Raw genomic sequence first — 57671 nt, 5'->3', positions numbered from 1 at the left:
GTTGCTCAAGCAGGCGCTCGGTGCGCACCGCCACCACCGCCTGATCGGGGTCACGGTCTTCGACGTCGTGGTAGGCAATGCCCAGCACGTGATTTTTCGGCCAGGGCTTTTCATTGGCCGCCAGCGGTCGCTCGGACGGCGGCACGAAGGCCGGAGCTTGCTGGGCGCAGGCGCTGACCAGCAGCACTCCCAGCAGAAGGATGAAACGCGAAATCAAAGGCATCTTCAAACTCTTCTAGAAGCGGAAAGTGAGGTCGACGAGCAGACGCAGATCGGTTTCCCGGTCACCGTCGTAGGGCCGGTTGATCACGCTGAACAAACCGCCCACCTCGAACACGTCGTTCCAGGCGTAGCGCTGGCCGTAACCGAGCAATGCCATGCCGCCGGTGCCGTGATCACGCTGGCTGTAAGTCCCCGCACCGGCCTGGAACTGCTGGCTCCAGGCGGTTTCGTAGCGGTGGTACAGCACGTGATTGACGTTGAGCAGCGGCATGACACTGAAGTCCGACTTCGGGTTGAAGTACGGCACGTCATCGGACTTGGAGTTGTGGCTGGTGCCCACTTCCAGGCCCGCGTCGACTTGCAGGTTCGGCGCGCTGTAGACGCCCTCTTTTCCGGTCAGCAAGGCTTCGACGCGGTTGTTGCCGTCGCTGAAGTGCGACGGGCTGACCGCCAGCCGCCACTCGCGGCTCTCGTTGGCGCGCCAACGGATGAAACCGCTGCCGCCGTTGGCCTTGATGTCGCTGTTCAATGCCCGCAGCGGGGTTTCGGCCGAGAGGTATTCAAGGCTGCCGCCGTATTGCCAGTGATCGTCGATGTCGCGGGCAATCGCCAGGCGAGCGCCCTGCTTGTCGCCGAAACCATAGGAATGGTTCGACACCTCGGCTTCAAGGGTCATGTCGCGGGTGCGACGTTCCAGGCCGACACGCTGGAAGCGGTGGTGGCCGGTGCCTTCGGCAAAATCGCCGGTGGCGTATCCGGCCCCGGCGAACACTCGCCAGTCCTCATCGATCGGCGGGCTGTAAAGGGTGGTCTGGATGCCGAAATCCCGGCTACCGGAGACCGCGCCGGCATCGCCACCGCTGCCTCCGTTAGCCTTGCCGCCATAGGCTTCGACACGCAGCTCGGACATGTCGTGCACTTCACGCTCGCGGGCCAGACGCTGGACCTGACGGTTGTCGGGGAAGCGCGCCACCACGTCATCGGTCAGCGCATCCATTTGCCGCCATTCCTGCAAGTCCATCGCGGTGCGAGCCTGCGCGACTTCCAAACCCGTGTCGCGCGGCGCGATGCTCTCGGTTTCCTTGAGCTGGTTTTCAGCGCGGCGCGGCCAGTTTCGGGCCAGGTACAGATCGGCCTGGGCCAGGCGCAGGCCGATGTTGCCCGGCGCCTGATCCACCAAGGTCTGCAAGCGCTCCTCGCCGTGAGGCAGGTCGGAGCCATAGGTGCCGGCCTGTGCCGCCAGTTGCTGGGCGTCCATCCATTCGTCGTTGGGGTTGCCGATCGGCAGGCCCTTGAGTTCGACGCGCGGCTTCTGCGCACTGGCCTGATCTTCAGCGACTTTGCGCGCCTCTTCAGCGCGGTCGCTTTCCAGCAGCGAGTAATACAGCGCCGTGGTGTCTTCGAGTCGGTCACCGACATCGGCATCTGGCGCTGCCAGCACCTGACGGTAGAGATCGGTGGCGATTTCCGGCTGGCGCTGATCCAGATAGGACGCCGCCACCCAGCGCAGGGCGTAGGTCGGGATCTTCACGCCTTCGGCTTGCAGCTTCTGATATTCGCTGATGACTTCGGCGGTGCGCGCCCGTGCCTTGAGTGCGCCCAAGCGGTCGATGCGCCAGCGGGTCACGTCGTCGTGGGCGGTGGCGTCCGGAGTCCAGGTGGCGAGGAGCTGGTCGTAGTCGGCCAGGGCGCGGTCGGCGATCACGTAGCGTTCTTTTTCGCTGCGGGTGGCCAGTTCGGCGAGGCGCACGCGTTCAGCGGCCAGATCGCCTGCCAGACGCCGCAAGGTGACCGGATCGATCAACCCCGGACGCTGTCTGGCAAGACGCAGCGCCGGCTCCGGCAGACGCGCCTTTTGCAGGGCGACCACGTATTCGCGGGCGACCTCGGGTTTGTTGCCGGCGCGGATGAAGGCCTGGTCGTATTCGAACAGCGCGTCGTACGGCTTGCCGGCGCGATTCAGGGCGTAGCCCAGCGCCAGTCGGCGGGAAGGATCATCGGGTTTGGCGGCGACCAGCGAACGGGCGCGGATCACCCCTTCGTCAGGCTTGCCGGAGTCGGCCTGGGTCAGCGCCAGACCGAGTTGCAGGTCAGCGTTGTCCGGCTCCAGCGTCAGGGCCTTGTTGTAGACCTGGATCGCCTGATCCCAGCGTTTCAGGTTGCGGTAAGCCCGGGCGGTGGCGGTCAGCGCCTGAACCGGCAGTGCACGCTCACGGCCCTGAGTCTCGTAGACCTGCACCACTTCGGCGTCGAGCCCGGCCCAACTGGCGATTTGCAGGTGATCGCTGACCTGGCCGGTGCTGGCCTGGGCCGGCGGCACCTGACGCAACACGCTCAGCGCGGGCGTGTAATGCCCGGCCCGGGCGTCAAGCACCATTTGATCGTAGGCCGTGTCGGCGAACGCGAACGCCGGCCAGAGCAACTGGCTGCACAGCGCGACTCGAAACAAAGGGCGTAAACCACGATGTAATACAGGACCATCAATACGCGGCATTCGTCAGCATCCTTACATGGCCAGCCGGGTAGCAACGCCCCCCTTGCCCAATTCGTAACGGAGGCCAGGTCGATTTGCCTGGCCAAGCTTATCCAAGCAGTCTTGCACGCAAGCGTAGGTCAATATTCAGAACACAATAATTGTTCAGATTCGTGACGATGGCTGGCCCCGGCTAACCGTTAACCCGGATGCCAGAAAGCAAAACGCCCGGCGTCTGCGGGTGCAGAGGCCGGGCGTTTCGGTGACGCGTGGGGCGTTTACTGAGGCTGTTCGATACTGCCGAACTTGCTCATCAGGAAGCCCACGAACTGCTCGACGGTCATCTTCTGGCCGTTGAATTCAACCTGATTGGCGGCGTAATGCAGCTTGGTGACAACGTTGGTGCCATCCAGTGTCGCCAACTGCGAACCAACGGCCATGCCGGCGAACATGTCAGCGCCAGCGCTGGCCTGGTCAACGATGGCCTTGGCATCGGTCTGGCCATCGATTTGCGCCTGCACGCTGAGCAGGTCGACCAGCATCGGCTTGGACACCAACACATTGATGTCCAGCAGCGCGATCAACTGTTTGCCCAGTTGATCCGGTGGCAAGTCCATCGACGCAGGCTTGGTCAGATCAAGCACCAGATTCGCCCGGCTTTCGCCGTTGGCGGTTTTCAGCGACAGGTCTTCCAGCGCCAGTTGCGGCCCGGCCGCCAGCAGTTTCTGCAGGTCGGCCTTGACCTGGGTCGACTCGGCCTCGGTCAGGTTCAGCTCCGGTGCCGGCAGGCCGGCGGCGGTGGCTTCGGCAGCGGCTTTTTCGTAAGGCTGCAGCTTGGTCTGGTAGATCTGCATCAGCGACATCGCCGACGGGATGTCGAGGTTTTTCAGGCTCATGGCCAGGTTGGCCGAACCGATCTTCTTGTCGTTGAGGGTTACTTCAGCGACCTTGTAGTCGGCACGGCCGGAGGCGTTGCTGCCGTTCTCTTCGGTACGGTTCTTCATTTCGAAGTTCTTCACACCCAGCACCGACTGCTTGGCGCCGAAGGTGGTCTTGCTGCTGGTCAGTTCCAGGGTGTTCTCGCCGGTGTAGTAGCCGTAGGTGCTTTTGGCGAGATTGCTGGCCAGGGTCAGGCCATTGAGTTCGATCTGCACCGGCGTCTGGTCTTCGGCGACCGTGCTCAGGTGCAGGCTGTCCATGTAACCGTTGGCTTTGACCTTCTGGGCCTGGGCGCTGGCGGAAATATCCATGTTCAAGCCGGAAAACTTCAGGTTCGACTTATCATCCAGCGCGGTTTCCAGTGGCAGCAGTTCGAGGTTGCCGGTGGTGGACTGGTCGTAGCCGATATTGACCACACCTTTGAGCGGCGCCGCGCCCTTGGTGGCGGCAAACCATTTTTCGGTGATCGGGGTCTTTTCCAGTTCGAAGTGACTGGTGGCCATGACCGGCAGCCATTTCAGCGAAACCAGACGCGAGAACGGCAGCGGGCCGTGTTCGATGTGGTCGACGAACAGCAGCTCGACCGGCGCTTCGCCGAACATTTCACCCTCGCCCTTGAGGCGATAGTGCGCGGTGCTGCTGAAGGTGTTGCGCTCCAGCGACACCAGCTCCAGCGATGCACTGCCGTTGGAGCCGGCCATGGCGGTCTGCAACTCGCTGTTGGCATTGGCGACGGCATTATTCAGCACGCCTTCGATTTTGGTGCCGGTGTACCAGGCCCCGCCTACGCTGATGGCGCCAATGGCCACAACAATTCCGAGAAGCACGCCTGCTGATTTATTCATGAATGACCTGATCGATTTCCGTGGCTGAAAGTGTGGTCGTCTTCCCTGAACCCGTGACCGGGCCGTGGCGCGACTCCGCTGAATTTAGCGGTGGAGATTAGCACCGGGCGCGCCTGGTAGCCCAATGTTTAAAGGTTAAAGAGTGTCGACAAGACATGGACAAACAAAAAGATCGCCGGGTTCGGCGATCTTTTACTGATCAGGAATATTGCACCTCGATTTCATCGAGCTGATGATCGAAGCTTTTCAGCCGCGCGGTCCAGGTGTACACCAGCACTTCGAAATCCCGGTCGATCACCGCTCCGCCCGGCCCGTCGCTGCGCGGGTCGCAAAAATCCAGTTGATAACGCTCGCGGGCCATGGCTGTGGCGACGTCCGACAGTTCGCGGGCGTTGTTGAGCCAGTGCCAGCCGTCGCCGGCAACTTGTCGGTCGAGGGCCAGACATTGTTTTTTCAGGGCTTCGAGGCTTTTTTCCAGCGGCGTGCCAGTGAGCTCGCCCATGACTTCGGCGAAGGTACGCCCCGGCTGCCAGTAGCCGCCCCAGAAATAGCGGTCGAACACGGTTTCGACTTTGCGCAGCGCAACTTTGGTGTCCCAGATCAGCAGCAGTGTCTTGCTTTGCTCGAGCTGGCGTTTCTTGAGTCGTTGGGTCTGCACCAGCGCCGACGCCACGACCACGATCGCCATGACTGCGATCAACGCCACGGTGCTGTCGAGGAAGACCATTGCCTTGTCAATCTGATGAGCCAGCATGATGCCGTAGAAATAGGTGGCCGACAGCAGCACCAGGGCTACCAGGGCGCACCAGAAGCCGAGAGCGTAAGGGTTTTTCATTATTGGTTTCCCCTAGACCTGCGCTAGCGATGTGCACTGAAAAGGCGCCTGGTTCGGGGCGCCCTTTCAATACTTCAAAGCATAGCAACGGCCTCAGGGTTTGCTGGCGCTCGAGGCTTGCGTTCGTCCGCTTTCCCAACCGCCGCCCAGGGCGAGGAACAAATCGATCTGGCTCATGGCAACCTGGGTGTTGGCCGCGGCCAGTTGCGCGGTGACATCGGTGTAGGTGCGGGTGGCCTGCAGGTCGGCGAGGAACGACTCGCGGCCGGCCTGGAAGAAGCGGTGCGTCTGGTCCGCCGCCAGTTTTGCCGACTGTTCGGCATCGGCCAGTGCATCGCGGCGTTGCAGCAGCGCGGAGTACTGGGACAGACCTGTCTGGGTTTCGCGGATGGCGTTGAGCACCACGCCGTCGAAATGCGCCAGCGCGCCCTGGGTCGTGGCTTCGGCTTCACGGATGCGGGCCCGGGCGCCGTTGGTCGGCACGCTCCAGCTCAGCGACGGGCCGAAGCCCCAGCGGTTGGTGGACGGTTTGCCCAGGTTGTCGAGAATGCCGACGGTGCCGATCGTCGCGCCGAAACTGATGTCCGGGTACAGCTCGCCGGTGGCGATGCCGATACCGGCGGTCGCGGCCGCCAGACGCCGCTCGGCCTGGCGGATGTCCGGCCGGCGCTTGAGCAGCGCGGCGCCGTCACCGACTGGCACCAGTTGGGCGATTTTCGGCAGCTCGGCACAGGTCGCGGTGCCGGCCGGCAATTGATCGACAGGCTTGGCCAGCAGCATCGACAGCCGGAACAACCCGGCCTGCCGCGCCGCCTCATAACGCGGCATGTCGGCGCGCAAGGATTTGAATTGGGTCTGCGAACGGGTCACCTGGGTTTCGTCGCCGCGCCCGGCATCGCGCAGACGCTGGATCAGGCTGGTGCTCTGGGATTGCAGGTCGAGGGAATGCTGGGCGATTTCCTGTTCCTCGTTGGCCGCGCAGACCTGGGTGTAGGCCCGCACCACGTCGGCGACCAGAGTGATGCGCGCGGTATCGGCCGCGGCCTGGGTCGCGTCGGCGTTGGCCTTCGCCGCTTCGATCCCGCGTTGCAACGTGCCCCACAGATCGAACTGATAGGACGCACTGATGCCGATATCGCCGATGTTGGCCACCGGCACTTTCTCCGGCAGCAGGAATGCCTCGCCGGATTCCTGCAAGCGTTGCGCGCCCATCTTCACGCCGCCGCTCCAGCCACCGGCCGCTTCGGCTTCATCGACCTGCGCACGGGCCCGCGACAGGTTCGCCGCCGCCACCCGCAGATCGGTGTTGGACGCCATGGCCTGCTGCACCAGTTGATCCAGACGCGGATCCTGATACAGCCGCCACCAGTCCGCCGGCACCGGGGCCGACACCACCGGTTTGCCGGCCACCGCCAGGTCGCCCTGGAAATCCTTGCGCTGGATCGCCGCGTCTTCGGGCACGTGGTAGTCCGGCCCGACCATCGAGCAGGCCGACAGCATCATGCCCAAACCGGCGATCATCAGAGCCCTGCTCATTTGGCGGGCTCCTGCGGTTGATCGTCGATGATCGACACAGTGGCGGTACGCCCGGCGATCATGCGGAAGTCATCCGGCACATCGTCGAAGGCAATGCGCACCGGAATCCGTTGCGCCAGACGTACCCAGCTGAACGCCGGATTGACGTTGGGCAGCAGGTTGCTGCCGCTCGAACGGTCACGGTCTTCGATGCCGGCGACGATGCTTTCGACGTGCCCGCGCAGGCGAGCGCGGTCGCCGATCACGCGGATATCCACCGACTGCCCGACATGGATGCCGTCGAGTTTGGTCTCTTCGAAATAGCCGTCGATGTGGAACGAATTGCTGTCGACCACCGACAACACCGGACGCCCGGCGGTGACGAATTCCTGCGAGCGTGGCGCACGGTCGTTGACGTAGCCGTCCACCGGGCTGCGGATCACCGAGCGATCGAGGTTGAGCTGAGCGCTGTCCACCGCCACCAGCGCTTCGGCCAGGGCCGATTGCGCGCGGGCCACTTTCGACAGGCTTTCTTCCAGCTGTTCGGCCGGCACCAGATTGCCCAGACCACGGTTACGCTTGGCTTCACGCTGCGCCTGAGCCAGGGTTTCTTCGCGATCGGCGACCGCCGCCCTGGCCTGGCGCAGCGCCAGTTTGAAACGGTCCTGGTCGATGCTGAACAGCACCTGGCCGCGCTTCACCAACTGGTTGTCCTTCACTTCGACCTGCTGGATCAGCCCGGACACGTCCGGGGCGATCTGCACGATGTCGGCGCGAATGTGGCCGTCGCGGGTCCAGGGCGCGAACATGTAATACATCACCATGCGCCAGACCACGACGACGGCGAAAGTCACGATCAGCAGCGTCAGGACGACGCGACCGAGGGTCAGAAACGGTTTTTTCATGTCATCAGGTATCGACTGAGTGAATCCACGCCGTACAGCATCACGGCGTAGAGAGCCACGTTGAACAATGCCCGGTGCCAGACCAGACGGTAGAAATGCAGGCGTGTGAGCACGCCGTGTACCAACACAAACAGCACATAAGTGATGCCCATCAACACCAGCAGGGTCGGCAGGAATATGCCGCTGATGTCCAGATCACCGATCATAGGGGCGCTCCTTCGGGCAGCGGTTCTTCGGGCTCTGCGTTGGAAACGAATTCCACGCCGGGCAACAGCGCCAGGCGCAAACCGCTCAAGGCATGCAACAGGTTGAGTCGGGTGTCTTCATCGCCGTGGCCGCTGAGCGCACGGCGGGTGCGATCCATGGTCATCAGCAGGGCGCTCGGCGCCGGCAGGCGTTCCCCGGCCTTGAGACAGGCCCGGAAATACTCGCCAACCTCAGCCACTACTTGCTTGAGCAGCGCGTTCGGCGCGCCCGTCACTCGCGGCGTATAGGCGAGCAGGTCGAGCAGGTTCAGCCCCACGCGCACTTCGCGCATGGCGATGCCGGTGTCCTGCCCGGTCAGCGCCAGACGCGGCAGGTGCTGCATCAGGCGGTCGAGCAATTGCACGCCGAGTTGTCGATGTTCGGCGAGGTTGGCCGGTTCGGTCATGCTGACGATGTCTTTCCAGCTGAAACGGGTCAGGCGTTTGGCCGCCAGTTCGGCGCCGAACGGCCGGGCGATCAGGGTCCAGATAAACGCGAACAACAACCCAATCGGGCCCGCCAGGTTGGAATTGACGAAGGCAAAGAAGTCCGCGTCGTAAGCACCGGAAATACTGATGAACGACGAGGTGTTGACCAGCGTCAGCAGCATGCCGAGGTAGAAACGGGGCTGCACCGTCAGGGTGCCGACACAGATGAACGGCACCGCGAACGCCAGCACCAGCATCGGAAAGTCATGCAGGTTCGGCAACACCAGAAACAGGTACAGGCTGGCGAACAGCACCGACATCCCGGTCCAGAAAAAGAACCGGTAGATCTGCGGCGCCGGGTCGTCCATCGAGGCGAAGAAACTGCACGACACCGCCGCCAGAATCACCGCGCTGCCGCCGTCGGTCCAGCCGAGCAGGATCCACAGTACCGAGGCGACGATGATCGCCAGGATGGTCGAGGCCACCGAATACAGCATCAGCCCACGGTCGATGAATGGCGTCAGGCGACCGAGGCGCCAGTGGCGATAGACCGCGCGCCAGCTGTCCTGGCGCTCGCACAGGATCGCGTCCTGCAGGCTGCGACAGTCCTGCCACAGGTCGATAAATTCACCGAGGCGGTACAGCGCGTTGGAAAACAGCAACTGTTTGCGATCTTCGAGGGCTTCGGCGCTCGGTTGCAGCGCTTCGAGCTGATCCCGCAGGGCTTGCCAGCGGCCGAGATCGGCGTCTTTGTGGTCGAGCCATTCGCGGGTCGCAGTGAGCAGCGGCGCGAACTTTTCCACCAGCTCGGGCGTGCGCCGTTCGAGGGCGTAAAGCGAGTCTTCGAGGGCATCGATCACCGGCAGCAGGTGAATCATCCGCCCGCGCAGTTCCTTGGTGTTGCGCACCGTCTGCGGCCGCGCACCTTCGTGCGGCAACTGGCCGATCATCAATTCCAGGCTGTTGAAACTGCCGACCATGGCCATGCGCAGGGCGGTGACTTCCTCGGGCTGCACGTCGCGGCTGAGGAATTTCAGGCTGTAGGTCGTGGCGTCGGCGAACCATTTGCCCACGGCATCGTTGAACACCGGTGCCAGGCGTCGTGGCCAGAACATCGCACCGACCACCGCCGCCACGGCGATGCCGAGAAAGATCTCTTCAGTCCGCGACTCGGCCACGTCCCACACCGCCAGCGGGTTATCCACCACCGGCAGGGCGATCAGCGGCAAGGTGTAGCCGGCCAGCATCAGCGCGTAGTTGTTGGCGGTGCGCAGGTGCAGGGACAAGAACAGCAAAATCCCCGTCCACAAGGCGATGACCACCACCAGCACATACGGGCTCTGGACGAACATCGGCACGAACAGCACCGCCGCCGCAGCACCGAGAAACGTGCCGATCGCCCGATACAACGCCTTGGAACTGGTCGGCCCGAGGAAAGGGCTGGAAACGATGTACACCGTGGCCATCGCCCAGTACGGGCGCGGCATCTGCATGAGCAAGGCGATGTACAGCGCGGTCATCGAGGCCGCAAACGTGCGGACCCCGTAGAACCAGTCCCGCGCCGGGGGCATGCCGGAAAAGAACCCGTTCACGGATTGATCACCGTTGGCGGAGTGGCCGCCTCGAAAGCTCTCAGTACTCGAAGCGTAGCCTCCAGATCGCGCTGGTCGATGCCTTCGAGCACTTCATGACGCAGACGCACCAGTTGCGCCTCCACCGCTTGCACCAGCTCACGGCCGGTGTCGGTCAGGCTCAGGCATTTGGCGCGACGGTCCTGGGCATCTTCGGTGCGGCAGACAAATCCGGCGTGACACAACTGATCGAGCAGGCGCACCAGCGACGGCGACTCCATCCCTGCTGCCTGCGCCACCTGCACCTGGCGCACCCCCTCGCCCAGCCGCCCGATCATCAACAACGGGACGGCGCAGGCTTCGGAAATTCCATAGTTGACCAGCGTGGTCTGGCAGATCTTCCGCCAATGCCTGGCGGCCACCACCATGGCACTGCTGATGTTCATCTGGAGAGCGTCGAGGTTATTCGGCACGAGGGAATGCACACACTGTTAGTTTGCTAACTATCAATATCGCATTGGTGGGGAAATTCAGTCAAGTTTTGAAACAAATTCATGTCCGAAGGCGAATTCAGAAAAACTATCTCAACCTGACTTTTGCGCTGATTTTTTTACAGCTCACAAATTTTTTTACATTTCGGTCTTTTCGATCATTTTTTTTACATTCCCCGCCCCTTCCTCAACATTACATCCAACTGATCCACCACCTCCGCCCAATCCGCATCATCGAGAATTTCGTCCCGCAGGAAATCCGCCTGGCTCTTGCTCCAGAAAAACGCGTCGCACAGGTGCAGTTCCGGTTTGAGCGGGGAATGGGTGGCGATGAACTGGTCGATGCTGACCGGGTCGTTGTCCAGGCCGAGTTGCTTGAACAAGGATGGGAGGCTGTGCGTCGGGTTTTCCATGTCGGAACTCCTGCGAGATTTATAGGGTGTGAAAGATTTTTCGCGAGCAGGCCCGCTCCCACAGGTTTAGCGCAGAACCTGTGGGAGCGAGCTTGCTCGCGATGGCGTCGGCACAGACGCTAAAACAGCTACTGACTCAACTCCCGCACCTGCGCATGCGGCACCATTTTCAGGAATTCGGGCATGCTCATGTGCAGCAGGTTGTTGTGGTTGCCGGCTTCCAGGTAGATGTCTTTCTGCCGGGTCAGCAGCGGGTCGATGACCATGTCCAGGCCGTATGAATCGCCCAGTGGCGGTACGGCACCGCGTTCGCAGTCGTCGAAAATGTGCGCCAGATTGCTTTCGCGGGTGATTTGCCATTCGCCGCTGCTGCGCACCTTGCTCAAGTCCAGGTGGCGGCTGGCGGGCAGCACCGCCATCAGGTAGTGCCCGTGACGGTCGTCCAGGATCACCGATTTGGCCACCCGCTCTGCGGCAATCCCGGAGACCCGCGCCGTTTCCAGGCTGCTGGACGAGTGCGGGTGGGTGACGATGTCATATTCGCATTGCGCCCGGTTGAGGCTGCTCTGCACTTTCTTGGCCATACGCATGATGCACCTCGGTGCCCGCCGACGCTGCGCGGCGGACGGTAATGAAACGCTGTGGCTGTCCTTCAAAGTCTAGTCCCGTCGGCCGCGCACACCGGGAAATCCGCCCACTGGCGGGGCGGGGAGAATTGATCAAAATTCATCCAGCCACAGCCTCAACTAGACTGTAAGAACAACCCCTGACTCTCGCGGAGGGTCACGTGAACATCCGTTGCTGTGCGTTTGCCCTGGTGCTGCTGAGTGGATCGGTGGTTGCGGCAGATACCCCGTTTACCGCTGTGAACCCGGTCGGTCTGTGGCTGATCACCTTGGGCATCGCGTTTCTGATCGCCGAAGCCGCGCTGCCCAACTACGGGGTGATCGGCCTCGGCGGCATCGTCATGTTCGTGATCGGCGCGCTGATCCTGAGCAACGCCGAACTGCCGGTACCGATGATGATCGGCCTCGGCCTGGTCAGCGCCCTGTTGCTGATCGCACTGTTGATCCGCGCCCTGAAAACCCGACCGCGCCACCCGGTCAGCGGCGATGCCGGCCTGCTCGGCAGTGTCACGGCGGTGACCGTGGTGCAACCGGAAGACAGCCGCAACGGCTGGGTGCAGTTGCAGGGAGAACGCTGGCAGGTGCTGAGCGCCACGCCGCTGCACACCGGGCAACCGGTGCGGGTGGTCGGGCGCAAGGGTCTGTTGCTGCAAGTGGCCGCGACTGACGCGGCACCGCTCGGAGAGTGATCATGGGTCTGCAAATCGGTTTTGTCGCGCTGCTGCTGTTGCTGATCGCCCTGGCCGGCTCGACGTTCCGCATCCTGCGCGAATACGAACGCGGGGTGGTGTTCCAGCTCGGACGCTTCTGGCAGGTCAAGGGGCCAGGGCTGATCCTGCTGATCCCGGTGGTGCAGCAAATGGTCCGGGTCGACCTGCGCACCATCGTCCTCGACGTGCCGCCACAGGACGTGATCACCCGCGACAACGTGTCGGTGAAGGTCAACGCGGTGCTGTACTTCCGCGTGCTCGACCCACAGAAAGCGATCATCCAGGTTGAAGATTTCCTCATGGCCACCAGCCAACTGGCCCAGACCACCCTGCGCGCGGTCCTCGGCAAACATGAGCTGGACGAACTGCTGGCCGAACGCGAACGCCTGAACATCGACATCCAGCAAGTGCTCGACGCCCAGACCGACGCCTGGGGAATCAAGGTCGCCAACGTCGAAATCAAGCACGTCGATCTCAACGAATCGATGGTGCGCGCCATCGCCAAGCAGGCCGAAGCCGAACGGGAGCGGCGAGCCAAAGTGATCCACGCCGAAGGCGAATTGCAGGCCTCGGAAAAACTCATGCAGGCCGCCGAAATGCTCGGTCGCCAGCCCGGCGCCATGCAACTGCGCTACATGCAGACCTTGAGTTCGATCGCCGGCGACAAGAGCTCGACCATCGTCTTTCCGTTGCCGATCGAACTGCTCAAGGGTATGGCGGATCTGTCGGCGAAATCGTGAGCGCACGCAAGCGTTCCAGCGCGACATAGGGCGCACGGGCGCAATCTTCGATCCGTGCCCGCAACAGCGCCGATGCCTCCCGGCGTTTGTGTTCGCCATCGACGACAAAGGGTTGTGACGGCTGCTTCGCGTGCTGCGCCGTCGCTGTCAGCGCCTGTTCACACTGCGTGGCGCTGAGCCCGAAAAACCGCGCCAGCCGCCCGCTCATCGCGTCGGGCAATTCGCTGTAATTGACCGCCAGCCCGGCAGACTCACGACAATGCACCCACCCCGCCTCCAACAGGCGCCCCAGGCGCCGGGCGATGAAGTCCTCACGCCCCTCGAAGGGCAAATCATCGTCCAGCACACAATCGCCGAGCGCACCCGGCACCATGTGCAGGCCGGGGCGGCGCAGGTGCGAGACGGCGATTTCCAGCGGATCGCGATAGACAAACAGCCACGGCGTATCGGCAAAACACTCGCGCAGCAGCGGCCATTCGCCGATGTTCCAGGCGTCGAGCTTGATCACCAGCCGCTGCTCCGTACCGCGCCGCCGCTGACCGTACGCCGAGAGCAATCCGGCGATGGCCGCGCGGCGTTCTTCGTCCGGAAGACCACTGCGTAGCAAGGCATCAAGGGGCGGCGGCTCCGAGACCACGATGTGATCGTCGAGCCGGGCGAGCATCTGGCTGATCAGCGTCGAACCGCAACGCGAGGCGTGCAGGATGAAGGCGCTCGGCGGCAGCCCCGGACTGAGCGCTTGCCAATCCATGAGCGCCGACAAGGGTGTTTGCCGGCGAAACGCCTGATTGAACGGCAGGTGCAACGCGTCTTCGACGGCCTCACGAAAGAACGGCTGATGCAGCGGCGTGTCACCAAACCAGCACCAGTCGACCTGCCATTGCCCGGCGGTTTTCCAGACGCGGATCGGCAACCAGCCGTCGAAATTCACAGGCGCCATTGTTCGTTCCATGACCGGCGACCGTTGCGCATCGCCGCCAGCAGTTCTTCACGGGAAAAGTGCAGACCGCGTTCAGCGGCCAGCGCCAGCGTCTGAGCGGTGAATGCGTCAGGGTCGTGCAGTGCCTGCAACGTTGCGGACAGCAACGGATCCGTGACCAGCAACCGTTGAAAACGCTGCAGCGCCGTCTCCGCGCCATCAGGCAGCGGAGTGCTCGGCAAACCGTCAACAATCATCTGCTCCAGCCAGGGCGCGGGGCGGCAATCGAGCACCAGATGAACCCGTGCCGTGCGGTCGCGATTGTCGACCCGATGCGGCCGGGCAAGATCAAGAAACCAGCATTCCCCGGCCCTCATCGGCATCCGCTGGCCGTCGAGCCAGAAGTCCACGGCAGGCGGACTGAGCAGCGGAATGTGCAGGCGCAAATCGGCGTCCGCGCCCTCAAGGTCGTAGTCGCGATGTTCATGAATCTGTCCGCCCGGTCCCAGTCGCAACAGCCGAGCACTGACGATTTCCAGCGGCAGATCCCGCAGGGCCTGCTGCCAGCGACGGTCATTCAGCCAAGGGGGGCGTTGAACGGGTTCGGCACTGCCGGGGGACAGTTCGGTCAGCGCGTCGGCGGCGGAAATCAGCGCCACACCGCTCCAGTCGCCGGCGAAATAAGCGGTGTTGAAATGACCGCGCCAGGCAGCGTCGTCAATCGCCGCCAGCGCCTGCAACAGCAATGGCAGATCCGCGGTCAGCGGCAACCGTGAGAACGCCGGCCGGCTCATGCCTTGGGCAACACCGCGGATTCGCCGAGCCAGGTCAGCAACCGGTCGAGACAGGATTCGACCGTCAGCGTGCCGGTGTCGAGCACCAGCGAAGCCTGGGCCGGCGCCTCGTAAGGCGCCGACACGCCGGTGAACCCGGCCAGCTCGCCACGCCGGGCCCGGGCGTAATGCCCTTTCGGATCGCGCTGCTCGCACACTGCCAGCGCGGCGCTGCACCAGACCTCGCGATAATCCTCGCCCAAACGGCGGGCAAACACTTCGCGCAGTTCCGCCAACGGCGCGATCATCGCCAGAATCACGATCTGCCCGTTCTCCACCAGCAACGCCGCCAGCTCACTGGCGCGGCGGATGTTTTCCAGGCGGTCGGCATCGGTAAAACCCAGGTCACGGTTGAGCCCGACGCGCAGGCCATCGCCATCGAGCACCACACTTTGCAGACCACGACTGAACAACTCGGCATGCAACGCCTGGGCAAGGGTCGATTTGCCCGCCGCCGGCAAGCCGGTCAGCAGCATTGCCGTGCCGCGATGGCCGTTGCGGGCCTCGCGTTGGGCACGGCTGATGCTGGCGGTCGGCGCCAATACGTCACTGCGCGGCGGCATGGGCCACCGGCAGCGAAATATCCCCCGAGGCCCACGCGGCTTCGCGGTTGGCCAGCGCGGTGGCGATCGACTGGACCTCGGTCGACTGCACCTGATCCGGCAGCGGATCGAGGCCAGCGCTGGCGAAGATCTGGCCATAGGCGTTGCGCAGATCGGCGTAGGACAGATCGCGACGCAGATCGGCCTGCAAGGTGTTGAGTTCGCCCTGAATCAGGTCCAGCTCACCAATGCCGTCGGCCTGACGACGGTTGCGCAACTGACCGACGATTTGCCCGTCGATGTCCGACAGTTGCTGGTTGGTCTTGAACTGGCGCAGCGCCTCCTGATAGTTGGCGTTGGCCACGTAGAGCTGCGCCAGCACTGCAATCGACATCGCCTGACGCCGCGCGGTTGCCACTTCTTCACCGGCCTTCGCCACATCGATGGCCGCCGGGGCAGAGATCACGTTGAACAGGTTCCAGGTGACTTTGACGCCGTAGTCGGCCCAGCCCTGTTCGACCAGGAACGAGTTGCTGTCGTAGTGCCCGCCGGCGGAGAACTCCAGACCCGGCAGCAGACGCAGCATGGCCTTGCGGGTTTCGGCGGCGCTGATCCGGGTCTGGTAATCCTGCTCGCGCAGTTCCGGACGGCTGGTCAGGGCTTCCTGTTCGAGTTTGCTCAGATCGACCTTGAGTTCCGGGATCCGGTAACCGTCATCGGTGGCCAGGGTCAGGTTGGTGCCCAGCGGCAGGTTGATCAGGGTCGCCAGTTCGGTTTTCGCCAGCGACAGCGCGCGGCGTTGTTCTTCCAGTTGCCGGGTCGCTTCGATCAGCGAACGCTGATAACCGAGCGACTGCACCGGATCACCGATGCGCTGTTCGCTCATGCTTTCGCTGTTACGGCGGGCGGTGTCGACTCGCGCCATCAGGCTGTCGATCTGCTTGAGCAGACGTTCGGCAGCCATCGCCCGCCAATAGGCCGAGCGCACGTCCTGAACGATGGTGTTGATCACCTTGCGTCGGCGCTCCTGAACGATCAGGCGCTGGTCGCCCTGCTGCTTGGCGCTGATGTAGCTGACACCGAAATCGAGGACGTTCCAGACCATGGTCAGGTCGGCGACGTCACGGTCGCGGTCCTGTGAGGTCGACGGTTCCAGAGACTGAGTGCCGGTACGCACACTCTGGCTGCTGGAGGCGCTGACGTTGTTACGCCCGACGTAACCGGCGTCCAGCGCCATGCGCGGCAGCATGTCGAAACTGGCGAGGTCGAGCTGCCGCTTGGCCAGCGCTTCCTCCATGATTTTCAGGCGGCCTTCGAGGTTGTATTTCACCGCGCGGGCCATCGCCTGGTGCAGGGTCAGCGGCCCGCTCAGCGGTTCCTGGCCCTTGTACATGCTTTGCAGGTCGGCCCGGGCCCTTTGTTCGCTGACACTGCGCTCGATCGGTTCACTGGTCACTGCACATCCGCTGATCGCCAGCGCCAGCAGGCTGGCGCCGAACAACTTCTGACTTTTCTTCATCCCTGGATCGCCCCTAGGTCCCGCACATATGTGAGTTGTTGTGTGTTGTCAGGCCGGCATTTCGCTGATGCCGACCTGTTGCAGCGCCGCCGCCAGGTTGTCGACCCGGTGCTGCTCGCTGTCCTTGATCTGTTGCAGTTGCTGGCCCAGGGTCGGCGCGCCGAACACACCGCGCAGGCCCTGGGAAATATCGCCGCCCTTGATCGACTGGCTGCCGAAGGCATTCAGCGAATCACGCTCGGCGCTGCTGTCCTGATTGAACAGACTCGACAGCGTGCTGCTGCCAAACACCCCGCCATCGCCACCGCCAAACCCGAGGAAGCCATGACCGGAGCCGTCACCGCCGTTGTCACTGCTGGTGAACACCTGGGCAATGAAGCTCGGGCTCAGCGCACCGCGATTGATGAAAATATCCCCCAGTGGACGGATGCCGTTGCCGATCACCCGTTGCTCGAACAACGGCGCGAAAGTCAGCGGTGAACCGAGGTCGCCAGTGGGCGCGGTGAAGACGATCGGCTGCAGCGGAACGTTCGGCGGTGGCGGCGGCGCGACCGGATCGCTGCTGCGGAACTCCGGATCCGGTGTCACCACGATCAACGGAGTAGTCGGTGTCACAGGAGGCACAGGCACCGTGTTGATCACGTAATTGCCGGAACTGCTGACGCTGCTGCCGCTGTTGCCCGACAGGTCGCTGACCCCGGCCGTGTTGATGCTGATCGCATTGCTGGCGCTGTTGACGTTGGCGTTCGGCGTCAGGGTCGCGGTCCAGGTCTTGCCACCGTCGCTGCTGCTCAGGTTGGACAGAGTGCCGTTGGCCACGCTGAGGTCCGACAGGTCGAAACCGCTGACCGCTTCGTTGAAGGTGATGGTCACCTGCGAAGTCTGACCGACGCCCAGGTTCGGATTGGCGATCACCACCGTGGCGGTCGGCCGTTCGCTGTCGAGGGCGTAGTTGTTCGACACCGCCACCGTGCTGCCGGCGTTGCCCGCAAGGTCGGTGACGTTGCTGGTGTCCAGCGCGATGAAGTTGCTCGGGTCGGTGACATTCGCGGTCGGCGTGAAAGTCGCGGTCCAGGTCTTGCCGCCGTCACTGCTGGTCAGGTTGCTGAGGTCACCGTTGGTCACGCTAAGGTCGGACAGGTCGAAATTGCTCACCGCCTCGCTGAAGGTGAAGGTCACCGTGGTGCTCTGACCGATGCCCAGATTCGGATTGGCGACCACGATGTTCACCGTCGGCCGGGTCGCGTCGAGAATGTAGTTGTTGGAGATGGCGATGCTCGCCCCGAGGTTGCCGGCCAGGTCCTGGACGCCGCCAGTGTCGATCAGGATCAGGTTGGTCGGATCGTTGACGTTGGCTGTCGGCGTGAAGGTTGCGGTCCAGGTCACGCCGCCGTCGCTGCTGGTCAGGTTTGACAACGAACCATTGGCGACGCTGATGTCCCCCAGATCGAACCCGATCACCGCTTCGTTGAAGGTGAAGGTCACGGTGGTGGTTTCACCGATACCGAGGCGGTTATCGGCAACCACAATGGTGGCGGTTGGCCGCGCGGTGTCGATGGCGAAGTTGTTGGAATCGGTGGTGCCGATACCGCTGTTGCCTGAGACGTTGGTCACTCCGGCATTGTTCAGGCTGATCAGGTTGGTGGCGTCAGTGACATTGGCAGTCGGGGTGAACGTCGCGGTCCAGGTGATGCCGCCGTCACTGCTGCTGACGTTGCTCAGCGTGCCGTTGGCGATGGTCAGGTCACTGTTGTCGAACCCACTGACCGCTTCGCTGAAAGTGATGGTCACCAGCGAGGTTTCCCCGGCCTTGAGCGCAGGGTCGGCTACCACGATGGTGGCAGTCGGCACCTGGGTCTGCACTTGGTAATTGGCCGAGTTGGTGGTGCCAGTGCCGGTGTTGCCGGCCAGGTCGGTGGTACCGGTGTTGTTCAGGACAATCAGGTTGGTCAGGTCGCTGACACCGATGTTCGGCGTGAAGGTGGCCGTCCAGGTGAGGCCGCCGTCGCTCGACGAGACATTGCTCAGGGTGCCGTTGGCGACGCTCAGGTCGGAGTTGTCGAAACCGGTCACCGCCTCGCTGAAGGTGATGGTCACCAGCGCGGTTTCGCCGGGACGCAGGTCAATGTCGCTCATGACGATGGTCGCCGTCGGACGCTGACTGTCGACCGCATAGTTGTTGGAATCGGTGGTGCCGCTGCCGGCGTTGCCTGCCAGGTCGGTGATGCCGGTGTTATCCAGGGTGATCAGGTTGGTGGTATCGGTGATGCCCGCCGCCGGCGTGAACGTCGCCGTCCAGGTGATGCCGCCGTCGCTGCTGCTGACCGCGCTCAGCGTACCGTTGGCGATCGTCAGGTCGGCGTTGGTGAAACCGGTCACGGCTTCGCTGAAGGTGATGGTCACCAGGCTCGTCTGGCCGACGCCGAGTGCTGTGTCGGCGACCACGATGGTGGCGGTCGGACGCACCGTGTCGATTGAATAGTTGTTCGAATCGGTGGTGCCGCTGCCGGCATTGCCCGACAGGTTCTGCACGCCAGTGTTGTCCAGCGTGATCAGGTTGGTGGCGTCGGTGATGTTGGTGGTCGGCGTGAACGTGGCCGTCCAGGTAATGCCGCCGTCGCTGCTGCTGACCGCGCTGAGCGTGCCGTTGGCGATGGTCAGGTCGGCGTTGGTGAAACCGGTCACGGCCTCACTGAAGGTGATGGTCACCAGCGAGGTTTCGCCGATTTTCAGCGCGTTGTCGGCAATGACGATGGTCGCGGTCGGCAGCACAGTGTCGATGGTGTAGTTCGGCGAGTTGGTGGTGCCGGTACCGGTGTTGCCGGCCAGGTCGGTGATGCCGGTGTTGTTCAGGACGATCAGGTTGGTGAGGTCGATGACGCCGATGTTCGGCGTGAAGGTGGCCGTCCAGGTGATGCCGCCGTCGCTCGACGAAACGTTGCTCAGGGTGCCGTTGGCGACGCTCAGGTCGGAATTGTCGAAACCGGTCACCGCCTCGCTGAAGGTGATGGTCACCAGCGAGGTTTCGCCAGCACTGAGGGTGTTGTCGGAGAGCACGATGGTCGCCGTTGGACGCTGACTGTCGACCGCGTAGTTGTTGGAGTCGGTGGTGCCGCTGCCAGCGTTGCCCGCCAGGTCGGCGATGCCGGTGTTGTCCAGCGTGATCAGGTTGGTCGTGTCGGTGATGCCCGCTGCCGGGGTGAAAGTTGCCGTCCAGGTGATGCCGCCGTCGCTGCTGCTGACAGCGCTCAACGTACCGTTGGCGATGGTCAGGTCAGCGTTGGTGAAACCGGTCACCGCTTCGCTGAAGGTGATGGTCACCAGCGTAGTCTGGCCGACGCCCAGGGCGGTGTCGGCGACCACAATGGTGGCGGTCGGACGCACGGTATCGATCGAGTAATTGTTCGAATCGGTAGTGCCGCTGCCGGCATTGCCCGACAGGTTCTGCACGCCGGAGTTGTCCAGCGTGATCAGGTTTGTCGCGTCGGCGATGCTGGTGGTCGGCGTGAAGGTCGCCGTCCAGGTAATGCCGCCGTCGCTGCTGCTGACCGCGCTGAGCGTGCCGTTGGCGATGGTCAGGTCGGCGTTGGTGAAACCGGTCACGGCCTCACTGAAGGTGATGGTCACCAGCGAGGTTTCGCCGATCTTCAGACTGGGGTCGGCGACGATGATGGTCGCGGTCGGCAGCACAGTGTCGATGCTGTAGTTGTTGGAGTTGGTCGTGCCGCTGCCGGCGTTGCCCGCCAGGTCGGCGATGCCGGTGTTGGCCAGGGTGATCAGATTGGTGGCGTCATGGATGCCCACGGTCGGCGTGAAGGTCGCCGTCCAGGTAATGCCGCCGTCGCTGCTGCTCACTGCGCTCAATGTGCCGTTGGCAATCGTCAGGTCAGCGTTGGTAAAGCCGGTCACCGCTTCACTGAAGGTGATGGTCACCAGTGAGGTTTCACCGGCGCTGAGGTTGCTGTCGGCGACCACGATGGTCGCGGTCGGCCGTACCGTATCGATCGCGTAATTGTTCGAATCGGTGGTACCGCTGCCGGCGTTGCCCGCCAGGTCGGCGATGCCGGTATTGTCCAGGGTAATCAGGTTGGTGGTGTCGGCGATGCTGGCGCTCGGCGTGAACGTCGCGGTCCAGGTGATGCCGCCATCGCTGCTGCTCACCGCGCTCAACGTGCCGTTGGCGATGGTCAGGTCGGCGTTGGTGAATCCGCTCACTGCCTCGCTGAAGGTGATGGTCACCAGCGTGGTTTGACCGATACCAAGGGCCGTGTCGGCGACCACGATGGTGGCAGTCGGACGGACCGTATCAATCGCGTAATTGTTCGAGTCAGTGGTGCCGCTGCCGGCATTACCTGACAGGTTCTGCACGCCGGAGTTGTCCAGCGTGATCAGGTTGGTGGCGTCGGTGATGTTGGTGGTCGGCGTGAAGGTCGCCGTCCAGGTAATGCCGCCGTCGCTGCTGCTGACCGCGCTGAGCGTGCCGTTGGCGATGGTCAGGTCGGCGTTGGTGAAACCGGTCACCGCCTCGCTGAAGGTAATCGTCACCAGCGAGGTCTCGCCGATTTTCAGCGCGTTGTCGGCAATGACGATGGTCGCGGTCGGCAGCACGGTGTCGATGCTGTAGTTGTTGGAGTTGGTCGTGCCGCTGCCGGTGTTGCCCGAAAGGTCGGCGATGCCGGTATTGGCCAGCGTGATCAGGTTGGTCGCATCGTTGACACCCACGTTCGGCGTGAAGGTGGCCGTCCAGGTGATGCCGCCGTCGCTGCTGCTAACGGCGGTCAGCGTACCGTTGGCAACCGTCAGGTCGGCGTTGGTAAAGCCGGTCACCGCTTCGCTGAAGGTGATGGTCACCAGTGAGGTTTCACCGGCGCTGAGGTTGCTGTCGGCGACCACGATGGTGGCGGTCGGACGCTGGGTGTCGATGGCGTAGTTGTTGGAATCGGTGGTGCCACTGCCAGCGTTGCCCGCCAGGTCGGCGATGCCGGTATTGTCCAGCGTGATCAGGTTGGTGGTGTCGGTGACGCTGGCGCTCGGGGTGAACGTCGCGGTCCAGGTGATGCCGCCATCGCTGCTGCTGAGCGCGCTCAACGTGCCATTGGCGACCGTCAGGTCGGCGTTGGTGAAACCGCTGACCGCTTCGCTGAAGGTGATGGTCACCAGCGAGGTTTCACCGATCCGCAGGTTGTTGTCGGCCACCACGATGGTCGCGGTCGGGCGCACGGTATCGATGGCGTAGTTGTTGGAGTCGGTGGTGCCGCTGCCGGCGTTGCCGTTCAGGTCTGCAATGCCGGTATTGTTCAGCGTGATCAGGTTGGTCGCGTCGGTGATGCTGGCGGTCGGCGTGAAGGTCGCCGTCCAGGTAATGCCGCCGTCACTGCTGCTGACCGCCGTCAAGGTGCCGTTGGCGATGGTCAGGTCGGCGTTGGTGAGCCCGGTGATCGCCTCACTGAAGGTGATGGTCACCAGCGAGGTTTCGCCGATCCGCAGGCTATTGTCAGCCACCACGATGGTCGCGGTCGGACGCGCGGTGTCAATCGCGTAATTGTTGGAATTGGTGGTGCCGCTGCCGGCGTTGCCGGCCAGATCGACGACCCCGGTGTTGTCCAGGGTGATCAGGTTGGTGGTGTCGGTAATGTTGCTGGTCGGCGTGAGCGTGACGGTCCAGGTGATGCCGCCGTCGCTGCTGCTCAGGCCGCTCAGGGTGCCGTTGGCCACGGTCAGGTCGGCGGTGGTGAAACCGCTGACGGCTTCGCTGAAAGTGATGGTCACCAGCGAGGTTTCACCGGCCGCCAGATTGGTGTCGGACACCACAATGGTTGCCGTCGGCCGCACGGTATCGATCGCATAATTGACCGAATCGGTGGTGCCGGTGCCGGCGTTACCGGCAAGGTCGGCGATACCGGTGTTGTCCAGGGTAATCAGGTTGGTGGTATCGCTGATGCTGGCGGTCGGGGTGAACGTTCCGGTCCAGGTGATGCCGCCGTCGCTGCTGCTCACTGCGCTCAACGTGCCGTTGGCGATAGACAGATCGGCGTTGGTGAAACCGGTCACCGCTTCACTGAAGGTGAAAGTCACCAGCGACGTATCGCCGATCTTCAACGCCGTATCGGACATCACGATGGTCACGGTCGGCCGCGCGGTGTCGATGGCGTAGTTGACGGAGTTGGTCGTACCGACACCCGCCACGCCGTCGTTGATCGCGGTCACCCCGGTGTTGTCGAGGGTGATCAGGTTGGTGCTGTCGGTGATGTTGTTGGTCGGCGTGAAGGTCGCCGTCCAGGTCAGGCCGCCATCGCTGCTGCTGACCGCTGTCAGCGTGCCGTTGGCAATCGTCAGGTCGGCGTTGGTGAAGCCGGTGACCGCTCGGCTGAAGGTAATGGTCACCAGCGAGGTTTCGCCGATTTTCAGGGCCGTGTCGGCCATCACGATGGTCGCGGTCGGCGGCTCTACGTAAGCGGTGTTGAGCGTGCCGCCGTTGTTATAGATCGCCGCGAAGGCCAGCGGTACAGAGCCCGTCACGCCGCCACCCAGTTCTGCACCACCGGAGCCGCTGCCGGCCGCGTTGCCGCTGATGGCGCTGAAGTTGGCGGCGGTGATCAGTACCGTGCCGCCCTGGTTCCAGATCGCGCCGACACCTCGTCCGCCGTCGCCGCCGTTCAGGTTATTGCTACCCTGGCCACTGCCACCACCGCCACCGCCACCCGCGCCGATGTTGTTGCTGATGACCGAGGTGCCGACGATTTTCAGCGTGCCGGTGGAAGCGTTGTAAATGCCACCGGCGGCATTGCCGCCGGCGCCGCCGACCTTGTCCCAACCGGCGCCGCCACCGCCGCCACCGATGGAAATCGTACCGTTGCTGGCCGTGCCGCCATTGCCGCCGTTGCTGTAATAGGACACGCCCACACCGCCCGCGCCGCCAGTGGTCGAGCCGCCGCGCCCGCCCATGTGCGTCGCGTCGTAGCCACCGCCGTAGCCGCCGACACCAGCGCTGCCGGCCTGGCCGCCCAGCGTACCGGTGCCCGGCCCGGCCGTACCGCCATGACCACCGCCCTGACCGCCAAGACCACCGCCACCACCACCGGCACCGCCGTAGAACGCACCGGTGACACCACCGCCACCGCCGCCACCGGCCGCCGCGTTGCCGGTGACCGAGACGTTGTTCAGGGTCAGGATGCCGGCGTTGAAGATCCCGCCGCCCATGGCGCCGGTTGCGCCGTAGCCGCCATTACCGCCGTTGCCCGAAACCAGGCCACGGGTAATGACCAGACCATCCAGGGTCACCGTGCTGCCGGAGGTTATTTCCACCACTCGGGTCCGGTATTGGCCATCGAGCGTGACGTCGGCAACCCCGTCGTTGTTCAGGTCACCATCGACGGTGACGTTCTTGTTGATCAGCAATTCCGAGGTGAGCTGCACCGTCATCCCGGAGCTGAAGGTCACGATGTCGCCGTTCTGCGCAGACGCCAGCGCTGCGCGCAGCGAGCCGACCCCGGTGTTGGCATTGTTGGTGGCGGTCCAGGTGGCCAGGCCCCACTGGTATTCGCTCATCGCCTGGGTCGACAGCACGTTGGCGCTTTCGATGTTGCCGGTGGCGATCTCCAGATCCCAGTCGCCGCCCACCCCGGTGCGATTGTTCGAAGCGGCCACATCGCGGCCGGTCAATTGCGCCAGCGAGTCGACGAAGCTCAGGCCACGATCGCCTTCGGCGGTGTAGCAGCCGTAGATCAGGATGTCGCCGCCGACGTTCATGTCCTTGCCGATTTCCGCCAGGATCGCGCTGCGCTGGGCGACGTTGTCGGCCGACAGATAACTGTTGCCCAGCCACAGGTCACCGGCGTTTCCGTGGGCGATGATCTGCACCGAGCTCACGCCCTGATGCTGATCGAGGTAATCGGCGATCTGCTGCAAACCGTCCTTGCCCGCATCGAGCTTGACCACTTGGGTGCCGGGGGCCACGCCCTTGAGCAGGCTGTCGGTATCCTTGACCCGGGAATCGACGAACACCACGCTCTGCCCCGGCACCGCGACCGGGCTGGCAGCGGGCGTGGCGTCGGCCTGGCCATGGGTGTCCTTGCTGGCGCTCGGGTGGTCGGCGGCCGGTGCTTTCGCGGCATCGGCGGTGGCATGGCTGTCAGCCTGGGCGGCGGTGTCGGCGACGGTGGCCGCGACGGCGCCGTCGAACAGCATGCGCGGTTCGAGCGACATGATCATGGGCGCCGCCAGCGTCCGTTGGCCTTCGGTAACCCGCGACTTCTGCTTGCTCCACCACATGTTGCTCACCCGGACTCGAACACAGTTGTTGACGCATCAATGAAAAACGCCGCGATCAGCTGATCGCGGCGTCGGACTTCATACGAATGACATTGGCAGCGCTGGCTGAGCCATCGAGCCAGAAGGACAGATCGGCGTATTGCTTGAACAGGTCCGGCGGCAGGATCGTGCGCCGCGACTGCAGGGCGACCTTGGGTTTGACCTTGTGCAGGCCGGCCACGCCCAAGGCCTGGTCGAACTCCGGCGCGTCATAGGCCAGGTGCTCGAAATCGTGCTCGAACCAGGGTTCGCCGATGAAGTCGTAGACCAGCCGCAGCACCCGCTCCGGAGCCTGGGTCAGCAGGTCATAATCGACGATCAACAGCGAATCGGCGTGCTCGCCGTAATAGGCTTCCTTGAGCGCCGCCCAGGCAAAACCCACCAGGCGATTGCGCTGGGCCAGGGTTTCGCAGCGGCTGTAGACGGTGTTGCGCTCGACCGCATCGCCGAACAGCTTGGTGTTTTCAAAAGGATTGGCGCGGTACAGCCGCTCGAGGCTGTCCATCACCCAGGCGACGTTGCGCACACAGGCGATGACCTTGGCTTGTGGGAACAAATCGTTGATGGCCGGCAGTCGCGCAGACCACTGGCGGTTGGTGTCGAACACCACCGGTTTGTCGGCCTTGTCGGCGTAGTAGGAATCGAACAGGCCGCGCAACAGGCGGCGGCGCATGTCGGTATCGATCACCGCGCCGAATTCGCTGCCGGCACTGCATTGTTCAAGGACACCGGAGAACAGCGCGCCGACCGGACTGGTCATGCCGGCATGAAAACGCGGGTTCTGCAGGAGGATTGCAGAAAGGAGGGTAGAACCTGAGCGCGGCAAGCCGGAGATAAAGTGGAACTGCTGCAATCCCTTCACCGTATTTGTAAGTCCTTTTGTCTGATGAGCGTAATCCAACAATACCCATTCGACTAGTAGTGTTTTGATATCAGAAAAGAGCAAAACGGACTTAAAAACTTCGTATTTATCGCGAATAAAATGGTGAAGCGTTTAAGTCAGTTTTCTCCCGCTCCATTGGGCGTCTGCAACGAAAAAAGTCGCGCTTTCGCACCACCCGCCTGCACCTGATCCCGCAAGTGCCAGGCCGCTGGCAAGGGCAGGAATGGATCGGGTACATCCACGTCCTGATCGCCGATCAACCAGACCCGGGCACTGTCCTTCGGCAGGTCGCCCAACCGATCAAGGTAAACCTCATCGGACACCAGCGTGCCGAAACCGTAATGGTTCGGGCGAGTCGAGCGTCCCTCGGCAGTGGGCGGCGTAAACAGCCGGACTTGAGCCTCAGTGCGGTTGTAATAGACGTAACTGAGGTACCAGAGCATGTCGCTGGTGACGATGCGGTCGCCGCTGGCGAAGTGGCGGTTGACGTAATCGACCATGACGTTGAACTGGTCGTTGCGGTCGACCGTGGCGTTGTTGTTCACCCCGATCATCTCGACCCCGACCAGCGACAGCAGCACCGCCATCGCCAGCACGCGCACGCTGCTGCAGAGCCGGTCGATGCCCAGCGCCGCCAGCATCGGCAGCCCCAGCGCGTAGGCAGTCAGGTAACGCTCGATGAACACCGGCGTAATGAAAGACACGGCGAACACCAGCAACAACGGCATGCCGGTGTAGACCGCCAGCAGCACGCTGCCATGGTTCACGCTGCGATCACGGGCAACGGCGACCCCCGCCAGCACCAGCAAAGCCAGGGGCACACCGCCGAACAGCAGCAACGGGAGATGTTCGCCCTCGTCCTGAATCAACCAGAGCCAGATCATCGACGGCAGCGAAGACAGGGTCACCGGATCTTCCCAGCCTACATCGCCGCCGGCCTTGAGCGCGTCCATGTGTTGCAGCAGGTCGATCAGGTTCGGTAGCCACGGCAGGTAGAGCACGACGATGGCGAGATTGGCCAGCCACCAGTCCTTGCGCTGGAGATGCTTCAGGCGATAACCCGGCAACAGGCGGATCAGCCCCAGATACAGCCAATGGCTCAGCGCCGCCAGCACGGCGAAGTAGTGGGTGTACAACGCCGCCGTCATCAGCAGCGCGTAGATCAGCAGATAGCGGTGACGCTGCGGGCGCCGGATCCACTTGACCAGCACCAGCGTCGCACCGATCAGGAGCAAGCCAAGCAACGCGTACATGCGCACTTCCTGGCTGTAGCGTACCGCCGTCGGCAACAGCGCCAGCAACACCCCGGCGATGATCGCCGCGCGGCGAGTGGCCAGCCGGTCGACCAGGCTCACGCCGAGTCCGACCGTGGCGATGCCGGCCAGCGCACTGAAACTGCGAATGGCCAAGAGGCCGTCGCCGAACAACCCGATCCAGCCGTGCAGCAACATGAAGTACAGCGGCGGATGCACATCGAACGCGGCATGCGTCCAGATCACGCCCGGCGAATAGCGCGCCAGCAGCAGGCTCGAACCTTCATCGCCCCAGATCGCGGCAGCGGTCAGATCATAAAAGCGCACCGCCGTGGCCAGCAGCAGGATCGGTATCAACCAGTGCTCGCGCGCCCAGCGCAACAGGCGCCGGACACCGGCATTCGGTGCAGCGAACGGGTCCTGGGTATCCCCCAGCGGCGTCTCGCGAAGGACCTCCATCAACCTCCCCTCAGCGTTTTTTGCGAACTCGATTTGCGTCATTGACTGCGAACACTGTAGGCCAGCGCCGAAGTCGATGCGCGGCCGTGACGACGTCCGGCAAGTCCGTCGATCCGGGTCTACGCTACGGCGTGGCGTGACCTGCCCGCGCAAAAGGAAGGAGTCAGCACAACGTTTCGACCGGCCCGACAACAAGGGCGACCGCGCGGCGCGCCGACCACACAACAGAAGGATGAGGAACCATGGAAGTCTTTATGGGTACGATTCAACCGTTTGCCTTCAACTTCGCCCCGAGTGGCTGGGCCTTGTGCAACGGGCAAATCCTGGGCATCTCGCAATACCAGGCGCTGTTCGCCTTGCTGGGCACTTACTACGGCGGCAATGGCACGACCAACTTTCAACTGCCCAACCTGCAAGGTCGCGTGCCTGTCGCACAAGGCACCGGACTGGGCCTGACACCGCGCGTCATCGGTCAGGTGTACGGCACCGAAAACGTCACCGCCACCATCGCCAACATGCCCAATCACACCCACGCCATGACCGGCCTGACGGCCAACACGGCCCTTTCGCTGGCAGTACCCGCCAGCAATCCGGCGACTGTGCCCACCGCCACCAATTCGTACATCGGCGCGTCCGGCGGCGGCCCTGGTTCGGCGAATATCTATTCCGACGCCCAAGGTGCCACACCGGTACCGCTCAAGGGTGTGACCACCACCGTCACCGGGGACATTTCCTCCACCGGCGGCAGTCAGCCATTGCCGATCCTGAACCCGGCCCTGGTCCTCAACTTCAGCGTTGCCCTGAACGGCCTGTTCCCGTCACGCAACTGAGCAAACGCCGGGGGCTTCACGGCCCCCGGCCGTTCTTTTTTCACTGGAGTCAGACCATGCTGCAAGCGGTTCAGATTCAACACGTCCAGCCGTTGCTCGGACAGCAACGCACGCTGCACCTGCCCGATGGCACGGCATTGCCGATTCGGATCGATCACCTGGATGAGGTCCCCGCGGCGAAAACCCGCTACAGCGAACGCATGCCCTTCTGCCTCGAATTCAACAGCCTGGTGCCGACCGACTTCGTCGACGGCTTATGCGCGCTGGACTTGCCGGAACTCGGCCGGGTGGAGGACATTTTCGTATCGCGGGTGCCGGCGATGGGGCGGGATCCGCAATTGGGGTATTTCTGCATCTCCTTCAACTGATTTGCCACTCTGCAAATCTTGTAGGGCGATTCCGTAGGGTGCGGTTTCAGACGTTGTAATCCAGGCTTTTAAACCGAAGGACTTGGGAAACGTCCGACATAAATTCGCGGGTCATCTTGTTAGCGTTGTTCCGAATCTGTCACAGGACAAGGAACAACGGATGTTCAATGCCAATGCTCGTTTGCGCCTCATCAGCGACGCCTTTAAACACGACCTGCAGGTGCTGTCCTTCACCGGCACCGAATCCATCAGCCAGCCCTACTCCTTTAACGTCAGACTGGTCAGCCCGAGACCGGACATCGATCTTCCAGACCTCATGCAGCGGCAGGCCTTTCTGGCCTTCGATGACAACGGGCATGGCGTTCATGGACAGATCCAGCATATTGGCCGGGGCAAAATCGGGCACCGGTTGACGCAATACCACCTCACCCTGGCGCCATGGCTGGCGAACCTGGGTCATCGTTTCAATCAGCGGATCTTTCAGAATCTCAGCGTGGCCCGGATCATCGGGCAGATCCTTGCGGAACATGGCATTCACGCAGATTGCTATCTGTTCCGGATCGGTCAGCCATTGCCGGATCGTGAGTATTGCGTGCAGTACAACGAATCCGATCTGCACTTCATCCAGCGCCTGTGCCAGGAAGACGGCCTGCATTACCACTTCCGGCACAGCCTCGACAGGCACCTGCTGGTGTTCGGGGACGACCAGACCGTGTTTCCCAGGCTCGCTCGGCCAACGCCGTTCAAACCGCGTAATGCAATGGTAGCCGACGGGCCGGTGATCCACCGTTTCGAAAGCGGGCTCAATACCCGCACCCATCGCACCAGTCGGCGCGCCTACGACTTCAAAAAGGCGCGCATCGTGCTGGAATCAGATGCCCGGATGCTGAACGAAAACCGCCAGACTGATCTGGAGGATTACGCCTATCCAGGACGAATCATCGACCGGGAGCACGGCAAACTGCTGGCCCGACGAATCCTGGAACGTCATCGCAGCGATGAGCGCGTGGCCCACGGCGACAGCGACGAACCGGCGCTGGTGTCGGGGCATTTCCTGTCGCTGTCAGAGCACCCCGACCCCGCATTGAATGACCTTTGGCTGCTCACCGAAATCGAGCACGAAGGCAAACAACCTCAAGTGCTCGAAGAAAACGGCAGCGACATCGTCGTGAAGAATGACGGCGACTTCATCCAGGGCTACCGCAACCATTTCGAAGCCACACCGTGGGATGCGATCTTTCGCCCGCCGTTGCGCTACGGCAAACCTTCCATCGGCAGTACCCAGACCGCCGTGGTTACCGGCCCGGAAGGCGAAGATATCCATTGCGACGCGTATGGCCGGGTCAAGGTGCAGTTTTTCTGGGACCGCGAAGGCCGGCACAACGACAAGAGCAGTTGCTGGTTGCGGACCACCACGAACTGGGCCGGCAACGCCCATGGCAGCGTGATCATTCCGCGCGTGGGCATGGAGGTGCTGGTGACGTTTCTCAATGGTGATCCCGACCATCCAGTGATCAGCGGTTGCCTGGCCAACAGCGCCAACCCGGTGCCCTATGAATTGCCGGCGCACAAGACCCGCAGCGTGTTCCGGTCCCGCAGCACGCCCGACAGCAATGGCTTCAATGAGCTGATGATCGAAGACCGCGCCGGTCAGGAGCTGATCTATCTGCGCGCCCAGCGTGATCTGCAGCAGAAGATCGAGCACGACAGTCACCTGGAGGTCGGCAACGAACGTCGGGAAAGCATCCGTGGCAACAGCGTCAGCGTGCTGCACGCAGAAGAACACCGCACCCTCACCGGTCATCGCAAGACCCATCTCAAGGCCAGCGATCATCTGCACGTCAGCGACAGCAGTCACACCCGGATCGGGCAATCACTGACGATGGAAGTCGGGCGGCAGCTCTGTTTCAGTGCCGGGGATCATTTGGTGCTGGAGGCTGGAAAGAGCATCAGCCTGAAAGTCGGTGGCGAGCATTTCGTGCTCGATCACGGCGGTCTTTTCGGGAGCAGCGACCTGCTGATCGGCGGCGTGCCCATACCGTTCCTGCGCGCCCGATTGTTGCAGCCCGAAGGCATTGAAGACTTGTCGGCGCCCGCGCCCTTGCCGCCACTGGTGGCGCCCTCACAACAGGCATTGATGGCCGCGAGCAAAAGCCTGGGCGCGGATTTCTGCCCGATCTGCGAAGCCTGCCGCGCGGGCGAGTGCGCCATTGCGGAGGCCGCTGCATGACCGACTCGGTTGTACAACGCTGGCTGTTTGAACAGCACCATGCCGATCGTCTCCTGTGCCTGGTGCTCGACTCGCAGAACGAACGCGACATGCGCCAGCGCTGGCTGAAGAGCAGCCGTTACGAGCAGTACGCCAGCGTCTACGGTGAAACCGTGGTCGCCGAACTGGCGGACACCGGCCCGTTCCTGTTCACCTTCGACCAGCCCGACGACCGTCGCCTCGACGCCCTGCTCGACAGGCCCGACAGCCATTGGGGCTGGCTCGCCAGCCTGTGCCAGGGCGAACTGAACGCATGGGTCAGGCACTGGCAGGAGCGGCTGCTCGTCGGCACCCGTCCGCATCAGGCGCTGTACCGCTTTCACGACAACCGGGTACTGGCCCGAGCACTGGAGCATCTGCCGCCCGAGGCGCTACCGGCGTATCTCGGGCCGGCGATCAGTGTGTGTTACTGGCAGGGTTCGCACTGGCAGAGCACTGACAACCCTGCGCCCGGCACTTACCCGCTGCCGGACTCGCCGCCCTGGCTGCACCTGCCGATGCCCGACGAGCAAGCCATGGAAATCCGGCTGGCCAACGCCCACCGCTTTCTGCTGGCCGAGCATGTGCAGGCCTACGCCGGATTGGCGTGCACGCAGGATCCGCACATCTGGCTACGTGAGCGACTGGCTCAGGCCCAGGCCTGGGGCTGGCTGGCGCCGGAGCGGCTGGAATTTCTGCTGATCCAGAGCCTGCACACCCCGACCCTCGTGCCTCACTGGCAACCCCGACCGGACGAAACGCCGGATGAACACTTTGATCGGGTTTACCCGCTTTCGACGAGCTGGAGCGGGGAGATACCTTCATGAAGATTCAGCTCAAGAGCATCGTCCTGATCAGCGCCTTCGCGGCACTGGGGGGCTGCCAGGGCAAACCGCCCAACACCTTCAAATTCACAGCCGATCTACCACCGGGGTTTGCCTACGTCGCAGCGGTTTATTACGTACCCGAGAAAGGTCAGACCTGCACCCTCGACAGACGCGACAACCTTGCCCCGGTGTTCAACAGCAAGTGGCGGACGGACTACAAGCCGGATGCCGAGATCACGATTCGCAAGATTGTTAAGGGGTGTCCGTTGGTCGTGAGGCGAATCGAGCTGGAGATCAACTCGAGCTATGGCAAAACACGGGGCGACTTCAGTGGTGACGAAGCCATGGTTTTCATCCGCGATGATCTGGAGGAGCAGTTCAAAGGCGTATTCAACGAGGCCGGTCAAAGCACCTTCCACGGTCAGTGCGAGTGGTGGTTTCGCACCTCGGGCAAACCGCGAATTCTAAGAAAAATCCTGGATTGCAGAACGGTCGATGCCCAAGGAGCACGTGCCTACGGGAAGACCTTCGGGGCTTTTAACCCTGATCAACTGCCGGGCAAAACGGTGAGGATGAAGATCACCTTGGCAGCGGACGAGCGACCGGCCATCAAGGACACCTGGGTCAAGGTCACTAACGGCTGGAAACGCTGCATGGGCGACAACTTTGAGGATCAATACGCCTTCTGTTACGGCAACTACACCGACTTCAGCACTTTCACCATGCCGGATGGCCAAGTCTGCACCATTTATCCGGGTTGCACGGAATAAGGAGATTTCGCCATGAAGTCATTGGAAAAGGATCTGCATTCACCAGCGCAGACTGCCCTGAAAACCAGACTCACGCAGCGTGGTGCAACTTTGGGCTGCTGCCTTGTCTTGATCGCAAGCTGTAAGACCGAACCGCCCAACACCTTCAAATTAACAGCCGATCTACCACCGGGGTTTGCCTACGTCGCAGCGGTTCATTACGTACCCGAGAAAGGTCAGTCCTGCACCCTCCACAAACGCGACAACCTTGCGCCGGTGTTCAACAGCAAGTGGCGCACGGACTACAAGCCTGATGCCGAGATCACGATTCGCAAGATTGTTAAGGGGTGTCCGTTGGTAATCAGCAGGATCGCGCTGGAGATCAACGCGAGTTACTACAAAGCACGGGGAGATTTTGGGGGTGACGAAGGCATGGTCTTTTTAGGGAACGATATAGAGGAGCAGTACAAAGGCACTTTCAATGAGGCAGGTGAAAGTACTTTTTACGGTCAATGTGAATGGTGGTTCCGGACAGCTGGCGCACAACGCCGCATCGTCAAGATCCTTGATTGCAAGACATCTGATGCCCAAGGAGAGCGTGGGAAAGGAAAGACTTATTCTGCTTATGGGCTCGACCAACTACCGGGTAAAACCATAAAGATGAAGATCAAATTGGCAGCGGAGGAGCAACCGGCCATCAGGGATACCTGGGTAAAAATTCGAAATGGCTGGAAACGGTGCATGGGTGACAACTTTGAGGATCAGTATGGCTTTTGTTACGGCAACTACACCGACTTCAGCACTTTCACCATGCCGGATGGCCAAGTCTGCACCATTTATCCAGGTTGCACGGAATAAGGAGATTTCGCCATGACGTCATTTGAAAAGGATCTGCAATCTCCGTTGGGCAGTCGCATGCTGACATGTCCTGCAGGTGGAAGATGGACAAGTTTCCAACTCATCGACGAGTTCTGTTCGGGTGAACCCTATGCCGGGTTGGCTTACATCGTTACCGACTCGGAAGGCCATAAGTACACAGGCCGCTTGGACGAAGCGGGCAAGGGCAAAGTGAATAATCACTTTGCGGGACCAGTAACGCTGCTGTTTGATCAAGCATACGAAGGCAAGGAAAAGCTCTACTCATATTTGCAAGGCAGACCACATTACCCTCTGAAAATCACCGAGCTTCAGGTTCGCGCCGAAGCAACCCATTACCTGGACCCTAATGCCACTCGTACGCGGGAACGCCCCGAAATCGCAGACGGTGGGGATTACTTTCAAGTCGAAGTCCGTCACCTGGTCAGACATGCCTCCCACCTTCCACCGGAGGTTTATCGCGATTACCCCCTCGATTCCGGGTGCGCAGCCATCATGCGCGAACACGGCAAACTCGGGGTCGCCCTGATGCCGCAACGTCACACCATTCTGGAAGTGCGACCGCTACGTGCGTTGCGTCCGATGTTATCCACAGCTCCGGCATTCTGTGCACTCAACCTGTACCAGCTCGCATTGATGGCAACCCTGAGTTACTGCCCTTTCGGCCAGAAACCCAAAGTCCCTTCCGTCGAATCCAGATCCGTTAAGTTCCCGCTGCAACCCAGCGTCGGCAACTGGTTCGGCGATGCACTGCCCAAGGGGGAAGAACTGTGGAAAGTCGACAGCGCCCAGACCAAAGCCTATTACCCGCTCTACGAAAATGTTCCGTATTCCGCAAGGTTGGAAATCATCCCGTTTGACCCGAGCCTCTATGCAGTCAACAGACATACGCCAGAACGTGATCCTGAGCACCCGGCCAGCGTTCACTTCCTCGACGACATCGGTAGTAAAGACAGTACAGACACCCAAGCCTTCATCACCCACAACGACGAACTGATCCTGATCGCCGTTCGCGGCACCGCCGAGATCGTCGCCGACGGTTTGCGCGATGCCGATGCCCTTCAAGTTCCATTTGAGGAAGGCGCCGGCCAAGTACACCGAGGCTTTTACGAAGCCGCGAAAAAAACCTATGACTTCGCCGTCAAATACCTGGAAAAGTTCTACACCGGCCAAACACTCCTGATCTGCGGCCACAGCCTCGGTGGCGCAATCACGCTGCTGCTGGCCGAAATGCTCCGCCGTAGGCCTGAGGGCTACAAAATCCAGCTCTACACCTACGGCGCCCCCCGCGCCGGCGACGCGGATTTCGTCAAGGGCGCAGCCGATCTCGTGCATCACCGCATGGTCAACCACAACGACCCGGTGCCCAGCGTGCCCGGCAGCTGGATGAACACCAAGGCCGATATCTACGGCACCGGGGCAGCGCTGACCTTCGTGAATGTCCCGCTCGGTCTGTCGGTGTTCGTCGCGGGCATCACCAACTGGACCGGGGAAGCCTACGACCACCACGGCCGTTTGCGACACGCCATGCCGGTGGAGTTCGGCCGCCAGCAGGTGTCGTCAATCCTCTGGGAGCCGGGCTGCGACACCATCACCCAGCACGCAGCCTGTGATGTGGCGATCCGGCAGCGGCACGGCCTGCCGGATCGGCCGACGTTGCTCAAGCAGATCTTCGACGCCGGGCACCATTCGATGACCGGGGCCTACATCCCGGCGTGCTGGGCGGTGTTGCGGCGTTGGCAGGAGGCACAGGAGTCAAACCGCACGCTGGTTACCGAGCGAGAATTCGCGCTGGTTGAGACAGCGCTGCAGCGCATCACCGATCAGTTGCGCCGCCAGCGCAGCAATTTGCCGGGACGGCCGGACAGCTATGTGCGCAGCCGGAAAAACATCGTCGAAGCGCTCAATCATGAAATCGAGAACATCCGCACGACCCGCGAACGGCTGGCCAGTCTGCGGCACCGGCGCCTGACGACCACGGATGTTTATGGATCGCTGGCAGAACAACCGGAACGCCTGGCCGAAAGCCTGCCGCGCTGGCAGCTGCATCCGGAAAACCTCGCAACGGAACAACTGGCCATGGCACCGGAAGCCGCCGAGGATGACCCGCTGCTGGTAACGCTCTACGGTCACAGAATCGGCGCGCCCCACACTTTCGACATTGACTCGATCATCTGACTCAAGCCTGTGGATACCACACCAGCCGCTCCGCCGCCGGGTTGCGCTCCTCCACCGCAAACCCCAGCGCCAGGTAGTGCTGGCGCGCATGGGAGTTGTTGGCCCAGACCACCGTCGCCACCGGGCAGCGCACTTGCTGCGCGGCTTTTTGCACGCCTTGCAGCACGGTTCGCCCGTAGCCCTTGCCTCGGGCCTGGGGAATGAAGGCGAGGTACAACACGCGGATTTCATTGACGCCGAAATCAGTGCTGAGTGCACCGATGGCCGTGCCGAGTTTTTCCACGATGTAGTGCATGGCGTTGGGATGGTTTTCCCCCATGCCCTGCTCCTGCACCTGAAATTGCTGGGCGACGATTTGCTGCACCTGTTCCTGCTCGCCATCGATCCATTGCAGATCCGGGCGCGCCGATTGATACAAGCTTTGCAGAAACGGCCCGTCCGACGCCCGCGAAGGCCGCACCACCAGTCCGTCCGCCGCCAGGTTTTCCGTCATCTTCACGCTCCCTAGAAACCGCTTTCCCTGACCCCCAGCGCCGCCATCCGGCGCCAGGCCACGCCGAGCACCGACTCGCCACTGCCTTGCAACACCACCACGCCGCGCAGCGGTTGCACCGGGGTCGCTGCCTGATCCAGCGTAGTCAAACGCACGCCATATTGCGCCTGCACCGGTTCCGCTCGTTGCTGTTGATCGCGGCGCACGGCAATCGGCCCGTGGTGATCGGAAGTCAGCGCTTCCTGATCGACATAGGCCACACCGTTGGTGTCGATTTCATTGAGTTGCACCGCGATGGCGGCATGCATCGGGTCGTCGGCGATAAACCGCCCGGTGGCGCCGGGCTTGACTCGCCACAGTTCGGCCTCGGCCAGATAACCGCGCAGTCGCGTGCCCTCTTCGACCACCCGCGCCAGCGCATCCTTGCTCGACAGCCAGCGGCCCGGCGTCAGGTTCGGCAGCAGATCACGCACGGTGCCGGCGTGGGGCGCGCGTAACAGCAGACGTTCGCGTTGGGCGGTCAGGCCGCGATATTCCGCCACCGCTTCGGCGAGACGCTGCTCGACGATACCCGCGTCGGCAGCGGTTTCACTGCGGCCGGCCTGACGGCGCATCAGCAATTGCTGAATGCGGATTTCCCGGCGGACGATGGCCTGCCGCGAATCGAGGTCCGGCGATTCCAATTCGATCAGCACGTCGCCCTGAGCCACGGTCTGACCATCCGCCACCCTCACGGCTTTGACCCGCGCCGCCGTCGGCGCGTGCAAGGCACTGGCGCGACCGCCCTCGAGCATCGTCGGCAATTCGACCGAGCTGCGCCACGGCACGATCAGCACCAGCAACAGGCCGAGTACCGCCAGGCTGCTGAGCACCACGCGAGGGCCGTGAGCCTGTTCGCGGCGGCTCCACCACTGGCGCCACTCACTCATGATTGGCAGGAAGATGAACCACACCAGCTCGACCAGCATCAGGAAGATCCCCAACACCTTGAAGAACAGGTGATAGACCGCCAGCGCGATCCCGAAAAACAACGCCGCACGCCATAACCACGAGCCATACCCCCAGATCAGCAAACGCCGCTGCATCGTCGGCGACCAAGGCTCCGGCGCCGGCGCGCCATAGCCGAACAAGAACTCACGCAGGCGCCAGCGGCAAAAGGCAAAGGCGCGGCCCTGAAGGTTGTCGACCTCCCACAAATCGCTGAGCAGAAAGTAGCCATCAAATCGCATGAACGGGTTGAGATTGACCACCAGCGTGGTGATCCAGGTCGCGCTGGCGAGCATGAACGCCGCCGTGCGACCGGGCCCGTCCGGCAGGAACGACCAGACCAGCAGCGCGATGCTCGCCAACAGCAACTCCGCCAGCACCCCGCCGGCACCGATCAGCAGTCGCGCGCGTCGATCATTGACCCGCCAGGCATCGCTGACATCGGTGTAGAACATCGGCAGCAAGACCATGAACGCCACGCCCATGCTTTGCACCCGACACCCGGCGCGCTTGGCCATGAATGCATGACCGAATTCGTGACAGAGCTTGGCAAAAAACAGCGAGATGCCGAACGCGATCGCGCCACCGAGGCTGAACAGATGCGGAAAGGTGCCGACAAACCGCTGCCAGTCCCGCGACACCAGAAACACCCCGAGCGCCAGGGTCGCCGGCAGACCGTAGCGCAAAACCCTTGGCCCAAAGCGCTCCAGCCACGGCCACGCCCGATTGAGAAAGGCATCCGGCCGCCACAGCGGAATGCGGAAAAACAGGTATTGATGCAGCAGGATTGTCCACAGGCTCTGGCGTTGCGCGAGGGCCTTGAGTGAGTAACTGGCGCGTTGCTGATCGTCGAGGGCGCTGATCAGGTCATGCCCGCGCAGGAACGTCAGCAGTTGCTCCAGCTCGACGCCGTCCAGCGGCAAACCCGGTTCACGATTGGCAGCGCGCAGCACTTGTTCGGGATCGCCCAGCGACCAGTGACGCAACAGGCGCATCGCCGCCGCGCCAAGCTTGAAGTAGCGCCCGCGCACCGGGTCGGCCAGGGTCCAGCGCGGCGAACCGTCCAATGCCGGCGCCGCGGGCGACAATTGCAGGTCGGCACGCAGGTTCGGCAGGGTCATTTACAGACCTACGCTCTGGCGCAGTCCGGCGAGCGGACGCCGCAGCAGGTACAGTGCCAGCGGCGCACGCTCGCCGAAAATTTTTGCGGTGCCGCGCAGGCCGATACGCGGCGGGGCGTCGGCGAAATTGGCGTCCAGCCGATAGGCCAACTGGCCGCCGGCGGTGGGCTGTGCCTCGTAAGCGGAACGCTCGAGGGTGGCGAGGTGGCGTTGCAACGGGTCGCTGTCGAGAAACAGCGCGACTTCGGCGCCCGGCTCCAGCGAGATCGCGTCGCCCACGGCTAGTTCGATGCGCAGTTCGGCCTGGCTCGGGTCGGCGATTTCCATCAGCCGTTCGCCGGTCTGCACTGGTTTGCCGGTCCAGCGCTCGGCATCGGCGAACACCGCAATGCCGTCGCGCTCAGCGCGTACTTCGCTGCGGTTGAGCAGTTCGCGAGCGTAGTCGCGTTCGGCGCGTTTCTGTTCGGCGCGGGCGGCCAGCAGATCGACCCGGGAGCTGGATTCGGCATCAACGAACGAGCGCTGGGAATTGGCTTTGAGTTCCGCTTCGGCAACTCCGAGTGCACGCTCGGCGACATCGGCCTGAGCCTTCAGCGTCGTGCTTTCAAAACGCAGCAACAGGTCGCCGGTTTTCACACTCTGGTTGGGTTTGACCAGAAACTCGGCGATCACCCCGTCCAGCGGTGCGGCGACAACCCGCCCGCCCTGAGGCACCACTTCGGCGGGCGCCAGCACCGACTGGCGCACCGGGATCAACAGCCCGAGCAACAACACGGCGACCAGCGCCACCTGACGTTTGCGGGTCCAGCGCAAGCGCCACGGCTTGCGTGGTTGCAACGCCAGCCAGGCATGGCTGTAGGTGTCGCCCAGCTGCGACAGCAGCACTTGTTCGGAAGGGTTCCACGGCAGATCACGGGCCAGCCACAAACCGCCGAACACCTGATCCTGACGGTCGATCAACGGCAGCCAGAACACTTGCATGGCCGACAGACTGCGCCAGTCGGCCTGAATCGATTCACCGACCATTTCCGGCGTGATCACCCGCGCCTGTTTCAGCACATCCTGCTTGAACAACTGCGCCACGGCCTGCTCGACGAATGCCACGAACGGCGCATTCGGCTCCACTGCGCTGACCCCGGTCACCGCCTGCACCTTGCCGGCGATCAACAGCGCCGCATGGCGAAAACCGAACAGCGACTGACCGTCATTGACCAGGCTGTAGGCCAGTTGCGAAATATCATGAGCGGCGCGGGTCTGCCGTTCGAGATCGAGAAACCGCGCGAACACCTGCTCGGCGGCGCCGCTCACCGGGGCGTTCACTTAAGCTCCGGAAAATGCGCGGTGCCGCTCATGCCGGCGAGCAAGCCTTTGGCTTCGGGGAGTGTTGCTACCAACAACAGCGTCTGGCTGCCTTCATCGATCCGCGCACCGAGGCGCTTGACCGTGGCGTCGATCGGCTGACCGGTTTCATCGGGCACGAAGCTGAACGACTGACCGGGCTTGAGCCTGGCCATCCAGCGCGACGGCACCAACAGATGGATTTCCAGGGTGCGGTTGTCGACCACATCGAGCAGCGGCGCACCGGCCGGCACGCTTTCATAACGCTGCACCTTGCGTTCCACCACTTGCCCATCGAACGGCGCGACCACGCTGCAACGTTTGACCTGGACTTGATAAACCTGAGATTGCGCCTGGGTTTCGCTGACCTTGGCCTCGGCCCGGGCCACTTCGAAACGCCCGACGGAATTGAGCGCCGCCAATTGCCGGTTGTGCGCCAGCTCTTCACCGGCGCCACGGCTGGCGGCCTGCGCGGCATTCAACTGGGCCTGATAGGCCGAACAGTCGAACCGCGCCAGGGTATCGCCCTTCTTGAACGACTCGCCCTCGCTGAACGGCAACTCGACGATTCGCCCGGACAACTCGCTGGCCAGCGTCGCCTGATCCCGCGCCCGCAACACCCCGCGCGCTTCACTGCTGGCCGACGCATTCGCCGCCCCGCCGTTATCCAGCAGCGGATCGTCTGGCGCGGGCGTTTGAGCCTGAACTGCACACGTTACAAAGGTCAATCCGACAACCCAACCACGAAAACGCCGCATAACCGTTACTCCCTGACGGATGCTCGGAGTCTACGACAGCGGCGATTAGCGTCAAGCGAAAGGCCATCATTCGGGTGGGAGAATTAACGCTGCGCCATCTCCCCCACCGGATACACCGACTCCCATCCCCCGCCCAACGCCCGGTACAGCCCGATCATCGCCAGTGAAACGCCGGTGGAGCTTTCCACCCATTGTTCCTGGGTGGCGAGCAGTGCGCCTTGCACGGTGAGGACGTTGACGAAGTCGACCACGCCTTCGACGTATTGCTGTTGCGCGGTACGCAGGGCGATCTGGTTCTGGCGCACGGCTTCGGCGAGGCTGTCGCGGCGGCGCTGGCTGGCGTTGTAGGCGGTCAACTGGTCGTCGATTTCGTGCCAGGCGCGCAGGACGGTCTGTTGATAACCGATCGCCGCTTCCTGCTGTTGGGCTTCGCGCAGTTGCAGCACGCCGCGCAAGCGGCCGCCGTCGAACAGCGGCAGGCTGAATTGCGGGCCGATGCCGAAGGCGCGTGAGCCCCAGGAACCGAAATCACTGAGCTGCATGGCTTGCGAGCCGAGATTGCCGGACAGAGTGATGCGCGGATAGAAATCGCCCTTGGCCACGCCGATGTTGGCGGTGGCGGCATGCAACCGGGCTTCGGCCTGGCGGATGTCCGGGCGGCGTTCAGCCAGTTGCGACGGCAGGCCGATGGCGACTGTCAGCGGCGACTGTGGCACTGGCGCATCTGTGGATAACTCTTTGGTCAGGGCCTGCGGCGGTTCGCCCATCAACAGGCTGATGGCATTGATCAGTTGCGCCTGACGCTGCTCCAGTGCCGGCAGCCGCGATTCGATGGCCGCCACTTGCGCGGCCGCTTCGGCGACGTCGAGATCGGTGGCCACGCCGTCGTTGAGGCGCAGTTGTGAAAGCTTCAGGCTGTGTCGCGCCACATCGAGGTTCTGCTCGGTGACCGCGCGGGTGTTCTGTACGCCGCGCAGCTGGATGTAGTTCTGCGCGGTGTCCGCGAGTACCGCCAACAGCACGCCGCGACGGTCGTTTTCCGCGACTTCGAGGTTGGCATCGGCGGCTTCGGTCTCCCGGCGCACGCGGCCCCAGAAATCCAGCTCCCAGGAGGCCGAGAAACCGGCATCCCACAGGTTGAAGGCCGAATCGCCATTGTGCCCGGACGGGTCGTTCAGGCCTTCGCCGCTGTTGCGTTTGCGGGCATAGCTGCCGGTGGCGGCGGTCGTAGGATAACGGTCGGCGGTGATCACCTGACGGGCGGCGCGGCTTTGTTGCAGGCGGCTGCTGGCCAGTTGCAGGTCAAGGTTGCTGCGCGAGGCGCGCTGGGTCAGGGCCGAGAGTTGCGCGTCGTGAAAGACTTCCCACCAGCGCTCGTTCAAGGGTTCGCTGACGGCCTGGCTGACGGCGGTTTTTGAGGGCTTTGCCCACTCGGCAATCTGCGTGGCTTGGGGTTTCTGGAAGTCCGGGCCGACGGTGCAGGCCGCCAATGCCGACAGACTCAGGACCACTGTCAGGGACTGAAAGCGCTTCATCGCTGCGTCACCTCACGCACCGACGTCGCTGAGCTTTTGGTATCAATGCTCGCCTCCACCGACATCCCCACCCGCAAGCGTTCGGCCAGCGGCTGACCCGGATCCAGCAGAACCTTCACCGGAATTCGCTGCACAACCTTGGTGAAGTTGCCGGTGGCGTTGTCCGGTTTGACCGCCGCGAAGGTCACGCCGGTCGCTGGGGCAATGCTCTCGACGCGGCCGGTGAGGGCTTCGCCGCCGAGGCTGTCGACCCGCACCACAACGTCCTGCCCCGGCTGCACGTCGGTGAGCTGGGTTTCCTGGAAGTTGGCGACCACATAGGCCTGCTTCAACGGCACCACCGCCAGCAGCTTGCTACCCGGTGTCACGTAGGCGCCGACCCGTACGGCACGCTCGCCGATCATGCCGTCCTGGGGCGCGGTGATGCGCGTGTAGGACAGCTCGAAACTGGCGATTTCCAGCGCGGCCTGCGCGTGTTTCAAACTGCCTTCGGCGGCATCGCGCTGCGCCGTGAGGATTTCCACCTGCTTGCGTTCCGCTGCCAGTTTCGCGGTGGCCGTGTCCAGCCGCGCAGAGGCCTGATCGATCCGGGTGCGCGCCTGTTGCGCGTTCTGCACGGTGCCTGCACCGACGCCAGCCAAGTGGCTATAGCGGTTCAATTCCTGCTGGGCGAAAGCCATTTCAGCCTTGGCCGACACCACCGACGCCTGCGCCTGAGCGATCACCGAGGACTGGCGCTCAAGGGTGGCCTTGGCGTTCTGCAACTGCGCGCGGGCGACCAGGGTTTGCGCATCGGCGGCTTCGGCAGCGGCGCGCAAGTCGCGGTCATCGATCAGCGCCAGCAACTGCCCGGCCTTGACCTGCTGGTTGTCTTCCACCAGCACCTCTTTGATGAACCCCGCCACACGCGGCACCACCAGGGTGAAATCGGCGGAGACGAACGCGTCGTTGGTGTTCTGCTGAGTGCGCTTGCCGAACAGGCCGGGCATCGCCAGATACACCAGCACACCGACCGCCAGCGCAGCGGCCACAGCCACCGCGAGTTTTTGCTTTGCTTGAGTCGTCATAAAAAACCTTCTGTTCCAGTCAGGTTGGCGCGCGAGGCGGATAGATCCGCGTCGGCAGCCAGAGAATCAGCAGGATCAGCGCCACCGCGACGCCGGCCATGCACAGATAAAGATCCGAAGAAGTCAGCACCACCGCCTGTTCGTGCAGGCGATGGGCGAGGCCGGGGTCGTTGCTGGCGGCCAGCGGCGAGTTGCCGAGGCGATCGACCAGCATCGTCGAGTGAAAATGCAGGCGCGAAGTGGTCAGCGCCTCGATCACGCCGGTGGCGACCACCGCCGCCAGACCTTTTACGGTGTTGAACCACGCCGAGGCGAAAGGCCCGTCCTGTGGCTGGATGCTGCCGGTCGACAGCATCAGCAACGGCAGCACCGCCATCGGCTGGCCGAAAATCTGCAGCCATTGCAGGACATAGAAATCGTCGCGAATCCATTCCGAGGTCAGCTGCGATCCGCCCAGACACGAGAGCGTCAACATGCCCAAGCCGATGCCGAGCACCCAGCGACAATCGACCCAGCGCAGGTTGCACAACGCCGCCACCAGCGGCAGCGCGATCAACTGCGGCAATGCCGCGATCAACATGATCGGCGCAGTCTGTACCGGCCGGTAACCCTGAACCTGAGCCAGGTAACTCGATGGAATCAGCACCACCGCCAGCAGCACAACCAGCACCCCGGCCAGCGTCATCAGCGCGAACGACAGGTTGCGGATGCCGAGCATCTGCAACTTGAAAAACGGAATCGGCTGCGACCATTCATTGATCAGAAACGCCACCAGCAACAGCGAACCGGCGCCGAGCAAAGCGCAGATCAGGTTCGACTCGAACCAGTCCAGGCGATTGCCCTGCAACAGGCCGATCACCAGCATGCAGATCGCCGGAAAGCCCAGCAGCAGGCCTTTCCAGTTGAACGAATTGAGGCGTTCCAGACGCAGCGGATCCTGTGGAATGCCCCAGGCAACCATCGCCATGGCAATCAGGCACGGCACGATGATTTGCCAGAACGTCCACTGCCAGCCGACGTATTCGGTCCACAACCCGGCCAGCGGCGTGCCGAGACCGGGACCGAAAGTCGCGGTCAGGGCGTAACCGGCGAGGCCGTAAAGCTTGATGTTGGCCGGCAGGAATCGCAGCGCAACGGTCATCAGCATCGGCGGCAACGCACCGCCAGCCAGGCCTTGCAGGATGCGCATCAGCAGCAGGCTTTCGTAGTTCGGGGCGAACGGGCAAAGCACCCCGAGCAGGGTGAACACGCCGATGGCGCACAGGGTGAAGCGACGCAGGGAAAAGGTCACCGAGCACCACGGCGCGAATGCCATGGCCGCCACCGAGGTCGCGGTGTAACTGGCGACCAGCCAGGTGCCTTCGTCGTAACCGATGCTCAGGGCGCCGCGAATGTCGGCCAGGGCGACCTTGGTCACCATCTCGTTGAGACCCGACACCAGCACCGCCAGCAGCACGCCGACCAGACCGATGATGATCCGCGCCCCGAACACCGGTGGCGCGGCGGCCATCGGAGCGGCAGTGGCAATCGGCGCCGTGACCGTCAGGGATGTCATGCAGGCAAACTCCGGAGGGAAAAATACCGGAGCATGGTAGTAGGGCTTAGTGCTGACGAAAATTGACTTCTTGGCAGTTTATAAGTGCACCGGACGCAATTGTCAGGGCTGTGCCGCCAGCCAGGTTTCGTCGCAGCAGGTCTTGAGGGTTTCCCGCAGCCAGCGGTGGGCCGGGTCCTTGTCAAAACGCGGGTGCCAGGCCTGGGTCAGCATCAGCGTCGGCAGCGGGATCGGCAGGTCGAACGAGCGCAGCTTCAAGCCCAGCCGCCGCACGCTGAGCAGCGCTTCCTTGGGCACTGGCAGGATCAGGTCGGAGTCCGGCAGGGCGAACATCGCCGCGTGGAAACTCGGCGCAATCACTGCCACCCGCCGCTCCAACCCCAGGGCATTCAAAGCAGTGTCGATGGGGCCACGGGCGATGCCCCGGCGGGACATGCTGATGTGGGAAAACCCGGCATAGCGTTCGGCCGTGATCTCGCCGTCCAGCAGCGGATGATCCTCGCGCACCAGACCGACGAAGTGGGTGGAAAACAGGTTCTGCACTTTGACTTCCGGCGTCACCGGGCGCGTATTGCTGACACTCAGGTCGATGCGCCCTTCGCGCAGCGCTTCATCGTCGCCATCCCCCTCGGGAACGAAACGCAACTCACAGTGCGGCGCCAGTTGATCGAGGGTGTCGAACAGCTTGCCGCCGTACACGCCAACGAAAAAATCGTTGGCGCGAATGCTGAAGCGCCGGCGCAACGTGCCCAGTTCCACCGCATCGGCCGAGCGAAACAGCAGCGCCGCCTGCTCGACCACATCCCGCACCTGCTCGCGCAGTTCCAGGGCCTTGGGCGTCGGCACCAGACCGCGGCCGGCACGCACCAGAATCGGATCGCCAATGGCTTCGCGAATCCGCGTCAGCGTGCGGCTCATGGCCGCCGGGCTGAGGTTCATCCGCCGCGCGGCGCCGACCACGCTGCCCTCGTCAAGCAAGGCGTCGAGGGCGACCAACAGGTTCATGTCCGGGAGTTGCATGCTGAGCACTCGTGACCGATCAGGATTGATTCGCACGCAATGCTAGCAGATCAGAAAATCAGCGCTGCATCCCCCAGCGTTTCACCGTCACCCGCTCCAGCGTGTCGAACACCAGGTTTTCCACCAGCAAGCCGATGAGGATCACCACCGCCAGACCGGCAAACACCTTGTCGGTGTACAACTCATTGCGATTCTGGAAGATGTACCAGCCCAGGCCACCCTTTCCGCTGGTGGCACCGAACACCAGTTCGGCGGCGATCAAGGTGCGCCAGGCGAAAGCCCAGCCGATTTTCAGCCCGGCGAGGATCGACGGCAGTGCCGCCGGAATCAGGATGAACAACACGAAGCGCATGCCCTTCAAGCCGTAGTTGCGCCCGGCCATGCGCAGGGTTTCCGAAACGCCGAGAAACCCGGCGTAAGTGTTCAGCGCCAGCGCCCACAACACCGAATGCACCAGCACGAATATCAGGCTGTTCTGACCCAGCCCGAACCACAGCAACGCCAGCGGCAACAGGGCAATCGCCGGCAGCGGGTTGAACATTGAGGTCAGGGTGCTGAGCAAGTCCCGACCGACCTGGGTCGAAACCGCCAGCGTGGTCAGGGCGAAGGCGAGGACGATGCCGATCAGGTAACCCTTGATCAGCACCACCAGCGAGATCCAAACCTTGCCCAACAATTCACCGCTGAGCAGGCCGTCATACAGCGCGTGACTGGTCTGCAAGAAGCTCGGCAGCAGCAGGTCGTTGTTCTGCACCCGGGCCACAACCTCCCAGAGCACGGCGAGCAAAATCAGGATCACGCTTTTGCGCAGCCAGCCCTGTTGCCACAGACGCTGGCCCAGCGGCAACTCGCGCTCCACCGGGACGCTGGTCAGCGGTTGCAGATCGTTTTCGAATTCTTGACGTACGGATGATGAATGGCTCATCGGGCAATCCTCCAGGCGGCTCAATAAGCGATGCGGATATCAGTGAAATCCAGTTCGCGCTCGGTTTCCGGCGACTGCCCTTCATCGAACAGCAATCGGTGAATGCGCCGCGCCGATTCCTGAAACGCCACACTGCCGAGGCTGTGCAAATCGTATTGATGACTGTGCACTTCCGCCCTCACCCGCCCCGGATGCGGCGACAACAGCAGGATCCGATTGCCGACCACCAGCGCTTCTTCAATCGAGTGGGTGACGAACAACAAAGTGAAACGCACCTCCTCCCAGAGCAGCAGCAATTCCTCCTGCATCTTGCGCCGGGTCAGGGCATCCAGCGCGGCGAACGGCTCGTCCATCAGCAGGATTTTCGGCTGCATCGCCAGCGCCCGGGCAATCGCCACCCGCGCTTTCATGCCGCCGGACAGGGTGTGCGGATAGGCATCGGCGAACGCCGCCAGACCGACTTTTTCCAGATAATGCAGCGCGCGCTCTTCGGCTTCCTTTTTCTTCAGCGTGCGCGAAGCCAGCAGCGGAAACATCACGTTCTGTTTGACGGTTTTCCACGGAGGCAGTTGATCGAACTCCTGAAACACCACGATCCGGTCCGGCCCCGGCGCGTCGACGCGCTGGCCCTGCAGACGGATCTCGCCCTCGCACGGCGTAATGAACCCGGCGACGGCTTTGAGCAAGGTGGATTTACCGCAGCCGGACGGGCCGAGCAGCACGAAGCGATCTTGTTGATCGACTTCGAAACTGACCTGGTGGGTGGCCCGCACGACGCGCTGCGGCGTGCGGTATTCGAGGCTGACCTGGTCGACCGCCAACAGCGCTTGCGCGGTGGCGATCGGGTTGCTGGCCGCGTGGCCTTGCAAAGGGGCGTTCATGTCGATCAGCTCCCTTGCAGCGGTTTGGCGTCCTGGAAGAAGTAGTCCTTCCACGATTCGGGTTTGTTCTTGATCGCGCCGACGCGGTAGAGGAATTCGGCGAGCGGGTAGGTGTTTTTCGGCGTGACGCTGAATTCGAACTGCGGGTTGTCGATGATTTTCTGCAACGCGGCGCGGTCGATCTTGGCCTTGGTCACACGGATGTAGGTGTCCGCCGCCGCGCCTTTATCGTTCTGCGCAAATTGCGCGGCTTCGGTCAGCGCTTCGACGAACGCCTTGTAGGTTTTCGGGTTCTCGTTGCGGAATTTCTCGGTGGCGAACAGCACGGTCGGCGAGTTCGGGCCGAGCACGTCATAGGAATTAAGCACGACGTGGACGTTTGGATTCTCCAGCGCCTGATCCTGGAACGGCGGGTTGGAGAAATGCCCGGTCAGCTCGGTGCCGCCGGCGATCAGCGCCGCAGTGGCGTCCGGGTGCGGGACAGCGATGGTGTATTTGTCGAGGCGATTGAATTCCTTGTCGCCCCACTGCTTGGCGGCCGCGTATTGCAGGAAGCGCGACTGCACGGAAACGCCCACCGCCGGCACCGCGATGCGGTCCTTCTCGGTGAAGTCGGCGATGGTTTTGACCTTGGGATTGTTGCTGACCAGGTAGTACGGGAAGTTGCCCAGCGAGGCCACGGCTTTGACGTTCTGCTTGCCGTGGGTGCGATCCCAGATGGTCAGCAACGGCCCGACGCCAGCGCCGGCAATGTCGATGGAACCGGAGAGCAGCGCATCGTTGACCGCCGCGCCGCCGGACAACTGGGTCCAGTCGACCTTGATGTCGAGGCCTTCCTGCTTGCCGTACTTCTCGATCAGTCCCTGATCGCGCACCACGTTGAGCAATAAATAGACAATGCCGAACTGTTCGGCGATGCGGATTTCACCTTCGGCGTGGGCCACGGTCGGCGCCACCAGGCTGCCGGCGATCAGGCTGAAACCGAGGCCGATGGCCGCCGCCAGCGGTGCGAATGGAAGACGTTTGGACATGATCGGATCTCCGGCAAATCAGAAAGGCGCGTCGCCCTGGATGGTGGTGCGATACAGCTTGCGGCGCAGGTGCGCAGGGCAACCGGCGGCAAGGTGGATCAGCGAGCGGTTGTCCCAGAACACCAGGTCGTGGGGCTGCCATTGATGGCGATAGATGTTCTGCGGCAGCACGCTGTGGGCGTAGAGCTCATCAAGCAGTTGTTTGCTCTCGTCTTCCGGCAGGCCGACGATGCGGGTGGTGAAACCTTCGCTGACGAACAACGCCTTGCGGCCGTTTTCCGGGTGGGTGCGGACCACCGGGTGCACGACCTCGGCGACCTGGGCCAGTTGCTCCGGGGTCAGGGTCGGGCGCCAGTTGCCTTCGAATTTGGTTTCGCTGTAACGCGCGGTATAGGAATGCGCAGCCGAGCGGCCTTCGACGGCTTTGCGCAGCGCGTCGGGCAGGCTGTCCCAGGCTTTGTGCATGTCGGCGAACAGGGTGTCGCCGCCTTCGGACGGCAGCTCCTGGGCGTGCAGCATCGAGCCGAGGCTCGGCAGCTCTTTATAGGAAAGGTCCGAGTGCCAGAATTTGCCGGCATCGCCGAGGCCGATGTTCTGGCCGTTTTCGACGATGTTGGAAACAATGAGGATTTCCGGGTGATTGGCCAGCAGGAACTGCTTGAGCACGTGGATCTGCAACACGCCGAAGCGGCGGCTGAAATCAATCTGCTGTTGCGGGGTGATGCGCTGGTCGCGGAACACCACGACATGGTGATCGAGGTGCGCGCGGTGGATGCGGGCGAAGTCTTCATCGTTGACCGGACGGGTCAGGTCGAGGCCGATGATTTCGGCGCCGACGGCACCGCTGAACGGGCGGATCTCGAAGGTTTGCGGCGCGGCAGTCGCGGCGCTTGGGGTAGCAGTAGCTGCGGACATCAATCAATCTCCCACGCACGGCGCGCTCATGGGCGCGCGCGTCGATCAGAAACTCACGCTGGATTGCGTGTTGGTTCGTGTCGTGCGGCGCGCCGATTGGTCGGCAGGTACGCAGGAGGCTGACTTTATAGCTATAAGAATTGGAAATTAAATACCGTTAACGAATAACGATATGGCGATTGCTTAGGAATGGACTGGATGGTGAGTGACCATTTGTGTCACTTCTGGACGGAATGCGTTGGTGCGACGAACACCTCCGCGAATCCCGCGGAGGCGTCCGTGAAGCTTTACCGCTCGTGCAACGCCTCGGCCCGCGCGCGGATGATCGGTTTGAGCAGATAGCTCAGCACGGTCTTCTTGCCGGTGATGATGTCCACCGACGCCACCATCCCCGGGATGATCAGCAAAGGCTTCTCGTCAGTGCCGAGATGGCTGCGTTCGGTGCGCAGTTTGATGATGTAGTAGGTGGTTTTCTTGTCTTCGTCGGTGATGGTGTCGGCGCCGATCTGCTCCAGCTTCGCCTTCAGACCGCCGTAGATGGTGTAGTCATACGCGGTGAATTTCACCGTGGCTTCCTGGCCCGGATGCAAGAACGCGATGTCCTGCGGACGAATCTTCGCTTCGACCAGCAAGGTGTCGTCCAGCGGGACGATTTCCAGCAGGTCGCTGCCCGGCTGGATCACACCGCCGATGGTGTTGACCAGCATCTTGTTGACGATACCCCGCACCGGCGAAGTGACGAGTGTACGGCTGACCCGGTCTTCCAGCGCCTTGCCGGTGGCCTGGGCCTTGTTCAGATCGGTGCGCGCTTCGTTGAGCTGAGTCAGGGCTTCGCTGCGGAATTTGCCGCGCGTTTCGTCGATCTTGCGCTGCACTTCCTTGATCGCCGACTCAGCACGCGGGATCGCCAGGGTGGTGGCGTCGAGCTGACCACGGGTTTCCACTTCGGCACGCTTGAGTCGCAGCACTTCCACCGGCGATACCGCGCCCTGGGCCACCAGCGGCTCGGACATGTTGATTTCCTGGCGTTGCAGGCCGAGTTGCTGGCGGTACTGCGCCTGTTTCGAGGTGAATTCGCGCAGCTCTTGCTGACGCTGGATCAACTGTTCCTGCAACCCCCCAACTTCATCGTGCAGTTGCTGGCGACGGCTGATGTACAACGACTCTTCGCTCTTGGCCTGACCCGGCACGGCTTTGAGCACGTCCTCGGGGAAATTCAGCGGGCGGTCATCGACCTCGGCGCTCAGGCGCTCGACCCGCAGCAGCATCGACAGGCGATCCGCTTCGGTCTCGCCGACATTGGACGCAAAACGCGTGTCGTCCAGGCGAACCAGCGGCGCGCCGGCCTCGACGATCTGGCCTTCCTTGACGAACAGCTCGGAGACGATCCCGCCCTCGAGGTTCTGGATTTTCTGGATCTTCGACGAAGGAATCGCCTTGCCGTCGCCCTTGGTCACTTCGTCGATGACGGCGAAGTTGGCCCACAGCATCAGGAACACGAAGAAACCGATGATCGCCCAGATCGTCAGGCGCACCACGCGTGGCGCGTCCTCGATCAAGGCCTTGTTGACCTCCGGCAGCGGCTGGCCCTGCAGCGATGCCGAGCCTTTGAAGTAGCGGCGGATCGAATCCTTGAAACCCGACTTAAGCAACACTGATCTGCCCCTTCTTCAACGCTTCCATGACGGCCGCTTTCGGGCCGTCGGCGAGGATCTGTCCACGGTCGACCACCAGCAGGCGGTCGACCAGCGACAGCAGCGATGCCCGGTGCGTCACCAGCACCACGGTCTTGTTTTCCACCACCGCCGCGAGGCGTTGCTTGAGGCGTTCTTCGCCGGTGTTGTCCATGGCGCTGGTCGGTTCGTCGAGCAACAGGATCGGCGGATTGAGCAACAGCGCCCGAGCCAGGGCAACGTTCTGGCGCTGACCGCCGGACAGGTTCTGTCCACGCTCGCCGACTTGCAGTTCATAACCCTGCGGGTGCAGTCGGGCGAATTCGTGGACGCCGGCCAGTTCAGCGGCCTGCAAGACAAGTTCGTCTTCGACGTAACGGGCGCCGGAAATCAAGTTGTCGCGCAAGGTGCCGGCCAGCAGCTGGATGTCCTGCGGCACGTAGCCGATGTTGTAGCGCAACTCGCTGACGTCGATCTGGCGGATGTCGACGCCGTCCACCAGCAACGCACCGTCGTCCGGCTGATAGAGGCCGACCAGCAATTTCGCCAGCGAACTTTTGCCCGAGCCGCTGCGGCCGATGATGCCGATCTTCTCGCCGGGACGGATCACCAGGTTGATGTTCTTCAGCGCCGGATTCTGTTGCTCCGGGTAGGTGAAGCTGAGCTGGCGGCATTCGATCGCGCCTTGCAGCACCTTGCGGCTCAGCGGGCGCTCTTCGAAATTGCGCTCTTGCGGCAACTCCATCATCTGGTCGACCGAGGTCATGGTCACCCGCGCCTGCTGGTAGCGGGTCAGCAGACCGGACAGCGACGCCAGCGGGCTGAGGGCGCGGCCACTGAGCATGTAGCAGGCGATCAGGCCGCCCATGCTCAGGTTGCCGGCGATGATCTGGTACACGCCGAAGACGATCATGATCACGCCGGCCAGTTGCTGGATCAGCAGGGTGATGTTCATCGCCAGACCGGAGAGCATTTTCACCCGCAGCTCAAGACGGCTGAGGGTGCCGATGGTTTGCTCCCACTGGTACTGGCGTTCGCTTTCGGCGTTGTTGACCTTCACCGCGTCGAGGCCGGCGAGGGTTTCGATCAGGCTCGACTGACGCTCGGCGCCGAGGGCCATGGTGCGTTCCATGGTTGCCACCAGCGGCTTCTGCAACGCGTAGCCGATCAACAGCGCAATCGGGAAGGCCAGCACCGGAATCCACACCAGATGCCCGCCGAGTATCGCGATGACAATGAAGATCAGGAGGGTGAACGGCAGGTCGATCAGGCTGGTCAGGGTCAGCGACGCGAGGAAGTCGCGCAGACTCTGGAACTCGTGGATGTTCTGGGCAAAGCTGCCGACCCGCGCCGGGCGGTATTTCATGGCCATGCCGACGATGCGTTCGAACAGCGTGGCGGAGATGATCAGGTCGGTTTTCTTGCCGGCCAGATCCAGGCACAGGCTGCGCAGGCTCTTGAGGATCAGGTCGAACAGGTAGGCGCCGGTGATGCCCAGTGCGAGCACCCACAGGGTCGCTTCGGCCTGGTTCGGCACCACGCGGTCGTAGACGTTCATCACGAACAGCGGCGCGGCCATGGCGATGATGTTGATCAGGAAACTGGCAGCGATGGCGTCGGCGTACAGCCAGCGCGAACGCTTGAGGGTGTCGCGAAACCACGAGCGTGCACGCGGGATCAGCGTGCCGTGGTTGACGTCGAATTTGTGCTGGGGCTGGGCGAAGAACACTTTGCCGGTGTAGTCGTCGGCCAGCAGTTCGCGGCTGACCAGAGACTCGCCGCCGTCGCTTTCGCTGAGCAGCACCCGCGCTTCGTTCTCACCCTGCCAGCCGAGCAGGACGGCACTGCGGCCATCCTTGAGCAGCAACAGCGCCGGCATGGCAATCGCCGGAATTTCTTCAAGCTTGCGTTGCAGGACTCGCCCTTGCAGCCCGGCGCGCGCCGCTGCACGGGGCAGCAGCTCGACACTCAGGCGTTGTTTTGGCAGCGGCAGGCCGGTGGTCAGCATGGCCGCGCTGGCGGGTTTCTGATGCAGCATGCAGAGAGCGAGCAGACCATCCAGTAACGGATCGTCGTGCAACGCGCGTGGATCATGACTGAGATGAACTCGACTGACTTCTGATTCCACGCTCGACACTCTTTAGCAGTTGAAAAGGGACAACTCAATTCATCCCAGGCAGCTGGACCTTGGGCTTCACGTCGTTCTGCACAACGGATGCCAAGGGTGCGACCACTCCCTGGCTCTTGAGTAACTCGCCCATGGTCGCCTTGATTCGATACTGAGTAAATAACTGAATGTTTTTGATCTCGGCCAGACGGCGCGAAGCGGTGAACAACTCGTTTTCGCTGTCGAGCAAATCCAGCAGGGTGCGTTCACCGAGGCTGAACTGACGCTGGTAAGCGGTGCGCACCGAGGTGCTGTGATCAACGTACTGCTGAGCGATCGGCACTTGGGCGTTGGCGTTGTTCAGGGCGTTCCAGGCCAGGCCCAGTTCTTCATTCAATTGGCGCAAGGCGTTGTTGCGGATGTCCAGCGCCTGGTTCGACAGGTAGGACTTGGACTCCAGGTCCGCCTTGTTGCTGCCGCCCGAATACAGGTTGAAGCGCATGCGCAGCATGGCCTGCCATTCGTTGTTGTGACCGTTCTGGCCATCGAGGTCGTTGTCGGCAGTGCGGCCCAGCTCGGCGTCGAAGCGCGGGTAGAAGGTCGACTTGGCGGTCTCGTACTGCTTCTCGGCCGCGGCGATATCGGACTCGGCCGAGCGCAGGATCGGGCTGTTTTCCAGCATTTGCTGGCGCGCTTCATTCAGGTTGGCCGGCATCATCGCCATGAACGGCGCCGGACGCTCCAGTTGATCGGGCATCTGGCCGACGGCACTGAGGAAGTTGGTTTCCGAGTCGGCGAGGTTGGTCTGCTCGGTGATCAGGTTGTTGCGGGCCTGGGCCATCCGCGCTTCGGCCTGGTCAAGGTCGGCACCGCTGCCGACGCCGCGCTGGGTGCGCAACTGGATCTGGTCGTAGATGCGCTGATGGCTCTTGAGGTTTTCTTCGGCCAGACGCACGAACTCGCGACGGGTCAGTACATCCAGGTAAACCTGGGCCACGGTCAGCGCGGTGCGTTCGGAAGTGCCGAGCAGGGAATACGCGCGGGAGTTGACGGTGGCTTGTTGACGCCCCACTTCGCTGGACGTCGCAAAACCGTCAAAAACCATTTGCGACAGACGTAAACTTGACTCACTGCGGTTCAGGGTTTCCCAGTGATTGCCGCCACCATTGGCACGGGTGGTGACGCTGTCGGTGCCTTCACGGCCATAACCGCCCAGCAGATCGACCTTGGGCAGGTATCCACCTTTTGCAGCCTTTAATTGATAATCCGCGGCCAGTCGGCTGTTGACCCCTGCCTGGATTTCCGGATGGACATCCAGCGCCTGCTGCATGGCTTCTGGTAAGGATTGTGCTTGGACGAAAGACGCGGCGAGAGCGAAGGGTAGAGCCTTGAACAGGTGCGAACGCATGGTAAAGATTTCCCAGAACTTCTTGTCTTGAATCACAGCAAATTGGTGAGCTGCGTCGGAAGATGGCAACCGGAATGACCGTATGTCGGAAAGTTTAAAACCGGAACTGGATCACACGCTGAAGGGCAGGTCGCCGCATAAATATCAATGTGACATTACTGGGGCGATTGTTTAGGATGGCACCCAGAAGGTCAATAGTTTGGCATAAAGTTAATAGCGAAAGAATCTAGCCAAAATATTGACGAATGCCAGCGTCAACTTTGTTTCACCTTTTTTTAAAGTACGTCCAGACTGAATCGGCGCAGATCGCCATCAGGTCTATGGAAGTCAACTGAACGTGACACCCGGAGAGTCTTCAATGAGCAGTGTTGTTGCCATCGTCAAAAGCATTGTCGGTCAGGTTTTCGTGGTGTCCCCAGAGGGCGTCCGTCGCGTACTCGTTGAAGGCGACCGGCTGTTTGCCGGCGATCAGGTCGACACCGGCGTTTCCGGCGCCGTGTCCCTCGAACTGGCCGATGGCCGCACGATCGATCTGGGCCGCGACACTCAGTGGAGCGCCGACACTCCGGATTCCAGCACTGACCTGGCCGAAGCCACCGCGCAAGCCGCGCCGTCGGTGGAAGAGCTGCAACAAGCCATCGCCGCCGGTGTCGACCCGACTACCGCCCTTGAATCCACCGCAGCCGGCCCGAGCGCCGCTGGGACTGGCGGTGCCGCTGGTGGCGGCCACAGCTTCGTGATGCTCGATGCGACCGCCGGCCGCGTCGACCCAACCATCGGTTTCCCGACTGCGGGCATCAACGCTGCAGGCCAGGCCGCGCAAAACATCACCGGCGGGCAGAACACCGACACCACCGCCAACGCCCTGCGCGAATCGACCCTGAGCCTCAGCGCCACGCCGAGCATCACCGAAGCCGGCGGTGTGCTGGTGTACACCGCGACCCTGACCCAGGCGCCGCTGACCGACCTGACCATCACCCTGTCCAACGGCGCGGTGATCGTGATTCCGGCCGGTTCCACCACTGGCACCGCCAACGTGCCCCTGGCACCGAACGACACTGTTTATAACGACCCGACCCAGATCGACGTGACCGTCACCGGCACCACCGGCGGCAGCGGCATCACCGTGACCCCGCCGACCACCCCGGCCACGACTCAGGTCACCGACACCATCGACACCACCACCGTCACCCTGACGGCCGGCCCAAGCGTGACCGAAGGTGGCCAGATCACCTACACCGCCACGCTGACCAACCCGGCGCAGACGCCGGTGACCGTTACCCTGTCCAATGGCTCGACCATCACCATCGGCGCCGGCCAGACCACCGGCACCGTCAACGTGCCGACCGCGCCGAATGACGTCTATAACAACGGCAGCACTGTCACCACCACCATCACCGGAGCCACCGGCGGCAACTTCGAAAACCTGGTGCCGAACCCGACACCGGCGGTGACCACCATCACCGACTCGATCGACACCACCGGCCTGACCCTGACTGCCACCGGCACCGTGGTCGAAGGTGGCCAGATCACCTACACCGCGACCCTGACCAACCCGGCGCAGACCCCGGTGACCGTCACCCTGTCGAACGGCTCGACGATTACCATCGGCGCTGGCCAGACCACCGGCAGCGTCAACGTGCCGACCGCACCGAATGACGTCTACAACAACGGCGGCACTGTCAGCACCACGATTACCGGTGCCACCGGCGGCAATTTCGAGAATCTGGTGCCGAACACGACGCCAGCGACCACCACCGTCACCGACTCCATCGACACCACCAACCTGTCGCTGAGCGCGACCGGTTCCGTGGCCGAGGGCGGTTCGATCGTTTACACCGCAACCCTGACCAATCCTGCCGGCACCCCGGTGACCGTGACGTTGAGCAACGGCTCCGTCATCACCATCGAGGCGGGTAAAACTACCGGCACCGTGACCGTTCCGGCGCCAGCCGATGACGTCTACAAAGACGCCGGCAAAATCGAAGTCACCATCAAGGACGCCACTGGCGGCAACTTCGAGAACCTGGTGCCAAGCACTGTTCCCGCTGTCACCGAAGTGACTGACACCATCGACACGTCGACGGTCAAACTGACGGCTGATTCTTCGGTTGCAGAAGGCGGCACCGTTACCTATACCGCTACGGTTGGCGCACCAGTCACCGGTTCGCCGGTGACTGTCACTTTGGCCAACGGTCAGACCATCACCATCGAAGTCGGCAAGACCACCGGCACCGTGACCACCACCGCGCCGAATGACGCATTGGCTGGCAACGCACCGCTGACCAACTCGATCACCGGCGTTTCCGGCGGTAATTACGAAAACCTCGTGGCCGACAAAACTCCGGTTTCGACCACGGTTACCGACGTTGCCGACATCACCAACCTGACGCTGAGCGCCACTGGCACCGTCGCCGAGGGTGGTTCGATTGTTTACACCGCGACCTTGACCAATCCTGCGGGCACACCAGTGACCGTGACGTTGAGCAACGGCTCCGTCATCACCATCGAAGCTGGCAAAACTACCGGCACCGTGACGGTTCCGGCGCCAGCCGACGACGTCTACAAGGACGCCGGCAAAGTCGAAGTGACCATCAAGGATGCGTCCGGCGGCAACTTCGAGAATCTGGTTCCGAGCACCGTTCCTGCCGTCACGGAAGTGACCGATACCATCGACACCTCGACCGTGAAGCTGAGTGCCGATACATCGGTGGCTGAAGGCGGCACCGTCACCTACACCGCGACGGTGGGCGCGCCAGTGACCGGCTCGCCGGTGACTGTCACTTTGGCCAACGGCCAGACCATCACCATTGAAGTCGGCAAGACCACCGGTACCATCACCACTACCGCACCGAACGATGTGCTGACCGGCCATGCACCGCTGACCAACTCGATCACGGGCGTTTCGGGTGGTAACTACGAAAACCTGGTGGCCGACAAGACTCCGGTATCGACCACGGTTACAGACGTTGCCGACACCACCAATCTGACCCTGAGCGCGACCGGCACTGTCGCTGAAGGCGGTTCGATCGTCTACACAGCTACCCTCACCAACGCCGCCGGCACTCCGGTGACCGTGACCTTGAGCAACGGCGCCGTCATCA

43 protein-coding genes (1 of these 43 running past the window's edge) are annotated in these 57671 nt (G+C 62.7%); 10 read left to right on the top strand and 33 right to left on the bottom strand.

The window, feature by feature from the left end:
• The 11 genes from pgaB to ACODTD_RS13570 all read right to left on the bottom strand — a co-directional run.
• Window positions 1-223, bottom strand: partial view of a poly-beta-1,6-N-acetyl-D-glucosamine N-deacetylase PgaB gene (pgaB, locus tag ACODTD_RS13620; protein ID WP_201817991.1) — the beginning only. 1775 nt of this gene lie to the left of the window's left edge; the window shows 223 of its 1998 coding nt (coding positions 1-223); it begins with the start codon at window positions 221-223; the stop codon falls past the left edge of the window.
• 12 nt (window positions 224-235) lie between these two features.
• On the bottom strand, window positions 236-2716 hold the full coding sequence (gene pgaA / locus ACODTD_RS13615; RefSeq protein ID WP_201817996.1) for a poly-beta-1,6 N-acetyl-D-glucosamine export porin PgaA: 2481 nt from the start codon (window positions 2714-2716) through the stop codon (window positions 236-238).
• 257 nt (window positions 2717-2973) lie between these two features.
• Complete coding sequence (locus ACODTD_RS13610; protein WP_011331887.1) at window positions 2974-4479, bottom strand: YdgA family protein; 1506 nt, start codon at window positions 4477-4479, stop codon at window positions 2974-2976.
• A 199-nt stretch (window positions 4480-4678) separates the two neighbouring features.
• Window positions 4679-5314 carry a hypothetical protein gene (locus tag ACODTD_RS13605; RefSeq protein WP_011331886.1) on the bottom strand — a complete coding sequence of 212 codons (636 nt, stop codon included), beginning with the start codon at window positions 5312-5314 and terminating at the stop codon, window positions 4679-4681.
• A 93-nt stretch (window positions 5315-5407) separates the two neighbouring features.
• Complete coding sequence (locus tag ACODTD_RS13600) at window positions 5408-6850, bottom strand: efflux transporter outer membrane subunit (protein ID WP_011331885.1); 1443 nt, start codon at window positions 6848-6850, stop codon at window positions 5408-5410.
• Window positions 6847-7734: an efflux RND transporter periplasmic adaptor subunit gene (locus tag ACODTD_RS13595; protein WP_011331884.1), complete on the bottom strand. Its 888-nt coding sequence runs from the start codon at window positions 7732-7734 to the stop codon at window positions 6847-6849. Before ACODTD_RS13595 ends, ACODTD_RS13600 begins: the two co-directional genes overlap by 4 nt.
• Window positions 7731-7940 carry a DUF1656 domain-containing protein gene (locus ACODTD_RS13590; protein WP_007957657.1) on the bottom strand — a complete coding sequence of 70 codons (210 nt, stop codon included), beginning with the start codon at window positions 7938-7940 and terminating at the stop codon, window positions 7731-7733. Before ACODTD_RS13590 ends, ACODTD_RS13595 begins: the two co-directional genes overlap by 4 nt.
• A complete protein-coding gene (locus ACODTD_RS13585) occupies window positions 7937-10000 on the bottom strand; it encodes an FUSC family protein (RefSeq protein WP_489104931.1) in 2064 nt (687 codons plus the stop codon). Before ACODTD_RS13585 ends, ACODTD_RS13590 begins: the two co-directional genes overlap by 4 nt.
• Window positions 9997-10425: a MarR family winged helix-turn-helix transcriptional regulator gene (locus ACODTD_RS13580; RefSeq protein WP_011331882.1), complete on the bottom strand. Its 429-nt coding sequence runs from the start codon at window positions 10423-10425 to the stop codon at window positions 9997-9999. The genes ACODTD_RS13585 and ACODTD_RS13580 overlap by 4 nt, the downstream gene beginning before the upstream one ends.
• Window positions 10426-10637: 212 nt before the next feature.
• The gene (locus ACODTD_RS13575) at window positions 10638-10883 is read right to left on the bottom strand and encodes a DUF2789 domain-containing protein (protein WP_011331881.1); all 246 of its coding nucleotides are present in this window, start codon (window positions 10881-10883) and stop codon (window positions 10638-10640) included.
• A gap of 128 nt (window positions 10884-11011) precedes the next feature.
• A complete protein-coding gene (locus tag ACODTD_RS13570) occupies window positions 11012-11473 on the bottom strand; it encodes an aminoacyl-tRNA deacylase (RefSeq protein ID WP_007957669.1) in 462 nt (153 codons plus the stop codon).
• Window positions 11474-11670: 197 nt separating this feature from the next.
• Here ACODTD_RS13570 and ACODTD_RS13565 point away from each other — a divergent pair, with 197 nt between their 5' ends.
• Both ACODTD_RS13565 and ACODTD_RS13560 read left to right on the top strand, forming a co-directional pair.
• On the top strand, window positions 11671-12198 hold the full coding sequence (locus ACODTD_RS13565; protein WP_489104930.1) for an NfeD family protein: 528 nt from the start codon (window positions 11671-11673) through the stop codon (window positions 12196-12198).
• Between the two features lie 2 nt (window positions 12199-12200).
• Window positions 12201-12959, top strand: a complete 759-nt coding sequence (locus ACODTD_RS13560) for a slipin family protein (protein ID WP_007957673.1) — start codon at window positions 12201-12203, stop codon at window positions 12957-12959.
• On the opposite strand, the gene ACODTD_RS13555 is transcribed toward ACODTD_RS13560, so the two are convergent.
• From ACODTD_RS13555 to ACODTD_RS13525, 7 genes are all read right to left on the bottom strand, one after another.
• Window positions 12925-13899: a sulfotransferase family protein gene (locus ACODTD_RS13555; RefSeq protein WP_489104929.1), complete on the bottom strand. Its 975-nt coding sequence runs from the start codon at window positions 13897-13899 to the stop codon at window positions 12925-12927. The genes ACODTD_RS13560 and ACODTD_RS13555 overlap by 35 nt on opposite strands.
• A complete protein-coding gene (locus ACODTD_RS13550; RefSeq protein ID WP_489104928.1) occupies window positions 13887-14672 on the bottom strand; it encodes an aspartyl/asparaginyl beta-hydroxylase domain-containing protein in 786 nt (261 codons plus the stop codon). The genes ACODTD_RS13555 and ACODTD_RS13550 overlap by 13 nt, the downstream gene beginning before the upstream one ends.
• Window positions 14669-15274, bottom strand: coding sequence for an adenylyl-sulfate kinase (gene cysC / locus ACODTD_RS13545; protein WP_221615579.1), 606 nt, complete (start codon window positions 15272-15274; stop codon window positions 14669-14671). The genes ACODTD_RS13550 and cysC overlap by 4 nt, the downstream gene beginning before the upstream one ends.
• Window positions 15258-16772, bottom strand: a complete 1515-nt coding sequence (locus ACODTD_RS13540) for a TolC family protein (RefSeq protein WP_011331876.1) — start codon at window positions 16770-16772, stop codon at window positions 15258-15260. Before ACODTD_RS13540 ends, cysC begins: the two co-directional genes overlap by 17 nt.
• 48 nt (window positions 16773-16820) lie before the next feature.
• A complete protein-coding gene (locus ACODTD_RS13535) occupies window positions 16821-25043 on the bottom strand; it encodes an Ig-like domain-containing protein (RefSeq protein ID WP_489104927.1) in 8223 nt (2740 codons plus the stop codon).
• A 55-nt stretch (window positions 25044-25098) separates the two neighbouring features.
• On the bottom strand, window positions 25099-25944 hold the full coding sequence (locus ACODTD_RS13530) for a sulfotransferase family protein (RefSeq protein ID WP_011331872.1): 846 nt from the start codon (window positions 25942-25944) through the stop codon (window positions 25099-25101).
• 137 nt (window positions 25945-26081) lie between these two features.
• Window positions 26082-27677, bottom strand: coding sequence for a glycosyltransferase family 39 protein (locus ACODTD_RS13525; RefSeq protein WP_285357551.1), 1596 nt, complete (start codon window positions 27675-27677; stop codon window positions 26082-26084).
• 242 nt (window positions 27678-27919) lie between these two features.
• Between ACODTD_RS13525 and ACODTD_RS13520 the strand changes: the two genes are divergently transcribed.
• From ACODTD_RS13520 to ACODTD_RS13490, 7 genes are all read left to right on the top strand, one after another.
• Entirely contained in the window at window positions 27920-28507 is a 588-nt protein-coding gene (locus ACODTD_RS13520; protein ID WP_064382667.1) for a phage tail protein, read from the top strand.
• 56 nt (window positions 28508-28563) lie between these two features.
• Window positions 28564-28875 carry a DUF6916 family protein gene (locus tag ACODTD_RS13515; RefSeq protein WP_489104926.1) on the top strand — a complete coding sequence of 104 codons (312 nt, stop codon included), beginning with the start codon at window positions 28564-28566 and terminating at the stop codon, window positions 28873-28875.
• Between the two features lie 160 nt (window positions 28876-29035).
• On the top strand, window positions 29036-31105 hold the full coding sequence (locus ACODTD_RS13510) for a type VI secretion system Vgr family protein (RefSeq protein ID WP_489104925.1): 2070 nt from the start codon (window positions 29036-29038) through the stop codon (window positions 31103-31105).
• Complete coding sequence (locus ACODTD_RS13505) at window positions 31102-31950, top strand: DUF4123 domain-containing protein (RefSeq protein ID WP_285357556.1); 849 nt, start codon at window positions 31102-31104, stop codon at window positions 31948-31950. The genes ACODTD_RS13510 and ACODTD_RS13505 overlap by 4 nt, the downstream gene beginning before the upstream one ends.
• Window positions 31947-32720, top strand: a complete 774-nt coding sequence (locus ACODTD_RS13500; protein WP_489104924.1) for a hypothetical protein — start codon at window positions 31947-31949, stop codon at window positions 32718-32720. Before ACODTD_RS13505 ends, ACODTD_RS13500 begins: the two co-directional genes overlap by 4 nt.
• Window positions 32721-32732: 12 nt before the next feature.
• Window positions 32733-33557, top strand: coding sequence for a hypothetical protein (locus tag ACODTD_RS13495; RefSeq protein ID WP_285357560.1), 825 nt, complete (start codon window positions 32733-32735; stop codon window positions 33555-33557).
• Window positions 33558-33569: 12 nt separating this feature from the next.
• Window positions 33570-35753 carry a lipase family protein gene (locus ACODTD_RS13490; RefSeq protein ID WP_489104923.1) on the top strand — a complete coding sequence of 728 codons (2184 nt, stop codon included), beginning with the start codon at window positions 33570-33572 and terminating at the stop codon, window positions 35751-35753.
• 1 nt (window position 35754) lies between these two features.
• Here ACODTD_RS13490 and ACODTD_RS13485 read toward each other — a convergent pair whose 3' ends face one another.
• The 15 genes from ACODTD_RS13485 to ACODTD_RS13415 all read right to left on the bottom strand — a co-directional run bounded on the left by ACODTD_RS13485 (window position 35755) and on the right by ACODTD_RS13415 (window position 54567).
• Window positions 35755-36246 (bottom strand): GNAT family N-acetyltransferase, encoded by a 492-nt coding sequence (locus ACODTD_RS13485; protein ID WP_489104922.1) that lies wholly within the window; start codon window positions 36244-36246, stop codon window positions 35755-35757.
• A gap of 11 nt (window positions 36247-36257) precedes the next feature.
• Entirely contained in the window at window positions 36258-38354 is a 2097-nt protein-coding gene (locus tag ACODTD_RS13480; protein WP_489104921.1) for a site-2 protease family protein, read from the bottom strand.
• A complete protein-coding gene (locus ACODTD_RS13475; protein WP_221615586.1) occupies window positions 38355-39674 on the bottom strand; it encodes an efflux RND transporter periplasmic adaptor subunit in 1320 nt (439 codons plus the stop codon).
• Complete coding sequence (locus tag ACODTD_RS13470; RefSeq protein ID WP_108558988.1) at window positions 39671-40450, bottom strand: efflux RND transporter periplasmic adaptor subunit; 780 nt, start codon at window positions 40448-40450, stop codon at window positions 39671-39673. The genes ACODTD_RS13475 and ACODTD_RS13470 overlap by 4 nt, the downstream gene beginning before the upstream one ends.
• Before the next feature lie 83 nt (window positions 40451-40533).
• Entirely contained in the window at window positions 40534-41985 is a 1452-nt protein-coding gene (locus ACODTD_RS13465; protein WP_221615587.1) for an efflux transporter outer membrane subunit, read from the bottom strand.
• Window positions 41982-43052, bottom strand: coding sequence for an HlyD family secretion protein (locus ACODTD_RS13460; RefSeq protein ID WP_285357568.1), 1071 nt, complete (start codon window positions 43050-43052; stop codon window positions 41982-41984). Before ACODTD_RS13460 ends, ACODTD_RS13465 begins: the two co-directional genes overlap by 4 nt.
• A gap of 19 nt (window positions 43053-43071) precedes the next feature.
• The gene (locus ACODTD_RS13455; protein WP_011331857.1) at window positions 43072-44607 is read right to left on the bottom strand and encodes an MFS transporter; all 1536 of its coding nucleotides are present in this window, start codon (window positions 44605-44607) and stop codon (window positions 43072-43074) included.
• A gap of 102 nt (window positions 44608-44709) precedes the next feature.
• Window positions 44710-45627, bottom strand: coding sequence for a LysR family transcriptional regulator (locus ACODTD_RS13450; protein ID WP_011331856.1), 918 nt, complete (start codon window positions 45625-45627; stop codon window positions 44710-44712).
• 58 nt (window positions 45628-45685) lie between these two features.
• Window positions 45686-46552, bottom strand: a complete 867-nt coding sequence (locus tag ACODTD_RS13445) for an ABC transporter permease (RefSeq protein WP_011331855.1) — start codon at window positions 46550-46552, stop codon at window positions 45686-45688.
• 20 nt (window positions 46553-46572) lie between these two features.
• Entirely contained in the window at window positions 46573-47433 is an 861-nt protein-coding gene (locus tag ACODTD_RS13440) for an ABC transporter ATP-binding protein (RefSeq protein WP_011331854.1), read from the bottom strand.
• 5 nt (window positions 47434-47438) lie between these two features.
• Window positions 47439-48464, bottom strand: a complete 1026-nt coding sequence (locus tag ACODTD_RS13435) for an ABC transporter substrate-binding protein (protein ID WP_489104920.1) — start codon at window positions 48462-48464, stop codon at window positions 47439-47441.
• An 18-nt stretch (window positions 48465-48482) separates the two neighbouring features.
• Window positions 48483-49379 carry a TauD/TfdA dioxygenase family protein gene (locus ACODTD_RS13430; RefSeq protein WP_064382651.1) on the bottom strand — a complete coding sequence of 299 codons (897 nt, stop codon included), beginning with the start codon at window positions 49377-49379 and terminating at the stop codon, window positions 48483-48485.
• Between the two features lie 287 nt (window positions 49380-49666).
• Window positions 49667-51034, bottom strand: coding sequence for an HlyD family type I secretion periplasmic adaptor subunit (locus ACODTD_RS13425; protein ID WP_007957729.1), 1368 nt, complete (start codon window positions 51032-51034; stop codon window positions 49667-49669).
• A complete protein-coding gene (locus ACODTD_RS13420) occupies window positions 51024-53180 on the bottom strand; it encodes a type I secretion system permease/ATPase (RefSeq protein ID WP_041475100.1) in 2157 nt (718 codons plus the stop codon). The genes ACODTD_RS13425 and ACODTD_RS13420 overlap by 11 nt, the downstream gene beginning before the upstream one ends.
• A gap of 34 nt (window positions 53181-53214) precedes the next feature.
• A complete protein-coding gene (locus ACODTD_RS13415; RefSeq protein ID WP_011331849.1) occupies window positions 53215-54567 on the bottom strand; it encodes a TolC family outer membrane protein in 1353 nt (450 codons plus the stop codon).
• 358 nt (window positions 54568-54925) lie between these two features.
• Here ACODTD_RS13415 and ACODTD_RS13410 point away from each other — a divergent pair.
• On the top strand, window positions 54926-57671 hold a 2746-nt coding region (locus ACODTD_RS13410; RefSeq protein ID WP_285357580.1), incomplete at its 3' end, for a retention module-containing protein.

The organism is Pseudomonas sp. FG35, assembly GCF_057809295.1.
Note: the sequence above shows the minus strand (reverse complement) of the source record. Positions and strands in the feature narration are given on the sequence as shown.

Bases quoted from the DNA above. Each gene is read 5' to 3' on its own strand.
- pgaA (WP_201817996.1), bottom strand. From the start codon at position 2,716: ATGCCGCGTATTGATGGTCCTGTATTACATCGTGGTTTACGCCCTTTG.
- ACODTD_RS13610 (WP_011331887.1), bottom strand. From the start codon at position 4,479: ATGAATAAATCAGCAGGCGTGCTTCTCGGAATTGTTGTGGCCATTGGC.
- ACODTD_RS13605 (WP_011331886.1), bottom strand. From the start codon at position 5,314: ATGAAAAACCCTTACGCTCTCGGCTTCTGGTGCGCCCTGGTAGCCCTG.
- ACODTD_RS13600 (WP_011331885.1), bottom strand. From the start codon at position 6,850: ATGAGCAGGGCTCTGATGATCGCCGGTTTGGGCATGATGCTGTCGGCC.
- ACODTD_RS13595 (WP_011331884.1), bottom strand. From the start codon at position 7,734: ATGAAAAAACCGTTTCTGACCCTCGGTCGCGTCGTCCTGACGCTGCTG.
- ACODTD_RS13590 (WP_007957657.1), bottom strand. From the start codon at position 7,940: ATGATCGGTGATCTGGACATCAGCGGCATATTCCTGCCGACCCTGCTG.
- ACODTD_RS13580 (WP_011331882.1), bottom strand. From the start codon at position 10,425: ATGAACATCAGCAGTGCCATGGTGGTGGCCGCCAGGCATTGGCGGAAG.
- ACODTD_RS13575 (WP_011331881.1), bottom strand. From the start codon at position 10,883: ATGGAAAACCCGACGCACAGCCTCCCATCCTTGTTCAAGCAACTCGGC.
- ACODTD_RS13570 (WP_007957669.1), bottom strand. From the start codon at position 11,473: ATGCGTATGGCCAAGAAAGTGCAGAGCAGCCTCAACCGGGCGCAATGC.
- ACODTD_RS13560 (WP_007957673.1), top strand. From the start codon at position 12,201: ATGGGTCTGCAAATCGGTTTTGTCGCGCTGCTGCTGTTGCTGATCGCC.
- ACODTD_RS13555 (WP_489104929.1), bottom strand. From the start codon at position 13,899: ATGGCGCCTGTGAATTTCGACGGCTGGTTGCCGATCCGCGTCTGGAAA.
- ACODTD_RS13550 (WP_489104928.1), bottom strand. From the start codon at position 14,672: ATGAGCCGGCCGGCGTTCTCACGGTTGCCGCTGACCGCGGATCTGCCA.
- cysC (WP_221615579.1), bottom strand. From the start codon at position 15,274: ATGCCGCCGCGCAGTGACGTATTGGCGCCGACCGCCAGCATCAGCCGT.
- ACODTD_RS13540 (WP_011331876.1), bottom strand. From the start codon at position 16,772: ATGAAGAAAAGTCAGAAGTTGTTCGGCGCCAGCCTGCTGGCGCTGGCG.
- ACODTD_RS13535 (WP_489104927.1), bottom strand. From the start codon at position 25,043: ATGTGGTGGAGCAAGCAGAAGTCGCGGGTTACCGAAGGCCAACGGACG.
- ACODTD_RS13525 (WP_285357551.1), bottom strand. From the start codon at position 27,677: ATGGAGGTCCTTCGCGAGACGCCGCTGGGGGATACCCAGGACCCGTTC.
- ACODTD_RS13520 (WP_064382667.1), top strand. From the start codon at position 27,920: ATGGAAGTCTTTATGGGTACGATTCAACCGTTTGCCTTCAACTTCGCC.
- ACODTD_RS13515 (WP_489104926.1), top strand. From the start codon at position 28,564: ATGCTGCAAGCGGTTCAGATTCAACACGTCCAGCCGTTGCTCGGACAG.
- ACODTD_RS13510 (WP_489104925.1), top strand. From the start codon at position 29,036: ATGTTCAATGCCAATGCTCGTTTGCGCCTCATCAGCGACGCCTTTAAA.
- ACODTD_RS13505 (WP_285357556.1), top strand. From the start codon at position 31,102: ATGACCGACTCGGTTGTACAACGCTGGCTGTTTGAACAGCACCATGCC.
- ACODTD_RS13500 (WP_489104924.1), top strand. From the start codon at position 31,947: ATGAAGATTCAGCTCAAGAGCATCGTCCTGATCAGCGCCTTCGCGGCA.
- ACODTD_RS13495 (WP_285357560.1), top strand. From the start codon at position 32,733: ATGAAGTCATTGGAAAAGGATCTGCATTCACCAGCGCAGACTGCCCTG.
- ACODTD_RS13490 (WP_489104923.1), top strand. From the start codon at position 33,570: ATGACGTCATTTGAAAAGGATCTGCAATCTCCGTTGGGCAGTCGCATG.
- ACODTD_RS13485 (WP_489104922.1), bottom strand. From the start codon at position 36,246: ATGACGGAAAACCTGGCGGCGGACGGACTGGTGGTGCGGCCTTCGCGG.
- ACODTD_RS13480 (WP_489104921.1), bottom strand. From the start codon at position 38,354: ATGACCCTGCCGAACCTGCGTGCCGACCTGCAATTGTCGCCCGCGGCG.
- ACODTD_RS13470 (WP_108558988.1), bottom strand. From the start codon at position 40,450: ATGCGGCGTTTTCGTGGTTGGGTTGTCGGATTGACCTTTGTAACGTGT.
- ACODTD_RS13465 (WP_221615587.1), bottom strand. From the start codon at position 41,985: ATGAAGCGCTTTCAGTCCCTGACAGTGGTCCTGAGTCTGTCGGCATTG.
- ACODTD_RS13460 (WP_285357568.1), bottom strand. From the start codon at position 43,052: ATGACGACTCAAGCAAAGCAAAAACTCGCGGTGGCTGTGGCCGCTGCG.
- ACODTD_RS13455 (WP_011331857.1), bottom strand. From the start codon at position 44,607: ATGACATCCCTGACGGTCACGGCGCCGATTGCCACTGCCGCTCCGATG.
- ACODTD_RS13450 (WP_011331856.1), bottom strand. From the start codon at position 45,627: ATGCAACTCCCGGACATGAACCTGTTGGTCGCCCTCGACGCCTTGCTT.
- ACODTD_RS13445 (WP_011331855.1), bottom strand. From the start codon at position 46,552: ATGAGCCATTCATCATCCGTACGTCAAGAATTCGAAAACGATCTGCAA.
- ACODTD_RS13440 (WP_011331854.1), bottom strand. From the start codon at position 47,433: ATGAACGCCCCTTTGCAAGGCCACGCGGCCAGCAACCCGATCGCCACC.
- ACODTD_RS13435 (WP_489104920.1), bottom strand. From the start codon at position 48,464: ATGTCCAAACGTCTTCCATTCGCACCGCTGGCGGCGGCCATCGGCCTC.
- ACODTD_RS13430 (WP_064382651.1), bottom strand. From the start codon at position 49,379: ATGTCCGCAGCTACTGCTACCCCAAGCGCCGCGACTGCCGCGCCGCAA.
- ACODTD_RS13415 (WP_011331849.1), bottom strand. From the start codon at position 54,567: ATGCGTTCGCACCTGTTCAAGGCTCTACCCTTCGCTCTCGCCGCGTCT.